We start from the raw sequence: 56,585 nt of genomic DNA on the forward strand, positions 1-56,585 counted from the left end.
CGCCTCCCCGGCGTCGCCCGCCTCGGCGTACAGCTCGGCGGCCCGCTCGAAGAGCCCGGCGCCCTCGGGTCCCCGGTCCATCGCCTCGTGGTCGGCGATCTCCGCGCGGTCGCGGGCCTCCAGCTCGGCGTCCGCCGCGGCACGCGAGACCGCCGCCCAGGCGTCCATCGCGTTCGGCTGCAGGGTGTCCGACATCCGGCGCGCCTCGGCCAGCAGGGCGGGCAGGTCCGGTGCCTCCACGGTCACGGGAGCCGGCGCCGCCGCAGCGGCCGCGGACACCCGGTGTGCCGTGCGCACCCCGAGCGGCAGCCGCTCCACCAGCGGGGGCTGCGCCATACGCGCGCGTGCCCGCTCACTGACGTAGGAGGTGAAGTTGCGCTCGTCGAAACGCACGGCCAGGGCGAGGGCCTCCGCACGCGCGTGTGCGGCGAGTTCGCGCGCCGTCCATGTGCGGCCGGCCGGTCCGGGCACCTGCCGCCCGCCCAGCCCCACCGCGTCCAGGCGCTCCATGAGGAGCGTCACCACGCTCAGGAAGTCCAGCCGGCTGCGCGGCTGCCCGGTGTCCGTGAAGTACGCGGGCCGCTCCGCCAGCAGCTCCAGACCGCGCGCCTCGTTGCCGGTCAGCGCGCAGAACTCGACGTGGTCCGCGTACGCGCCCCGCATGCTCTCCATGCCCCGCACCAGCCGGAAGCCCCGCAGATGGTGTGCGCGCGCCTCGTCCGTACGGCCCAGCCGCAGCAGCGGCACCAGCGAGGAGGCGAGGACCGCGTGCGGCTCGTGGGCGCACGTGAAGCGCCCCTCCAGGACCGGCGCCCACAGCTCCAGCGCCTCGGTGTCGTGCCCCTGCCGCACCTGCCACCAGCCCTGCTCGTGCAGCTCGCACGCATGGCAGTCGGCCATGCTGTCGCGGTCGGCGGCCAGCCAGGCGGCGTACGCCCGCTCCGCGCGCGGGACGTCACCGAGATGGGCGGCCACGCTGAACTCCGCGCCGCGCACGGCCCGTTCGGAGTGGCCCGCGAGCCGGTAGCGGTGCTCCATCTCGCCGAGCCACTTCTCGATCGAGGCCAGCGGCACGTGCGGCTGGTCGAGCATGCCGGACGACATCCACTTGAAGACCCAGTGCAGCGAGTGCACCTCGTACTCGTCGAAGTCCTCGGGCCGCTCGTCCCACATGCGCAGCAGACGCGCGAACGGGACGAACATCTTGTCCTTCTCGGAGCTGTAGTTGTAGACCTTCAGCTGGTGCCCGAGCGCCTCGATCACGGCGAGCGGGACGCCCAGCTTCTCGGCCTCGGCGAGCAGCTGCTCCGCGCGCGCGTTGCGGGCCGGGCCCTCCGGACGCTCGGCGTTCTCCGCCATCTCCCGGCGCAGGGAGTCGAAGTCCGTGATCTCACTCATCAAAAACCGCCCCCCGTGGAGTCGCCCGTCGCATCGGATTCACCGTGGGTCGCCCATTCCAGCAGGCCGAGGAAGGACCGGTTCAGCAGCGCCGTGTCCGCCGGCCTGAGCGGACGCTGCGCCATCAGCAGCGCCTGCCCGTACAAGGACTCCGTGGCGGTGCCGATCAGTTCCGGGTCGCGCAGCGAACTGATCCTGCGGACCAGCGGGTTGAGGTGGTTGAGCACCAGACGCGCGCGGGGGGCGCCGCCCCGCAGCGAGCCCAGGATCCCGGCCCACAGGTCGTCGGCCCGTTCCTCGGCCTCGGCGCGGGCCTGCTCGTGGCGGGCGGCCCGGTCGTCCAGGTGGAGGGCGGGGACCGAGAGGGGGTGGAAGGCGCGCAGCACGATGTCACATCCCACGGCGTCCAGCGTCGCCCGAGCCGCCGCCAGGAACTCCGACAGCGCCAGCTCGTCGGCCGCGTCCACCGAGTCCAGATGCGCCGTCACGGTGTCCGCGTCCAGCTCGGCGACCACCGTCCCCGGCCGCACCGACGGCAGCGCCTCGACCAGCTCGCTGTCGTACGTGTAACCGCCGTTGACCACCCCGACGCCCTGCGCCGACGCGATCGGGGCGACCTGCCGGTACTCCTCCACGGTCCGCGTGAAGTGCACCACCGGGTGCCGCTGCGCGAACTCCTCCAGGGACAGCCGCCCGTCGGTCGTCTCGAAGGGCAGCCACGGCAGCATCGTGCGCAGCATCTCCCCGTCGTGCCGTGCCAGGGACTTCACACCCAGGTGGTGCACCGACAGGAAGGCCGACAGCCGCTCCGGATCGCCGGCCGCTAGCCCGGTCAGCCAGGACCGGATCCTCTCGCCCAGCGCCTCCCGTACGGCGGCCAGCGTCTCGTCCTCGTACAGCGCCTCGCGTGAGGCCGTGGGCCGCAGACTGTCCGTGTCCAGAACGCACCGCACGAAGAACGCCCAGTCCGGCAGCAGCTGTTCGGCACGCTCGGTCAGCAGCATGCCCTTGAGGTGCACCCGGTGCGTGGCCCGCTGGGCCGGGCTGACCGCCGACGGCAGCACGTACGCCACCCCGCGGATCCCGGCCAGCGGCACGTCCAGCCCGATCGTGTCCAGCGGCGTGAAGCCGAACAGGTCGTGACAGTGCCGGGCCAGGGCCACCCGGCGGGCGGCGGGGGAGGGGTACGGACGGTCCCAGGGCGCGGGCAGATCGGTGACCGCCTCGTCGCCGACCCGGACGTCGTAGGGCAGCAGCGACCCGAAGTCCCGTGCCAGCGTGAGCACCCGCCCGGGCGTGAGCCACTCGCCGGCCCCCGCCCGTGCCACCAGGTGCACGGTGGTGCCCGGTTCGGGCCGGGCCTCGTCCGGCAGCGTCCGCACGGTGTACGAACCGTCGTCGCTCGCCGTCCACTCCACCGGAGCCGCGTCCGGCGTACGGGCGCTGCGGCTGACCACGCGGATCCGCCCGGCGACCACGAAGCAGGCCAGCAGGCCGATGCCGAACTGCCCGAGGAAGTCGGAGCGGACCTCCTGAAGCCCGTCGGCGATCGGGTCGGTCCGCTTGGAGCTGCGACCGATGGTGGCCAGCAGGTCGTGCACGTCCGCCTCGGTGAGACCCACGCCGGTGTCCTCGACGCGCAGGGTGCCCGCCTCGGCGTACAGCCGCACCCGCGCCGGCGCGTCGGGCTGCTCCGCACGCCGGGCGGTGATGGCGTCCACGGCGTTCTGCAGCAGCTCGCGCAGATAGACCTTGGGGCTGGAGTAGAGGTGATGGGAGAGCAGGTCCACCAGGCCACGCAGGTCGACCTGGAACGTATGAGGTGACTGGGACGGCTGGGATGACTGTGAGGTCTGGGAGTCCATCGTCGCAGCGCCGGTGGGAGGAGGGAGCACGGCGCGGGGTCGGGCGGTCCTGGTGGGGCGGTGACCGCGGCATGGCCGGAGCGCGCCATCCTACGGCCGGAACCAGCCGCCTGACCAGGGGTTTCCCGGGACGTATACGGGATTGTCAGTGACGTGGTGTGCAATGGATCTCGTGCCCGCACTGCAAGAACCACTGCAACAGCCGCTGAAGTCGGTGCTCGGCCCCGCCACCGCGAAGGTGATGGCCGAGCACCTCGGCCTGCACACCGTCGGCGACCTCCTGCACCACTACCCGCGCAGATACGAGGAGCGCGGCCAGCTCACCCACCTCGCGGACCTCCCGATGGACGAGCACGTCACGGTGGTCGCGATGGTCGCCGACGCCCGCCTGCACACCTTCGCCTCGGCCAGGGCCCCCCGCGGCAAGGGCCAGCGGCTGGAGGTCACCATCACCGACGGCAGCGGCCGCCTCCAACTGGTCTTCTTCGGCAACGGCGTTCACAAGCCCCACAAGGAGCTCCTGCCGGGCACCCGCGCGATGTTCTCGGGCAAGGTCTCCGTCTTCAACCGCCGCCTCCAACTGGCCCACCCGGCCTACGAGTTGCTGCGCGGCGAAGGCGAGGAGACGGTGGAGACCTGGGCCGGCGCCCTGATCCCGATCTACCCCGCCACCGCCAAGCTGGAGTCCTGGAAGATCGGCAAGGCCCTCCAGACGGTCCTGCCCACCGCCCAGGACGCCGTCGACCCGCTCCCGCCCGCCCTCCGCGAGGGCCGCGGCCTGGTCGCCCTCCGCGAGGCCCTGCTCAAGATCCACCGCCCCCATACCAAGGCGGACATCGAGGACGCCCGCTCCCGCCTCAAGTGGGACGAGGCCTTCGTCCTCCAGGTCGCCCTTGCCCGCCGCCGCCACGCCGACGCCCAACTCCCGGCGGTGGCCCGCAAACCCAGACGGGCCGGCCTCCTCACAGCCTTCGACGCCCGCCTCCCCTTCACCCTCACCGACGGCCAGCAGAAGGTCTCCAAGGAGATCTTCGACGACCTGGCGACGGAACATCCGATGCACCGGCTGCTGCAGGGGGAGGTCGGGTCCGGCAAGGCGCAGCCCCTCGACTCGCTCGTGCTCACACCCACGGGGTTCCGCCGGATGGGAGACATGGGCGTAGGGGACGAAGTCGTCGTGCCGGACGGGGAGATCGCCTGCATCGACGGTGTCTTCCCGCAGGGTGAACGCGACGTGTGGCGTCTGGTTCTCTCCGACGGCAGCTCCGTGGAATGCGACGACGAGCACCTCTGGATCGTCGGTACCAGCTGCGGATGGCATCGCGGGCAGACTCCCAAGGTCCTGACGACGCGAGAGATCCGGCTCGATACGTTCAAGGCCAATGGATCATCGAAGTGGTACATCCCGGCGGCGACGCCCGTGGATCTCGGAGGCGACCGCGGGCTGCCGCTGGATCCGTACCTGTTCGGGGTCCTCCTGGGGGACGGTTCGTTCCGGCACGACCTGCATCTGTCCACCATGGACGACGAGGTGCGTGACGCCGTGGCAGCCGCGGTGGCGCCGGAATGCCGCCTCGTCCCGGTGGAGGGCTCCCGTTGCGACTACACGATCCAGCTGACGCGACGCGTCGGCGGTGTGCGCAACCCCGTGATCCAAACCCTGCGCGACCTGCACCTGTGGGGTATGACGTCGCACGGGAAATTCGTGCCTGACCAGTACAAGAACTCCTCGGTCAAGGACCGTCTGGCCCTGCTGCAAGGCCTCCTTGACACGGACGGCACCGTCCAGGCGGACGGTCTGAGCATCTCGTTGTGCTCCGCATCCCGCAGGCTCGCGGACGATGTGGCCTGGATCGTGCGCTCCTTGGGCGGCCGCGCGCGCGTGTTGCCGAAGCGAGCGGCTTTCAACGTCTCGGTGGCACTACCCGACGAGTACGCGCCGTTCCGGCTGACCCGTAAAGCCGACCGTGTGCGTCCCCGGCCGAAGTACAACACCTTCCGGCGTGGAATCCGCGCGGTCGAGTACGTGGGACGCAAACCGGTGCAGTGCATCAGCGTCGCCCACCCGAGCCGTGCGTACGTCACCGACAACTTCACCGTCACCCACAACACGATGGTCGCGCTCCGCGCCATGCTCGCCGTGGTCGATGCCGGTGGGCAGGCCGCCATGCTCGCGCCCACCGAAGTGCTTGCCCAGCAGCATCACCGGTCCGTCGTCGAGATGATGGGGGAGCTGGCCGAGGGCGGCATGCTCGGTGGGGCCGAGCACGCGACCAAGGTGGTGGTGCTGACCGGTTCGATGGGGACCGCCGCGCGCCGCCAGGCGATGCTGGACCTGGCCACCGGTGAGGCCGGCATCGTGATCGGCACGCACGCGCTGATCGAGGACAAGGTGCAGTTCCACGACCTGGGGCTGGTCGTGGTCGACGAGCAGCACCGCTTCGGCGTCGAGCAGCGCGACGCCCTGCGCGGCAAGGGCAAGCAGCCGCCGCACCTGCTCGTCATGACGGCCACCCCGATCCCGCGCACGGTCGCCATGACCGTCTTCGGCGACCTGGAGACCTCCGTCCTCGACCAGCTCCCCGCGGGCCGCTCGCCCATCGCCTCGCACGTCGTACCGGCCGCCGACAAGCCGCACTTCCTGGCCCGCGCCTGGGAGCGCGTGCGCGAGGAGGTCGGCAACGGCCATCAGGCGTACGTCGTCTGCCCCCGCATCGGGGACGACATCGATGAACCGGCCGACCCGAAGAAGTCCGGCAGCAAGGCGTCCCCCGAGGACGAGGCGGAGAAGCGGCCGCCGCTCGCCGTCGTCGACGTGGCCGCACAACTCGCGAAGGGCCCCCTCAAGGGCCTGCGCGTCGAGGCGCTGCACGGCCGTATGCACCCCGACGACAAGGACGCCGTCATGCGCCGCTTCGCGGCCGGCGACACCGACGTCCTGGTCGCGACGACGGTCATCGAGGTCGGCGTCAACGTCCCGAACGCCACGGCGATGGTCATCATGGACGCCGACCGCTTCGGCGTCTCCCAGCTCCACCAGCTGCGCGGCCGCGTCGGCCGCGGCTCGGCACCGGGCCTCTGCCTCCTGGTCACCGAGATGCCGGAGGCCGGCCCGGCCCGCCGGCGGCTGAACGCGGTCGCCGCCACCCTCGACGGCTTCGAGCTCTCCCGCATCGACCTCGAACAGCGCCGGGAGGGCGACGTCCTCGGCCAGGCCCAGTCCGGCGCCCGCTCCAGCCTCCGCGTCCTCGCGGTCATCGAGGACGAGGAGGTCATCGCCGAGGCGAGGGAGGAGGCGACCCAGGTCGTGGCCGCGGACCCCGACCTGACGAGCCTTCCGGGGCTGCGGACGGCCCTGGACGCCCTCTTGGACGACGAAAGGGAGGGGTACTTGGACAAGGGCTAGAGGGGAGCCCGCCCTCAGGGGCGCGAGGAACCGCGCGACCAGCCACACTGAACGTAAAGCCGCCCAAGCCAAGGACCAAAGATGACCCGCGTGATCGCCGGCGCAGCCGGCGGACGACGCCTCGCCGTGCCGCCGGGCAATGGCACCCGCCCCACCTCCGACCGCGCCCGCGAGGGTCTCCTCTCCACCTGGCAGTCGCTCCTGGGCGGCCCCCTGGACGGCGAGCGCGTCCTCGACCTCTACGCGGGATCGGGCGCCGTGGGCCTGGAAGCCCTCTCCCGCGGCGCGAGCCACACCCTCCTGGTCGAGGCGGACGCCCGCGCCGCCCGCACGATCCGCGAGAACGTCAAAAGCCTCGGTCTCCCCGGCGCCGAGGTGAGATCGGGCAAAGCAGAACAGATCATCCAGGCCCCGGCGCCGGCGGACCCGTACGACATCGTCTTCCTGGACCCTCCGTACCGTGTCACGGACCACGATCTTCGCGAGATCCTGCTCACACTCCGCTCGGAAGGCTGGCTCGCGAAGGAAGCCCTCGTCACCGTGGAGCGCAGCACCCGAGGTGGCGAATTCGGTTGGCCGGACGGCTTCGAGGCGATCCGGGCCCGTCGCTACGGCGAGGGAACGTTTTGGTACGGTCGCGCCGCCTCTACGTGCGAAGACGCACGATGACCGGACCGGAGAGCGAGGGATCACTAGTGCGCCGCGCCGTATGTCCCGGGTCGTTCGACCCGATCACCAACGGACACCTCGACATCATTTCCCGCGCCTCCCGTCTGTACGACGAGGTCTACGTCGCGGTGATGATCAACAAGGCCAAGAAGGGCCTCTTCGAGATCGACGAGCGGATCGAGCTGATCCGCCAGGTCACCGCCGAGTACGGCAACGTGAAGATCGAGGCCTTCCACGGCCTCCTCGTCGACTACTGCAAGCAGCGCGACATCCCCGCCATCGTCAAGGGGCTGCGCGCGGTCAGCGACTTCGACTACGAGCTTCAGATGGCGCAGATGAACAACGGCCTCTCGGGCGTGGAGACGCTGTTCGTGCCGACCAACCCCACCTACAGCTTCCTGTCGTCCTCGCTCGTCAAGGAGGTCGCCACCTGGGGCGGAGACGTGTCCCACCTGGTCCCGCCGATGGTCCTCGAGGCGCTCAACGAGCGTCTGCGCACGGACTGATGGGGCTACAGTCGTCCCGTCCGTCTCCAACACATCGGTAGAGAGTGGCGAGCACACGGTGGACGTGCAGAAGAAGCTCGACGAGATCGTCACGGCGGTCTCCAGCGCCCGGTCGATGCCCATGTCGGCGTCGTGCGTGGTCAACCGCGCGGAGCTGCTCGCCCTGCTCGAAGAGGTCCGTGCGGCGCTGCCCGGCTCCCTCGCGCAGGCCCAGGAGCTGATCGGCGACCGTGAGCAGATGGTCGAGCAGGCCCGTCAGGAGGCCGAGCGGATCATCCAGACCGCGCACGCCGAGCGCGGCTCGCTGATCTCCGACACCGAGGTCGCCCGCCGCTCGCAGAACGAGGCCGAGCGGATCCTCGGCGAGGCCCGCCAGGAGGCCGAGGAGATCCGCGCCGAGGCCGACGACTACGTCGACTCCAAGCTCGCCAACTTCGAGGTCGTCCTCACCAAGACCCTCGGCTCCGTCGGCCGCGGCCGCGAGAAGCTCCTCGGCACCGGCCCGGGCCTCGACGAGCAGGGCTACGAGGACGAGGACGCCCCCGAGCGCAGCCACGACCCGGAGACCCTGCGCAAGGACGCGGACGCCTATGTGGACGTCAAGCTCGGCGCCTTCGAGGCGGTTCTCGCCAAGACCCTGGAGGCCGTCGGCCGCGGCCGCCAGAAGCTGCACGGCCGGATCGCCAGCGACGACCTCGGCGCCCTCGCAGACGACGCCACGTCCTTCCAGCACTCCAGCGACGCCGACTACCTGGCCGACCTGGCGGCCCTCGCCGAGCAGGACGCCGCGGCCCAGCAGCAGCCCGCCGCCCAGCAGCAGGACTACGCCCAGCCGCAGCCGGCCTACGGCTATCAGCAGCAGCCCGACCCCTACGCCGGCGCCTACCAGCAGCAGGGCTACGGCCAGCAGGACGCCTACGGCTACCAGCAGGCCGATCCGTACGGGTACCAGGGCTACGACGCCCAGCAGGCGGCGTACGACCCGAACCAGGCCCAGCAGCAGCACCAGGCCCAGCAGCACCAGGGCCAGCACCAGGGCCAGCAGCAGGAGCATCAGCAGCAGTCGTACGCTCTCGACGAGACCAGTCTCTTCGACACCGGCATGATCACGCCCGAGCAGCTGAGGGCGTACGAGCAGGGTCGCGGCCAGTAAGGGACCCGCGGATTGGGCCGTGAGCGAAAGGACCGGTATCCTGGCTCTTCGGTCGCGCGTACGTCCGCGATCAACGCTGCCCAGGAACACCGAGGGCGGCGTCCCTCTGAGCTCAGATCGAAAGCAGGAATGGCTCCCAACGCTCGCCTCGACCACCGCAACCCCCTCGTGTTCGACACTCACGAGCTGGGCCGGCGTCCTGGCGCGCTGCAGAGGCTGTCCCGCACGGTGAACGCTCCCAAGGACCTCGGTCTGCAGGACGTCGTCGGAGTGCCGGAAGGCGCCCCGGTGGAGCTCGAACTCCGGCTCGAGTCGGTCATGGAAGGGGTGCTTGTCACAGGCACCGCCCGTGCACAGGCCGAGGGGGAGTGCGTAAGGTGTCTGGAGCCGCTTCAGCTCGACGTCGAAGCGGAATTCCAGGAGATGTTCTCGTACCCTGACGCCGATGAGCGGGGCCGTGTCACAGCGGAGCCCGACGTCGACGCCGAGGACGACGAGGACAGGCTCTTCCTCGAGGACGGCATGTTCGACCTCGAGCCAGTGCTGCGTGATGCGGTGGTGCTCGCACTGCCGATGCAGCCGGTGTGCCAGGACGACTGCCAGGGTCTGTGCTCCGAGTGCGGGGCGCGGCTGACGGACGACCCGGACCACCATCACGACGCCGTCGACATCCGTTGGGCGGCATTGCAGGGACTCGCCGGTTCACTCGAAGACGGCGAGAAGGACGAGATGAGCGGCGCTGACGCGGAAGCGGGCGTCGACGAGAAGCAGGAGAAGTAGCCGTGGCTGTTCCGAAGCGGAAGATGTCGCGCAGCAACACGCGCCACCGCCGGTCGCAGTGGAAGGCTGCGGTCCCCACCCTGGTTGCGTGCGAGCGCTGCCACGAGCCCAAGCAGCAGCACATCGCGTGCCCTTCTTGTGGCACCTACAACAAGCGCCAGGTCCTCGAGGTCTGAGCGGCTGGTGAGAGGCACCGTGTCCACTGCCAAGAAGGCGGATGACGCCAAGGCGGACCCATCCGCCAAGAAGAAAGCGGACAACACGGCCTCGTCCCACACGCTTCTGGAAGGGCGGCTCGGCTACAAGCTCGAGTCCGCCCTTCTGGTGCGTGCGCTGACTCACCGTTCGTACGCGTACGAGAACGGCGGTCTGCCGACCAACGAGCGGCTGGAGTTCCTCGGGGACTCCGTGCTGGGCCTCGTGGTCACGGACACGCTGTACACCACCCACCCCGACCTGCCCGAGGGCCAGCTGGCCAAGCTGCGGGCCGCGGTGGTGAACTCGCGTGCGCTGGCGGAAGTCAGCCGCGGGCTCGACCTGGGCGCCTTCATCCGGCTCGGCCGTGGTGAAGAGGGCACAGGCGGCCGGGACAAGGCGTCCATCCTCGCCGACACCCTGGAAGCGGTGATCGGTGCGGTCTATCTCGATCAGGGCCTCGACGCGGCCTCCGAACTGGTGCATCGCCTGTTCGACCCGCTGATCGAGAAGTCCTCGAACCTCGGAGCCGGCCTGGACTGGAAGACCAGTCTCCAGGAGCTCACCGCGACCGAAGGGCTCGGCGTGCCCGAGTACCTGGTCACGGAGACCGGCCCCGATCACGAGAAGACCTTCACTGCTGCCGCCCGCGTCGGAGGCGTCTCGTACGGCACCGGCACCGGCCGCAGCAAGAAGGAGGCGGAGCAGCAGGCCGCCGAGTCCGCCTGGAGGTCCATCCGGGCCGCGGCGGACGAGCGAGCCGAGAAGGAGGCGGCCGAGAAGGCCGCCGCCGAGGAGGGCCACGAAGGCCCGACATCCGTCTCCGCCTGACGCAGGGTTCCGCCTGACGCGGAGTCCCTGTCCGAGGTACAGCGCAACCTGAGCGCCCGCCCCGCCCGGGGCGGGCGCTCGGCTCATCCACAGTCCGTACGGGGGTCGTCATGCCCGAGTTGCCCGAGGTCGAGGTCGTCCGGCGCGGCCTGGAGCGGTGGGTCACCCACCGTGTCGTCGCGGACGCCGAGGTGCTGCACCCGCGTGCCGTACGCCGCCACATCGCCGGTGCCGACGACTTCACGCACCGTCTGAAGGACCATCGCGTCGGCGTTCCGAGCCGCCGCGGCAAGTACCTGTGGCTGCCCCTGGAGGACACCCACCAGTCCGTCCTGGCGCACCTCGGCATGAGCGGCCAGCTCCTGGTCCAGCCGGACACGGCCCCCGACGAGAAGCACCTCAGGATCCGGGTGCGGTTCGCCGACGACCTGGCCACCGAGCTCCGGTTCGTCGACCAACGCACCTTCGGCGGGCTGTCGTTGCACGACAACACCCCCGAGGGCCTGCCGGACGTCATCGCGCACATCGCCCGCGACCCGCTCGACCCGCTCTTCGACGACGAGGCCTTCCACCAGGCGCTGCGCCGCAAGCGCACCACCATCAAACGGGCGCTGCTGGACCAGTCGTTGATCAGCGGGGTCGGCAACATCTATGCGGACGAGGCCCTTTGGCGCGCCCGCGTCCACTACGAACGCCCGACGGCCGGCTTCACCCGCCCGCGCACCGCCGAACTCCTCGGCCACGTACGGGACGTGATGAACGCGGCGCTCGCCGTCGGCGGCACCAGCTTCGACAGCCTCTACGTCAACGTCAACGGGGAGTCGGGCTACTTCGACCGGTCCCTCGACGCGTACGGCCGCGAGGGCCTGCCCTGCAAGAGGTGTGCCACGCCGATGCGCCGCCGCCCCTGGATGAACCGGTCGAGCTACTTCTGCCCGAAGTGTCAGAGGGCGCCGCGGGCCGCGTCGTAGCGCTCCCGCGCGGCGAGGACGTCGTCCATGCGGCCTTCCACCAGGTGGACGAGGCCGAGGAGCCGCTCGGCGACCTCGCGGCCTAGCAGGGTCAGTTCGTAGTCCACGCGGGGCGGGTTCGTCGGCTGGGCCTCGCGGAGCACCAGACCGTCGCGCTCCAGCGCGTGCAGGGTCTGGGACAGCATCTTCTCGCTCACGCCGTCGACGCGCCGGCGCAGTTCGTTGAAGCGCAGCTGGCCCTCCTGGAGGGCGCAGAGGGTGAGTCCGCCCCAGCGGCCCGTGACGTGCTCCAGCGTGCCGCGCGAGGGACAGGCCTTGGCGAACACGTTGTACGGGAGGTCGTCCGCCTCCCTGAGCTCCTGCGTGGTGTCCATCCCTGAAGCGTACTCGAACGCAGCGCTCACTGGCGGATTGCACTAACTGAAAGTTAGTGCCTTAGTGCCTTCCTTTCGTCATCGTGACGCCCATTCCAGGAGTGGGCACTGCTGGACGGCTCGGATTGGTTCCAAGAGCGGCGACAAGCTGCACACCCTGCAGTTCTTCCAGACCCTCGCCGGGCAGCACGGCATGCACTGGGTCAACCTCGGCCTGCACCCCGGCCGGCACAACAGCGTGGGTTCGGAGCACGACCTCAACCGCCTCGGCGTCTTCGCCGGCGCCGCCGCCTCGACCAACGTCGACGTCCTGGGCCGCGCCGCGCCGCCGGAGATGCGAGGCGACTGGCGACCATGGCGGAGTGATGGCACCGTCTCAGCGTGAGCCTGTGGATCTACTGGTCACTCGACGGCGTGGGCATGGCCGGCGAGGTGGCGGCCGACGTGCCGGCGGCCGTCCGCGCCCTCGACATCTCCGTCGAGCGCGGACGCCGGGTCTTCGATTCCGATACGCCGTGGGAGGCGCTGAGAGCCTCGGCCGAGCTCATGCGCATGCGCATGCTCGACGAGGGGCCCAAGGCGCTTGAGCGCGGCGAGGAGTGGTCGGCCAAGATCGAGGGCGTACAGGTCCGTCTCATTCCCCGCGTGTGAGCGTGAGACGGACCGCGGACGCTCTCAGTAGCCGAAGTCCTGCGTCCACCAAGGGCCGCCCGCGCCGAAGTGCACGCCGACGCCGAGGGTCTTGAAGTCGCAGTTCAGTATGTTCGCCCGGTGGCCGGGGCTGTTCATCCACGCCTCCATCACCGCGGCCGCGTCGGCCTGCCCCCGGGCTATGTTCTCGCCGCCGAGGGTGGTGATGCCGAGCTGGGAGGCCCGGTCCCACGGGGTGGCCCCGCTGGGGTCGGTGTGGTCGAAGAAGTCCTCCGCGGCCATGGCCTCGCTGAAGGTCTCCGCCAGCTTCGACAGGGTGCTGTTGGCGGACACCGCGCTGCAGCCGGCCTTGGCCCGCTCGTCGTTGACCAGCTTGAGCACCTCCGCCTCGGCGGCCGCCTCCGCGGAGACCGTCACCGGAGCCGCGCTCTGCTTCGGGGGCTTGCTCTGCCCCTTCTTCGGCGGCGTCGCCGTGTGCTGCTTGCCGGGCGTCGTCTTCGGCTTCTTCGTCGGCGCCTCGGTCGGCGCCGCCGTGGAGGTGGAGGGGCTCGGCGTCGCGGGCGAGGCCGAGCGGTCGGCGTCGCGGCTCGTGGAGGAACCCTGGTCGCGGCCCTGGACGCTGCCGGAGGTGCCGCCCTGCTCGGCCGCGGAGTTGGTCGGCGTGCTCGCGGCCTGCACCTTGTCGCCGCCGCTGCCGCCGCCGAGCTGGTAGTTGTCCAGGCCCGGCATCGCGCCCGTGGCGACCGCGACCGTGCCGATGGCGACGGCGGCGGAGACCCCGAGCAGACCGGAGCGCACCGGCGTCACGGCCTTCTTCTTGCGGCGCGACCCGCCCCGCCTGGCGCCCTTGTCGCGCGAGATCCCGTGCTCCGGGAAGACCGTCGCGAAGTCCTCCTCCGAGGCGAAGAGGTACGCGGCACTGCGCGCCTCGGCCACGGCGTAGTCGTCGGAGCGCAGATACGGAGCGGTCCCCAAGGTGGGCTGCTCGTCCACCGCGTAGGCCTCCGGACCTGCCGGAGCCTGTGGCGGTTCGTAGCTGTACGAGTACTTCCGGGGGTCGTAGCTGCTCGTGTACGAGCCGTCTCGTGCGGTGACCCCCGTGGCGCGTCCCGTGGCGGCGCGGCCGGCGTCTGCGCGTCGGTGGCGTCCCATGTTCTGGCCTTCCTCGTCCTGCGGCCGCCCGCACCATAAGCTCTTGCGGGTGACCTAGCTCACTTCAACTCACCCCAACGAGTGAGTTTCATATGAGATTCATTGGGTGGGGACGGTACCGCATGGCGCCAGGGGAGGAAGTGTCCCGAGAGACATTGGCCGGTTAGGTTGCACCCATGAGCGAGGATGTGCGGATGGTCGCCTGGGTGCGGGGACGCGTCCAAGGTGTGGGTTTTCGCTGGTTCACGCGGGCCAAGGCTCTCGAACTCGGGGGCCTGAGTGGTTTTGCTCTCAATTTGGGCGACGGACGGGTCCAGGTGGTCGCCGAGGGCTCCCGGGAGTGCTGCGAGGGTCTGCTCGGCTGGCTCCAGGGCGACGACACGCCCGGCAGGGTCGTCGGCGTCACCGAGATCTGGGACACACCCCGCGGCGGCTACGACGGGTTCGCCATCCGCTGAGCCGATTCTGTAAAGCGGCCCAGGCCAGGGCGCGGGAACCTGCCGAATACAGGTGCCAGAAGCAGATATTGCCTGGTGGTTGCCAAGAACCACTTGTCGTGGCAGGCTCCGCACTCAAGAATGATCGCCACGCCCTGAGGACCCCGCAGGAGTCGAGCGCCGCCGCTTCCAGGCCGCGCACCCCCGGGTCGCCCGCCAATACGGGGCGTGATCGTGTTGACCGTCAAACTTTTTGGTGAGACGCTGAAAGCACCCCGCGCACCTAGCTGTTTGGCATGGATGAACAGCAGCAAGAACTCAAGAGTGTCAAGCACCGCGGGTGCGAATCCCTCACGACCCACACCGCTTCGGTCGGTCACTCATTGTGGAGGACCATCCATCATGGCAAAGGCGCTTCTCGGTTACGTCGGCGGCTCCGACCCTCGACTCCTCGCCGAGATGCGACGGCTCCAGCAGCGCGTCCAGGACCTGGAATCCGAGCTCGTACGGATCCAGGCGGAGAACGACGCGCTCTCGGCTGCCGCTTCTCACGACAGGATCATGGAGAGCATCGACGCACACCAGGCGGAGCCTGCGCTTACCTGATCACTGCATCGAACCACGACAGCAGTGGTTGGGAAGCCCGTATCAACCGCTGAGTTGTCAGAGTTTGCAAGGGACGCTTCGGCGTCCCTTCTTTCTTTCCCCGCGCATCCTTTCACCGTCTATAACGTCTGGTGTGCCCTGCATGTTCATGCGTGAAACCGCCAGGTGGCCCGGGGTTCATCGTGCGGAATGGCGGCGGAAGGTAGAGTCCGGCGGCGTGCACCTCAAGGCCCTGACCCTCCGTGGGTTCAAATCGTTCGCCTCGGCGACCACACTCCGGTTCGAGCCGGGTATCACGTGCGTCGTGGGGCCGAACGGCTCGGGCAAGTCCAATGTGGTGGACGCCCTGAGCTGGGTCATGGGCGAGCAGGGTGCCAAATCGCTGCGCGGCGGGAAGATGGAGGACGTCATCTTCGCCGGCACCACCGGCCGCCCTCCGCTGGGCCGTGCCGAGGTGTCCCTCACCATCGACAACTCCGACGGCGCCCTGCCCATCGAGTACGCCGAAGTCACCATCACGCGGATCATGTTCCGCAACGGCGGCAGCGAGTACCAGATCAACGGCGACACCTGCCGGCTGCTCGACATCCAGGAGCTGCTGTCCGACTCCGGCATCGGCCGGGAGATGCACGTCATCGTCGGCCAGGGCCAGCTCGACTCCGTGCTGCACGCCGACCCCATGGGCCGCCGCGCCTTCATCGAGGAGGCCGCGGGCGTCCTCAAGCACCGCAAGCGCAAGGAGAAGGCGCTCCGCAAGCTCGACGCGATGCAGGTCAATCTCGCGCGCGTGCAGGACCTGACGGACGAACTGCGCCGGCAGCTCAAGCCCCTCGGCCGCCAGGCCGCCGTCGCGCGCCGGGCCGCCGTCATCCAGGCCGACCTCCGCGACTCCCGCCTCCGCCTGCTCGCCGACGATCTCGTACGGCTGCGGGAGGCGCTGATGAGCGAGGTCGCGGACGAGGCGGCTCTCAAGGAGCGCAAGGAAGCCGCCGAGCAGGACCTGAAGAAGGCCCTTCAGCGCGAGGCGCTGCTGGAGGACGAGGTACGCCGGCTCACCCCGCGGCTCCAGCGCGCGCAGCAGACCTGGTACGAGCTCTCCCAGCTGGCCGAGCGGGTGCGCGGCACGATCTCGCTGGCCGACGCGCGGGTGAAGAGCGCGACGTCGGTGCCGCCCGAGGAGCGGCGCGGCCGCGACCCCGAGGACATGGAGCGCGAGGCCGCCCGCATCCGCGAGCAGGAGGCCGAACTCGAAGCGGCCCTGGAGGCGGCCGAGCACGCCCTGGAGGACACGGTCGCGCACCGGGCCGAGCTGGAGCGCCGACTCGCCCAGGAGGAACGGCGCCTGAAGGACGTCGCCCGCGCCATCGCCGACCGCCGCGAGGGCCTCGCCCGGCTGAACGGCCAGGTCAACGCGGCCCGTTCGCGCGCCGCCTCCGCGCAGGCCGAGATCGACCGCCTGGCCGCAGCCCGCGACGAGGCGCAGGAGCGCGCCGCCGCCGCCCAGGAGGAGTACGAGGCACTCAAGGCCGAGGTCGACGGCCTCGACGCCGGCGACGCGGAACTCGGCGAGCAGCACGAGGCGGCGAAACGGCAACTGGCCGACGCCGAGGCCGCTTTGACGGCGGCCCGGGAGGCGGCCACCGCGGCGGAGCGCAAGCGTGCCGCCACCCAGGCCCGGCACGAGGCACTGGCGCTCGGCCTGCGCCGCAAGGACGGCACCGGGGCACTGCTCGGCGCGAAGGAACGTCTCACCGGACTGTTGGGCCCGGCGGCCGAGCTGCTGACGATCACCCCGGGCTACGAGGTCCCGCTGGCCGCGGCCTTCGGTGCGGCGGCGGACGCCCTCGCGGTCACCTCGCCCTCCGCCGCGGCGGAGGCGATCCGCCTCCTGCGCAAGCAGGACGCCGGCCGTGCCTCGCTGCTGCTGGCGGGAGCACCGGAGGATGCAACGCCCCATAGAAGCGCCGGGAACTGCGCGGCCAGCCACGATGAACCCGCGGCCGCCGCGGCGCCGCACGCGGCGGATTTCGTACGCGGCCCCTCCGACCTCATGCACGCTGTACGCCGCCTCCTCGGCGGAGTGGTCGTCGTCGGCACCCTCGAAGACGCCGAGGACCTCGTCTACGGCCATCCCCACCTCACCGCCGTCACCGCCGAGGGCGACCTCCTGGGCGCCCACTTCGCGCACGGCGGCTCCGCGGGCGCGCCCAGCCTCCTGGAGGTGCAGGCCTCCGTGGACGAGGCCGCCGCCGAGCTGGAGGAGCTGGCGGTCCGCTGCGAGGAGCTGACCGAGGCGCAGCACGCGGCGGGGGAGCGGCGCAGGGAATGTGCCGCGTTCGTGGAGGAGGCGGGGGAGCGGCGCAGGGCCGCCGACCGGGAGAAGTCGTCCGTGGCGCAGCAGCTCGGACGACTCGCGGGTCAGGCGCGGGGCGCGGCCGGTGAGGCGGAGCGTGCCGTCGCGGCCGCCGCGCGGTCGCAGGAGGCGCTCGACAAGGCGCTCGGGGACGTCGAGGAGCTGGCCGAACGCCTGGAGGTCGCCGAGGAGATGCCGGTCGAGGAGGAGCCCGACACCTCGGTGCGCGACCGTCTCGCGGCCGACGGCGCCAACGCGCGCCAGACCGAGATGGAGGCCCGGCTCCAGGTCCGTACGCACGAGGAACGGGTCAAGGGCCTTGCCGGGCGGGCCGATTCGCTGGACCGGGCCGCCCGCGCGGAACGTGAGGCACGCGCGCGTGCCGAGCAGCGGCGGGCGCGCCTCCGGCACGAGGCGGCCGTGGCGGAGGCCGTCGCCTCCGGTGCGCGTCAGCTGCTCACGCACGTCGAGGTCTCCGTCGCGCGGGCCGACGAGGAGCGCACCGCGGCCGACGCCGCCAAGGCCCGCCGCGAGCAGGAGCTGACCGCCGCCCGCAACGCGGGCCGCGACCTCAAGGGCGAGCTCGACAAGCTGACCGACTCCGTCCACCGCGGCGAGGTGCTCGGCGCCGAGAAGCGGATGCGGATCGAGCAGCTGGAGACCAAGGCGCTGGAGGAGCTCGGCGTGGAGCCGGCGGGGCTGGTGTCCGAGTACGGGCCGCACCAGCTCGTGCCGCCCTCGCCGCCGGCCGAGGGCGAGGAGCTGCCGGAGGACCCGGAGCACCCGCGCAACCAGCCCAAGCCCTTCGTACGGGGCGAGCAGGAGAAGCGGCTCAAGGCGGCCGAGCGGGCGTACCAGCAGCTCGGCAAGGTCAACCCGCTGGCGCTGGAGGAGTTCGCCGCGCTGGAGGAGCGTCACAAATTCCTCAGCGAGCAGCTGGAGGACCTGAAGAAGACCCGCGCCGATCTGCTCCAGGTCGTCAAGGAGGTCGACGAGCGGGTCGAGCAGGTCTTCACGGAGGCCTACCGGGACACGGCCCGGGAGTTCGAGGGCGTCTTCAGCCGGCTCTTCCCCGGTGGTGAGGGGCGGCTGATCCTGACGGACCCCGACAACATGCTCACCACGGGTGTCGACGTCGAGGCCCGCCCGCCGGGCAAGAAGGTCAAGCGGCTGTCGCTGCTCTCGGGCGGCGAGCGCTCACTCACGGCGGTCGCGCTGCTGGTGTCGATCTTCAAGGCCCGGCCGAGCCCCTTCTACGTCATGGACGAGGTCGAGGCCGCCCTCGACGACACCAACCTCCAGCGGCTGATCCGCATCATGCAGGAGCTGCAGGAGGCCTCGCAGCTCATCGTGATCACGCACCAGAAGCGGACCATGGAGGTCGCCGACGCGCTCTACGGCGTCTCCATGCAGGGCGACGGTGTGTCCAAGGTCATCTCGCAGCGGCTTCGCTGACACAAGCTTCAAGAAGTGAACACAACTGGGCTGGCTGTATCTAGAAGCTCACAGTCGACGCCCTATTGACTTCGAAACTTGAAGGCATAGTCTCGGGAACGTTGTTTTTACCTTCAGGTGTGAGCGGTGTGTACGTGTGCGCCACTTGAACCTGACAGGCGCCCCCCACTCCGGCAGTGACGCCGGTGGCCCGAGGAGTCCGAACGTGACCAGCACTGCGCAGGCACCCCAGTCAGGAGCCGGTACGGCTCATCCCGAACATCTCGGGCGCGTCGTCTTCATCGCGGCGGCCGCCGCGATGGGCGGTTTCCTCTTCGGGTACGACAGTTCCGTGATCAACGGCGCGGTCGAGGCCATCCGCGACCGCTACGACATCGGCTCCGCGGCCCTCGCCCAGGTCATCGCCATCGCCCTGATCGGCTGTGCCATCGGCGCCGCGACCGCGGGCCGGATAGCCGACCGCATCGGGCGCATCCGGTGCATGCAGATCTCCGCCGTGCTGTTCACGATCAGCGCCGTCGGTTCGGCGCTGCCCTTCGCCCTGTGGGACCTGGCCTTCTGGCGCATCGTCGGCGGCTTCGCCATCGGCATGGCCTCGGTCATCGGCCCGGCCTACATCGCCGAGGTCGCCCCGCCCGCCTACCGCGGCCGGCTCGGCTCCTTCCAGCAGGCCGCGATCGTCATCGGCATCGCCGTCTCGCAGCTGGTCAACTGGGGCCTGCTCAACGCCGCCGGCGGCGACCAGCGCGGCACCCTGCTCGGCGTCGAGGCCTGGCAGGTCATGCTCGGCGTGATGGTGATCCCGGCCATCGTCTACGGCCTGCTCTCCTTCGCCATCCCCGAGTCGCCCCGCTTCCTCATCTCCGTGGGCAAGCGCGCCCGCGCCCGGGAGAGCCTCGCCGAGGTCGAGGGCGGGAAGCCCGAGCACCTGGACGCCCGCGTCGGCGAGATCGAGCACGCGATGACGAGCGAGCACAAGTCCTCCTTCAAGGACCTGCTCGGCGGCGGGTTCTTCTTCAAGCCGATCGTCTGGGTCGGCATCGGCCTGTCGGTCTTCCAGCAGTTCGTCGGCATCAACGTCGCGTTCTACTACTCCTCGACGCTGTGGCAGTCGGTCGGCGTCGACCCGACGGACTCGTTCTTCTACTCGTTCACGACGTCGATCATCAACATCGTCGGCACCGTGATCGCCATGCTCCTCGTGGACCGCATCGGCCGCAGGCCGCTGGCCCTGATCGGCTCGGTCGGCATGGTCGTCGGTCTCGCACTGGAGGCCTGGGCCTTCTCCCACCACCTGGTCGACGGCAAGCTCCCGGCCGCGCAGGGCTGGACCGCCCTGGTCGCCGCGCACATCTTCGTCCTCTTCTTCGCCATGTCCTGGGGCGTGGTCGTCTGGGTCATGCTCGGCGAGATGTTCCCGAACAGGATCCGCGCCGCCGCGCTGGGCGTGGCCGCCTCCGCGCAGTGGATCGCCAACTGGGCCATCACCGCGAGCTTCCCGTCGCTGGCCGACTGGAACCTCTCCGCGACCTACGTGATCTACACGGTCTTCGCGGCGCTCTCCATCCCGTTCGTCCTGAAGTTCGTGAAGGAGACGAAGGGCAAGGCGCTGGAGGAGATGGGCTGAGGCCCCCGAGCCGAGGAGACGGGCCCAGTCCCCGCTGCCCTTCTCCTCGTACCCCGCCGCCGCCCCGGCTCGGCCAGTGACCGAGCCGGGGCGGCGGTGTCGTTCGCGCCCGCGGGCCGGCCTCAGTCCGCCAGCCGGGGCAGCACTCGTTCGGTGAACAGGCGCAGGCTGCGCCAGCCCTCCTCCGGGGGCATTCCGCCGGCCAGCGGGTGCAGGACGAGGTTGTCCAGGCCCAGGTCCACGCACTGGTCGGGGGTGAGGATGCGGTAGACGCCCTCGTCGCGCAGGCCGTCCACGGTCGTGGCGGAGGACTTCACGGCGGAGCGGATGTCCCCGGACTGCCAGGAGGCGTACGTCCGCGCCTCGTGCAGGAAGTGCCGGCCGTACTCGGCCCACGCCCGGTCCGGGTCCTCGGCGATGTGCAGCAGCGGGGTCTCGGCGGTGGGCATCATGGTCCAGCCCTCGGTGCCGTACTCGACGAGCCGCTCCTTGTAGTACGCCTCCAGCTCCGGAAGGTGGGCGCTGGGGAAGAAGGGGAGGCCGAGGCGGGCGGCCCGGCGGGCGGCGGCCTTCGAGGAGCCGCCGACCAGCAGCAGGGGGTGCGGCTCGGTGAGCGGGCGGGGCGTGATCCGCACCGTACGGCCGCGGTATTCGAAGGGCTCGCCGGTCCAGGCCTTCAGCAGGGTCTCCAGCACCTCGTCCTGGAGCTTCCCGCGCCGCTTCCACTCCACGTCGAACAGCGCGTACTCCTCGGGCCGGTACCCGATCCCCGCGACCGTCACCAGCCGCCCGCCGCCGATCAGGTCCAGGACGGCGATCTCCTCGGCCAGCCGGAGCGGGTCGTGCAGCGGGCCGATCACCGCCGAGACGGTCACCGCGATCCGGCTGGTCGCGCCGAAGACCGCGCCGGCGAAGGCGAAGGGTGACGGCAGCCAGTTGTTCGCGACGCCGTGGTGCTCCTCGGTCTGCACGGTGGTGATGCCGTGTTCGTCGGCGTACGCCGCCATGTCCAGGGCCGCCCGGTAGCGGGCGCCGAGCGAGGCGGGGGTGGCGTCGGGCTCTACGAGGTTGAAGCGGACGACCGTGACGGGCATGGGGGGCTCCCCTTCACCGGGCGGGTGTGGAAGCGGACGTTAGCTGACGGAGTGTCAGACATCCAGAGGGGTGCCGCAGGACTCCATGACCGATACTGGTCGGGTTATGGAAACCGTCATCCTTGCTGTAGTCATCGCCGTGGTCGTGATCGGCGCGCTCGGCGGGCTCGTCATCGGCACCCGGCGCAAGAAGCCGCTGCCCCCGCCGCCGCCCTCCGCGCCCGACATCACGGCCCCTCCGGCCGAGCCGCACGTCGGCGACGAGGCCGAGACACCCCGCGACGAACCACGCCGGACCATAGAGGAGGTGGATCTTCCGGACGGCTCGGCGCCGGTCACGGTCGAGGAGCCGCCCTCGGTAGAGGTCCCCGAGATCGAGGTGCCCGAGCCGACCGCCGGCCGGCTCGTCCGCCTCCGTACCCGTCTCTCGCGCTCCCAGAACGCGCTCGGCAAGGGCCTGCTCACGCTCCTGTCGCGCGAGCACCTCGACGAGGACACCTGGGAGGAGATCGAGGACACCCTGCTCACCGCCGACGTCGGCGTGGCCCCGACCCAGGAGCTGGTCGAGAGCCTGCGCGAGCGGGTGAAGGTGCTCGGCACCCGCACCCCCGCCGAGCTGCGCGGCCTGCTGCGCGACGAGCTCCTCAAGCTCATCGGCACCGACATGGACCGCACGGTCAGGACCGAACCGGAGACCAGCAAGCCCGGCATCGTGATGGTCGTCGGGGTCAACGGCACGGGCAAGACCACCACCACCGGCAAGCTCGCCCGAGTCCTGGTGGCCGACGGCCGCACCGTGGTCCTGGGCGCCGCCGACACCTTCCGGGCGGCCGCCGCCGACCAGTTGCAGACCTGGGGCGAGCGCGTCGGCGCCTACACCGTGCGCGGGCCCGAGGCCGGCGACCCCGCCTCCGTCGCCTTCGACGCGGTGAAGGAGGGCAAGGAGATGGGCTCCGACGTCGTCCTCATCGACACCGCCGGGCGCCTGCACACCAAGACCGGTCTCATGGACGAGCTCGGCAAGGTCAAGCGCGTCGTCGAGAAGCACGCCCCGCTGGACGAGGTGCTGCTCGTCCTCGACGCCACGACCGGGCAGAACGGCCTGGTGCAGGCCCGGGTGTTCGCCGAGGTCGTCGACATCACCGGCATCGTGCTCACCAAGCTGGACGGCACGGCCAAGGGCGGCATCGTGATCGCGGTCCAGCGTGAACTGGGCGTGCCGGTCAAGCTGGTGGGTCTGGGCGAAGGCGCGGACGACCTGGCGCCGTTCGAGCCGGAGGCGTTCGTTGACGCCCTTATCGGAGAGTGACACCGCCTGCCGGCGACCGCACGAGCAGGAAGAAGCGCCCGCCTCCCAAGGTGCAGTTGGGGAGCGGGCGCTTCGCTGTGCGGCTCGTACGGTGTGCGGCCCGTACGGCTACGCCCGGGACCGGTGCGCCACGTACGCCAGGGTCCCCAGCAGCAGCCGGGCCGCCGGCGGTTTGGTGGCCGAGTCCAGTGCGGGCTGGCGGAGCCACCGCGCGGGGCCCAGGCCGCCGCGGTCACAGGGCGGGGCCGTGATGTACGTACCGGGGCCGAGGCCGCGCAGGTCGAGAGAGGTCGGGTCGTCCCAGCCCATGCGGTAGAGCAGTTCGGGGAGTTCGGCGGCGGCGCCGGGGGCGACGAAGAACTGGGCGCGGCCCTGCGGGGTCGCGGTGACCGGGCCGACGGGGAGGCCCATGCGCTCCAGGCGGACCAGGGCGCGGCGGCCGGCCGCCGCGGCCACGTCGACGACGTCGAACGACCGGCCGACCGCGAGCATGACCGATGCCCCGGGGAACTCGCTCCAGGTCCTGCTCACGTCGTCGAGCGTGGCGCCGGCCGGGACCAGCGGCGCGAACTCCAGGGGATGCGCCCCCGGTGCGCCGCAGTCCACCCGGCCGCAGGAGCACTCGCCCCCGGAGGCCCGCGCACCGGCCACGACGTCCCAGCCCCAAAGTCCGGTGAACTCGGCGACGGCGGTGCACTCCGAGGAGCGGCCGCGCCGACGCGAGCCGGAGCGGATCTCCCGGATGCCGCCGATCGTGAAGCCCATGCCCCCTCCAACGGGTCCGACGCGCCGGTGGTTACGACGCGGATGCGGATCGTGACCCTGTGTGCTCCCCGAGCCACCCGCCCCGCTTGGCCCGGGCGGCGCTGGAGGTGCCTCTGGTGGTGAACTCGACGACGCGCGCCCCTGAGTGCATCGCTCCGCCTACTCCCGAACGGTCTATGTCAAGTGAATCGCGTGCAGGTCGACGTGAGTTCATTCGAAGGGGTGGCGAATGGTGGCGTTTCCGGGATCGCCATGGCTGGACGGGTGATCGTAGGATTACTTTGAGTGCACGGGTCCTGGGGGCACATGCACTCGTGGGTATGCCGGAGGCAAGTCGGTATCCCGTTCGAAGGGTGAGAACCGGCGGACGGGAGACCGTATTTACCGGCATTCTGATAGGGCTTGGCGCACTCGGCGACAAGTGGTCTCAGGGATGGGGGCGTTCCAGTGAGCGGCAACGGCGGAAGCGGGACGACCGCGGCCAGCATCGACAAGCGCCCCAACGAGCTGCTCACTTCCTGGTTCGTGCGCAGCGGCTGGTCGAAGGGTGAACTCGCCCGCCAAGTCAACCGCAGGGCACGCCAGTTGGGCGCCAACCACATCTCCACGGACACCTCCCGGGTGCGCCGCTGGCTGGACGGCGAGAATCCCCGCGAGCCCATTCCCAGGATCCTGTCCGAGCTGTTCTCCGAGCGCTTCGGCTGTGTGGTCTCCGTCGACGACCTCGGACTGCGCACGGCACGCCAGTCACCCTCCGCGACCGGCGTCGACCTGCCCTGGACGGGCCCGCAGACGGTGGCGCTGCTCAGCGAGTTCTCGCGCAGCGACCTGATGCTGGCGCGGCGCGGCTTCCTCGGGACCTCGCTGGTCCTGTCCGCGGGCCCGTCCCTCATCGAGCCCATGCAGCGCTGGCTGGTGCCCTCGCCCCAGGCCCCGCAGGCCGAGCCCGAGTCGCCGGCCGTCTCCCGCCGGGCCGGCCGGCTCTCCAGGCCGGAGCTGGACCTCCTGGAGTCCACCACGGTGATGTTCCGCCAGTGGGACGCCCAGTGCGGCGGCGGTCTGCGCCGCAAGGCGGTCGTCGGCCAGCTGCACGAGGTGACGGACCTCCTCCAGGAGCCCCAACCCGAGGCGACCACCAGGAAGTTGTTCAAGGTCGCCGCCGAACTGGCCGAGCTCGCGGGCTGGATGTCGTACGACGTCGGGCTCCAGCCCACCGCCCAGAAGTACTTCGTCCTCGCCCTGCACGCCGCCAAGGAGGCGGGCGACAAGTCGCTCGGCTCGTACGTCCTGTCCAGCATGAGCCGCCAGATGATCCACCTCGGACGCCCCGAGGACGCCCTGGAGCTCATCCACCTCGCGCAGTACGGCAGCCGCGACTGCGCGAGCCCCCGCACCCAGTCGATGCTGTATGCGATGGAGGCCCGCGCCTACGCCAACATGGGGCAGCCCGGCAAGTGCAAGCGCGCGGTGCGGATGGCCGAGGACACCTTCGCCGACGTCGACGAGTGGGACGAGCCGGACGCCGACTGGATCCGCTTCTTCTCCGAGGCCGAGCTGCACGGCGAGAACAGCCACTCCTATCGCGACCTCGCCTACGTCGCCGGCCGCAGCCCGACGTACGCCTCCCTGGCCGAGCCCGTCATGCAGCGGGCGGTCGGCCTGTTCGCCCAGGACGCCGAGCACCAGCGCTCGTACGCACTGAATCTCATCGGCATGGCCACGGTGCACCTGCTCCAGCGCGAGCCCGAGCGGAGCGCGGTGCTGGCCGAGAAGGCCATGCACATCGCCAAGAAGGTGCGCTCCGAGCGTGTGAACACTCGTATCCGAAAGACGGTCGACACCGCCGTACGCGACTTCGGGGACCTGGCCGAGGTCGTCGACCTCACCGAGAAGCTCGCACTGGAGCTCCCCGAGACCGCCGAGGCGGTCTGAATCCCATGACCCCGGCCGCGGCCGGCCCTCCCGAACTGCCCGACTCGGCTCCCCCATGCCAGGTCATCGGAAGGCCGTCCGTGGCCGGATCCCTTCCATCGCGGAAGGTTGCGCCAAGATAACGATCATTTCGGCCGGCATCCGGCAGTTCATCGAGGCGTAACACGCACGGCGCCTTCGTCACGGCGGCGAAACAACGAGGGGCTTTCACCGAAACCGCGCTGCGCCAATCTCATGGCGCATAACCGGCCCACCCCTCATGCCCGCTTCAGGCTTCGCCCGCACGGGGCCGTATTAACGACGAGGAGACGCCGATGGCACCAGCCATCACGCTTGCCGCAGACAAACTGTCTGCCGCCAACACAGGCTTCATGCTCATTGCTTCCGCACTGGTGCTGATCATGACCCCGGGCCTCGCCTTCTTCTACGGAGGCATGGTTCGCGTCAAGAGCACCCTGAACATGCTGATGATGAGCTTCATCAGCATGGGCGTCATCACCATCCTGTGGGTGCTGTACGGCTTCTCCATGGCGTTCGGTACGGACCACGGCTCGCTCATCGGCTGGACCGGCGACTACGTCGGCTGGGCCGGCATCGACAAGATGGACATCTGGTCCGGGTACACGATCCCCGTCTTCGTGTTCGCCGTCTTCCAGATGATGTTCGCGATCATCACGCCCGCGCTGATAAGCGGTGCCCTCGCGGACCGCGTCAAGTTCTCCGCCTGGACCCTGTTCCTCGTCCTGTGGGCCACGGTCGTGTACTTCCCGGTCGCCCACTGGGTCTGGGGCACCGGCGGCTGGGCCTTCGAACTCGGCGTGATCGACTTCGCGGGCGGTACGGCGGTCCACATCAACGCGGGCGCCGCGGCGCTGGGCGTCATCCTGGTCATCGGCAAGCGCGTCGGCTTCAAGAAGGACCCGATGCGCCCGCACAGCCTGCCGCTGGTGATGCTCGGCGCGGGTCTGCTGTGGTTCGGCTGGTTCGGCTTCAACGCCGGCTCCTGGCTCGGCAACGACGACGGCGTCGGCCCGCTGATGTTCGTCAACACCCAGATCGCCACCGCCGCCGCCATGTGCGCCTGGCTCGCCTACGAGAAGATCCGGCACGGCGCGTCCACCACGCTGGGCGCCGCCTCCGGTGCCGTCGCGGGCCTGGTCGCCATCACCCCGTCCGGCGGCGCGGTCTCCCCGCTGGGCGCGATCGCGGTCGGCGCCATCGCCGGTGTCGGCTGCGCCGCGGCCGTCGGCCTGAAGTACCGGTTCAACTACGACGACTCGCTCGACGTCGTCGGCGTCCACATGGTCGGCGGAATCCTCGGCTCCCTGCTGATCGGCCTCTTCGCCAGCGGCAAGGGCCAGTCCGACGTGAAGGGCCTCTTCTACGGCGGCGGCCTGCACCAGTTCTGGATCCAGTGCGCTGGTGTCTTCGCAGTCCTCTTCTACTCCCTGATCTGCTCCGCGATCCTCGCCTTCCTCCTCGACAAGACCATCGGCATGCGGGTCACCGAGGACGAGGAGATCTCCGGCATCGACCAGGCCGAGCACGCCGAGACCGCATACGACTTCAGCGGCGCCGGCGGCGGTGCCGCCCGCAACGCCGCGCCCGCCGGTGCCGGAGCGGCCCAGAGCAAGAAGGTGGACGCATGAAGCTCATCACCGCCGTCGTCAAGCCGCACCGGCTCGACGAGATCAAGGAAGCCCTCCAGGCCTTCGGTGTCCACGGCCTGACGGTGACGGAGGCGAGCGGATACGGTCGTCAGCGGGGTCACACCGAGGTCTACCGCGGTGCCGAGTACACCGTCGACCTGGTGCCCAAGATCCGCATCGAGGTCCTGGCCGAGGACGACGACGCCGATCAGCTGATCGATGTCATCGTCAAGGCGGCCAGGACCGGCAAGATCGGTGACGGCAAGGTCTGGTCGCTCCCGGTGGAGACGGCCGTCCGGGTCCGGACCGGCGAGCGCGGTCCCGACGCGCTCTGAACGGAACAAGAACAGGAGTCGCCGGGTGTCGAGTACGGACGTGCGCAAGGAAGCAGAGGACTCGGGACCCAGCGGCTACGCGGCGGCCCGGCTGCGCCTCCTCACCGAGGAGGGGCAGTCCGGGCCGCCGCGCCGTACGGCCCTGTCCGCGCTGACGGACAAGTGGCTGGCGGGACTCTTCGGCGCGGGCGCCGAGGGGCTGCGCGGGATCTCCCTGGTCGCCGTCGGCGGCTACGGCCGCGGTGAGCTCTCCCCACGCAGCGACCTGGACCTGCTGCTCCTGCACGACGGCGGTGACACCGAGGCGGTCGCCGCCCTCGCCGACCGCCTCTGGTACCCCGTGTGGGACCTCGGTCTCGCCCTGGACCACTCGGTGCGCACCCCGGGGGAGGCCCGCAAGACGGCAGGGGAGGATCTGAAGGTCCAGCTCGGTCTGCTGGACGCCCGTCACATCGCCGGGGACATGGGTCTGACGGCCGGTCTGCGCACGGCCGTCCTCGCCGACTGGCGCAACCAGGCGCCCAAGCGCCTGCCCGAACTCCAGGAGCTGGGCGCCGAGCGCGCCGAGCGGCAGGGCGAGCTGCAGTACCTGCTGGAGCCGGATCTGAAGGAGGCCCGCGGCGGCCTGCGGGACGCCACCACGCTGCGTGCCGTTGCCGCTTCCTGGGTGGCGGACGCCCCGCGCGAGGGCCTGGCCGAGGCCCGGCGCAGGCTGCTCGACGTACGCGACGCGCTGCACCTGGCGACGGGGCGTGCGACCGACCGGCTCGCGCTCCAGGAACAGGACCAGGTCGCCGCCGAGCTCGGCCTGCTCGACGCCGACACGCTGCTGCGGGAGGTGTACGAGGCGGCGCGCGTCATCTCGTACGCCAGTGACGTCACCTGGCGCGAAGTCGGCCGGGTGCTCAGATCGCGGGCCGTGCGGCCGCGGCTGCGCGCCATGCTCGGCGGCGGGAAGCCGGTCGCCGAGCGCTCACCGCTCGCCGAGGGCGTCGTCGAGCAGGAGGGCGAGGCGGTGCTCGCCCGTGCCGCCCGCCCCGAGCGCGACCCCGTGCTGCCGCTGCGTGCCGCGGCCGCCGCCGCGCAGTCCGGCCTGCCGCTCTCCCTGCACGCCGTGCGGCGCCTGGCGGCGACCGTGCGCCCGCTGCCCACGCCCTGGCCCGCCGAGGCCCGCGAACAACTCGTGACCCTGCTCGGCTCGGGCCGCCCGACCGTCGACGTATGGGAGGCGCTGGAGGCGGAGGGCCTGATCACCCGGCTCCTTCCGGACTGGGAGCGGGTGCGCTGCCGTCCGCAGCGCAACGCCGTTCACCTGTGGACCGTCGACCGGCACCTGATCGAGACGGCCGTCCGCGCCTCCGAGTTCACCCGCCGCGTCCACCGCCCGGACCTGCTCCTGGTCGCCGCCCTGCTGCACGACATCGGCAAGGGCTGGCCGGGCGACCACTCGGTGGCCGGCGAGATCATCGCCAAGGACGTGGCCGCGCGCATCGGCTTCGACCGCGAGGACGTGGCCGTGATCGCCGCCCTCGTACGGCACCACCTGCTGCTGATCGACACGGCCACCCGCCGTGACCTGGAGGACCCGGCCACGCTTCGCTCGGTCGCCGAGGCCGTCGGCACGCAGTCCACGCTGGAGCTGCTGCACGCGCTGACCGAGGCGGACGCGCTGGCCACCGGCCCGGCCGCCTGGTCGTCCTGGCGCGGTTCGCTCGTGGCGGACCTGGTCAAGCGGGTGTCCGGGGTGCTCGCCGGCGACCCGCTGGACGAGCCCGAGGCGGCCGCGCCCACCGCCGAACAGGAACGCCTGGCCATCGAGGCGGTCGCGACGGGCAGCCCGGTGCTGTCCCTGCGCGCGCAGACCGAGCCGCCGGCGGAGGACCAGCCGTCCGGCGACCCGGAGCCGCTCGGCGTCGAACTCCTCATCGCCGTACCGGACCAGCCGGGCGTGCTGCCCGCCGTGTCCGGCGTGCTCGCCGTGCACCGGCTGACCGTGCGCACCGCTGAGCTGCGCGCCCTGGAACTGCCGGACGGCGTCGAGGGTTCGGTCCTGCTGCTGAACTGGCGGGTGGCCGCGGAGTACGGGTCCCTGCCGCAGGCCGCCCGGCTGCGTGCCGATCTGGTCCGCGCCCTCGACGGCTCCCTGGACATCGCGGGCCGCCTCGCCGAACGCGACGCCGCGTACCCGCGCCGCCGGGGCGTCGTGGCCCCGCCGCCCCGGGTGACCGTCGCCCCGGCCGCCTCCCACCTGGCCACGGTGATAGAGGTACGCGCCCAGGACGCCCCTGGCCTGCTGTTCCGCATCGGCCGCGCCCTGGAGGACGCCAACGTCCAGGTCCGCAGCGCCCACGTCTCCACCCTGGGCGCGAACGCGGTGGACGCCTTCTACGTGACCGGCCCGGAGGGCGCGCCCCTGCCGGGCGAGGAGGCGGCGTCGGTGGCCCGGAAACTGGAGGAGATGTTGCGGGGCTGAAGACGGGATCCCGGCGTCGTACCGACCCGGGATACCCTGGAGGGCGATTCGTCAGCTGCCACCGACCCCGAGGACCGCGAGCGCCGTGTTCGATACTCTTTCCGATCGCCTCTCAGCGACTTTCAAGAACCTGCGCGGCAAGGGACGGCTCTCCGAGGCGGACATCGACGCCACCGCGCGCGAGATCCGAATCGCGCTGCTCGAGGCCGACGTGGCGCTGCCCGTCGTCCGGTCGTTCATCAAGAACGTCAAGGAGCGTGCCCTCGGCGCCGAGGTCTCCCGGGCGCTGAACCCGGCGCAGCAGGTCCTGAAGATCGTCAACGACGAGCTCGTCACGATCCTCGGCGGCGAGACCCGGCGCCTGCGCTTCGCCAAGCAGCCGCCGACCGTGATCATGCTGGCGGGTCTGCAGGGCGCCGGTAAGACCACTCTCGCGGGCAAGCTCGGCCACTGGCTGAAGGAGCAGGGCCACTCGCCGCTGCTGGTCGCCGCCGACCTCCAGCGTCCGAACGCCGTGAACCAGCTGAGCGTCGTCGCCGAGCGCGCCGGCGTCGCGGTCTACGCGCCCGAGCCGGGCAACGGCGTGGGCGACCCGGTCAAGGTCGCCAAGGACTCCATCGACTTCGCGAAGTCCAAGGTCCACGACATCGTGGTGGTGGACACCGCCGGCCGCCTCGGCATCGACCAGGAGATGATGCAGCAGGCCGCGGACATCCGCGACGCCGTCTCCCCGGACGAGATCCTGTTCGTCGTCGACGCGATGATCGGCCAGGACGCCGTCACCACCGCGGAGGCCTTCCGCGACGGCGTCGGCTTCGACGGTGTGGTGCTCTCCAAGCTCGACGGCGACGCGCGCGGTGGTGCGGCCCTGTCGATCCGCCAGGTCACCGGCATGCCCATCATGTTCGCGTCGAACGGCGAGAAGCTCGACGACTTCGACGCCTTCCACCCTGACCGGATGGCCTCCCGCATCCTCGACATGGGTGACCTGCTCACCCTGATCGAGCAGGCGGAGAAGACGTTCAGCCAGGAAGAGGCCCAGAAGATGGCCTCCAAGCTGGCGTCGAAGAAGGGCCAGGACTTCACCCTGGACGACTTCCTGGCCCAGATGGAGCAGGTCAGGAAGATGGGCAGCATCAGCAAGCTGCTCGGCATGCTCCCCGGCATGGGCCAGATCAAGGACCAGATCAACAACCTCGACGAGCGCGACGTCGACCGCACGGCCGCGATCATCAAGTCGATGACGCCGACCGAGCGCCAGGAGCCGACGATCATCAACGGCTCGCGCCGCGCCCGTATCGCCAAGGGCTCCGGCGTCGAGGTCAGCGCCGTGAAGAACCTGGTCGAGCGGTTCTTCGAGGCCCGCAAGATGATGTCCCGCATGGCCCAGGGCGGCGGCATGCCGGGGATGCCCGGGGTGCCGGGCATGGGCGGCGGTCCCGGCCGCAGCAAGAAGCAGCCGAAGAAGGCCAAGGGCAAGCAGCGCTCCGGCAACCCGATGAAGCGCAAGCAGCAGGAGCTGGAGGAGGCCGCACGCCGGGCCGCCGCCGCCGAGGGCGGTGCCTTCGGCGTGCCGGGCCAGCAGCCCCCGCAGGACTTTGAGCTCCCGGACGAGTTCAAGAAGTTCATGGGCTGAGGCCTGGAGAAGGCCGGGGGCCGGGTTCGCCCGCTGCGCGTGCCAGGGGTTGGTCGTTGTCGTAACGTCCGGATATGACCAACCCCGCGCCGCCGCGCAAGTCGCCGGACCAGCCCTGGCGCACCGAGGGCACGCCCGACGAGACGCCGAAGCCGTCTCCGGGCGGGCGCAGGATGCGCGGCGGCTGGTGGAGCCTGATCCTCACCGCGCTGGTCGTCTACCTGATCGCGAACCTGGTCCTGTCGTTCTTCAACGAGGGCGACGAGCCGACGATCTCGTACACCGAGTTCAGCAAGCAGGTGGACGCGGGCAACGTCAAGAAGATCTACGCCAAGGGCGACGCGATCCAGGGCCAGCTCAAGAAGGGCCGGGACAATCCCGAGGGCGAGGGCAAGTACACCAAGTTCAACACCCAGCGCCCGTCCTTCGCGGACGACAAGCTCTGGGAGGACCTGACCAAGCACGACGTCACGGTCACGGCCGAACCGGTCGTCCAGCACCGTAGTTTTCTGGCCAATCTGCTGATCTCGCTGGCGCCGATGCTGCTCCTGATCGCGGTGTGGGTCTTCATCGCGCGGCGGATGAGCGCGGGGCTCGGCGGCGCGGGCGGGATGCTCGGCCGCAAGGCGCCGCCCAAGCCGATCGAGCTGGAACCGGGGCAGCAGCGCACGACCTTCGAGGACGTGGCCGGCATCGACGAGGTGGAGGGTGAGCTCAACGACGTCGTCGACTTCCTCAAGAACCCGGACGCCTACCGCAGGATGGGCGCCAAGATGCCGCGCGGCGTGCTGCTCACCGGCCCGCCCGGTACCGGCAAGACCCTCCTCGCCCGCGCCGTCGCCGGCGAGGCGGGCGTGCCCTTCTTCTCCGCCTCTGCCTCCGAGTTCATCGAGATGATCGTCGGCGTCGGCGCCTCACGCGTGCGCGAGCTGTTCGCGGAGGCCCGCAAGGTGGCCCCGTCGATCATCTTCATCGACGAGATCGACACCATCGGCCGTGCCCGCGGCGGCGGTTCGGGCGTGGGCGGCCACGACGAGCGCGAGCAGACGCTGAATCAGATCCTGACCGAAATGGACGGCTTCTCGGGCTCCGAGGGCGTCATCGTCATCGCCGCCACCAACCGCGCGGACGTCCTGGACCCGGCCCTGACCCGCCCCGGCCGCTTCGACCGCGTCGTCCAGGTCTCGCCCCCGGACCGCGGCGGCCGTGAGGCGATCCTGGAGATCCACACCCGCGAGATCCCGCTCGCCCAGGGCGTCGACCTCGCCCAGATCGCCCGTACGACCCCGGGCATGACCGGCGCGGAACTCGCCAACCTCGCCAACGAGGCGGCCCTGCTCGCCGTCAAGCGCAAACAGGAGCGGGTGACGCAGGGCGACCTCTCTGAGGCCCTGGAAAAGGTCCAACTGGGCGCCGAACGGCCCCTGGTGATGCCGGAGGAGGAGCGCCGGCGCACCGCGTACCACGAGAGCGGCCACGCCCTGCTCGGCATGCTCCAGCCCGGCGCCGACCCCGTCCGCAAGATCACCATCGTCCCGCGCGGCCGGGCCCTCGGCGTCACGCTCTCGACACCGGAGTCCGACAAGTACGCGTACACCGAGGAGTACCTGCGCGGCCGCATCATCGGCGCCCTCGGCGGCATGGCCGCGGAGCAGGTCGTCTACGGCGTCGTCACGACCGGCGCCGAGAACGACCTGGAGCAGGTCACCAGCATCGCGCGCGGGATGGTCGCCCGATGGGGGATGAGCGAGCGCGTCGGCCGGCTGTCCGCCCTGCCCGGCGACGCCCAGCAGGCGTACGGCCTGGCGGCCGCCCCGCAGACCCTCGACGTCATCGAGGGCGAGATGCGCCGGATCGTCGACGAGTGCTACGACGAGGCGCGCCGCAAGCTGAGCGAGCACCGCTCACAACTCGACGCCCTCGCCCACGCGTTGCTGGAGAACGAGACCCTGGAGGAGGCGGACGCCTACCGCATCGCGGGCGTCACGCGCCTGACGAAGGAGAAATCCTGAGCGACGGGCCCTGACGGCCGGGCTCTAGGGGACCCGCGCGATCAGGTACCGGAAGACGTTCGGCATCCACACGGTCCCGTCCGTCCGCAGATACGGATGCAGCGCCTCCGTCAGCTCCTTGTCCACCTGCGAGTGGTCCGTCGCGCAGACCGCCGCGTCGAACAGGCCCGTCGACAGCAGCCCCCGTACCGCGCTCTCCATGTCCGCGTACCCGAAGGGGCACGCGACCCGTCCCGAGCCGTCGGGCTTCAGCCCCGCCCGCTGGGCCACCTCCTCCAGGTCGTCGCGAAGGGCGGGGCGCCAACTGCCCGCGCTGCGCAGCGGATCCGCCAGCTTGGCGGCCACCCGCAGCACGGACGACGTGGTGCAGCGTTCCGGCGGACCCCAGCCGGCGAGCACCACGGGCGCCCCGCGCTCGGCGAGCGGCGTCGCTGCCTGCAACAGCCCGCCGAGCCCCTCCGAGTCGCCCGCCAGACACCCGATGGGCTCGAAAGCGGTCACCAGGGTGTACGCGGGCGTCTCCGCGCCGCTCGCGGCCCCTATGTCCTCGGGTGAACCGTCGACGAGCCGGGCGCCCGCACGCGCGCGTGGGCGCCACGCGTCCGGGAGCAGCCGCTCCCGCGCGAGGGCGAGCCGTTCGGGGGAGGAGTGGTCGATGCCGGTGACCGCGGCCCCTCTTGACGCCGCCATGAGCAGGGCGAGTCCGCTGCCGCAGCCGAGCCCCAGCACCCGCGTGCCGGCGCCCACTTCCAGTCGCTCGTAGACGGCCTCGTAGAGCGGGACCAGCATCCGCTCCTGTATTTCGGACCAGTCACGCGCGCGTGCACACCGGTCCACCCGGGGTGTCTCACCCGCGTGGGAGAAGTGCCGCCGCACGAGCGTAGGTGTCATGTAAAGCGCCCCAATCCGACGAGAGTTGCCGCTGTGCCCTTTTCCATAGCCCCCGTGACGTGCGCTCGCACTCCCCCCGTATGCCAGGTAACTCCGCACTCGACCGCGCGTCCAGTGCTATCCGGGCCCAGCTTGAGGGTTCGCTGCGGGAGTGGCGAGATTTCACATCCCGGCAACCTGGGCCACTACGATCGCCGGGTCCGCACCGGGGGGCGCGCGGCCTGGCCGTACGGCGTCGTCCCGCGGAGGAAGGGCCGGTGCCGGGGAGCGGGGAGGCGCCCGGTAACGTCGCGGGCGCCGGCGGCGCTCAGTGAGATGACGCCCTCCGCCGCGAGAGCGACCGAAACGCCTCTTGCGCATCTCCGGATCACCGCCGTACCGGCGCGTGGACATCATCTACGCGCCGGGTCGTAGCTTCGACTACGTACCGGCTTGGTATGAGCTGTGAGGTTTCTCCGCAGATCAGCGCACCCGCCCTCGTCGCGACGCATCAGCGGCAACTGACGGGTACGTGCAAATTATTTGGGATGCCCCGGAATCGGAACACAGCGGCACCCCCGCTCGTTGTCATTACGTGAGCACGACACAGACACCACCTGTTCTGGCCGCAGAGCTGGCACAGGCGTGGGCCGATATTCAGCGGTACCACCCCGAGCTGCCCGATCTGGCCGCGCCCGAGTCCCTGATCGGAGAGTCCTCGTCCGCCTGCGGTCACGAGCTCTCCTTCGAGCGACTGCTCCATGAGGCAGTCCATGGCATCGCCGCCGCGCGCGGCGTGCGCGACACGTCCCGTGCCGGCCGATACCACAACCGCAGATTCCTCGCCATCGCCGAGGAGCTGGGCCTGGACCACCCCGACGAACCGCACCCCAGCAGCGGTTTCTCGCTGGTCACGCTCAACCCCGAGGCCAAGCGCCGCTACCGCCCGACGATCGAGCGGCTCCAGCGGGCCCTGAAGGCCCACACGGCGGCCACCTCCGCCGACACCCCGAAGAGCTTCCGGGGCCCGGCCGCCCGGCACGGCTCCTCCGGTGGCGGTGTCCGGGTGAAGGCGGTCTGCGACTGCGGCCGTAACGTCCGCGTGGTCCCGTCCGTCCTGGCCCAGGCTCCGATCGTGTGCGGCGGCTGCGGGAAGCCGTTCCGCATCCCGGAGGTGGTGGGGGCGGCCTGACGGCGACCGTCGGTACCGGCATCTCGTGGCTGCCGGTGCGGTCGACGGATTCCCGGGTGCCGCTGCCGTCCGCGTGGCAGCGGCACCTCGGAGCGCCGGGCGCCGCTCAGTCATGCCCGAAGGCCCGGGCCACCCCCTCGGCCGGAAGCGACCCTCGGCGTATGGCACAATGGCTAGCTGTACTCGACAGCCGCACAGGACCCCTCTCTCCTCCGGCTGACGCGTCCATCGGGCACTCGGGTACCGCAACCCCACGCGGCCATCTCGCCGTGCCCAACCACGTCAAAACCAGGAGAACCCACTCCCGTGGCAGTCAAGATCAAGCTGAAGCGTCTGGGCAAGATCCGTTCGCCTCACTACCGCATCGTCGTCGCCGACTCCCGCACCCGCCGTGACGGCCGTGCGATCGAGGAGATCGGTCTGTACCACCCGGTGCAGAACCCCTCGCGCATCGAGGTCGACGAGGACCGCGTGGCGTACTGGCTCTCCGTCGGCGCCCAGCCGACCGAGCCCGTGCTCGCCATCCTGAAGAAGACCGGCGACTGGCAGAAGTTCAAGGGCGAGCCCGCCCCGGCGCCGCTGCTGCAGCCGGCCGAGAAGGCCGCGCGCCCCTCGTTCGAGGCCCTTGGTGGCGACGACGAGGGCAAGGGTGAGGCCATCACCCAGAAGAAGAAGGCTGAGAAGAAGGACGAGGCTGCCGCCGAGTCCGCGTCGACCGAGGCCTGAGCATGCTCGAGGAGGCTCTCGAGCACCTCGTGAAGGGCATCGTCGACAACCCTGACGATGTGCAGGTCGCCTCGCGCAACCTGCGCCGCGGACGCGTGCTCGAGGTCCGGGTACACCCCGACGACCTCGGCAAGGTGATCGGCCGCAACGGCCGCACCGCACGCGCTCTGCGCACCGTCGTGGGCGCCATCGGCGGCCGCGGTGTCCGCGTCGACCTCGTCGACGTGGACCACGTCCGCTGACGCCAAACGCAACACCGGCTCGGGCCGGGGAGGGCCACTGGGCCGTCCCCGGCCCGCAGTCGTATGACAGGAGATTTGGACACGTGCAGCTGGTAGTCGCGCGGATCGGCCGTGCCCATGGCATCAAGGGCGACGTCACCGTCGAGGTACGCACCGACGAGCCGGAACTCAGGCTCGCGCCCGGAGCCGTGCTCACCACCGATCCCGCCGTCGCGGGACCCCTCACCATCGAGACCGGCCGCGTCCACAGCGGTCGCCTCCTCCTGCGCTTCGCGGGCGTCAAGGACCGCACCGCCGCCGAAGCCCTCCGCAACATCCTCCTGATCGCCGAGGTCGACCCGGAGGAGCTGCCCGAGGAGGAGGACGAGTACTACGACCACCAGCTGATGGACCTGGACGTGGTCACCGCGGACGGCGTCGAGGTCGGCCGGATCACCGAGATCTCGCACCTGCCGTCCCAGGACCTCTTCATCGTCGAGCGGCCCGACGGGAGCGAGGTGATGATCCCCTTCGTCGAGGAGATCGTCACCGAGATCGACCTTCAGGAGCAGCGGGCGGTCATCACCCCGCCGCCGGGCCTGATCGACGACAAGGCAGAGGTCGCGTCCTCACGGGACGAGTCCTGATGCGCCTCGACGTCGTCACGATCTTCCCCGAGTACCTGGAACCGCTGAACGTCTCCCTCGTCGGCAAGGCACGCGCGCGTGGGCAGCTGAACGTCCATGTGCACGACCTGCGCGCGTGGACGTACGACCGCCACAACACGGTCGACGACACCCCGTACGGCGGCGGCCCCGGCATGGTCATGAAGACCGACCCCTGGGGCGACGCGCTCGACTCCGTCCTCGCCGACGGCTACGAGAACGGCTCCCACGCGCCCGCCCTGATCGTCCCCACGCCCAGCGGCCGCCCCTTCACCCAGGAACTCGCCGTGGAGCTCGCCGAGCGCCCGTGGCTGATCTTCACGCCCGCGCGCTACGAGGGCATCGACCGCCGCGTGATCGACGAGTACGCCCGCCGTATGCCCGTCCACGAGGTGTCCATCGGCGACTACGTCCTCGCGGGCGGCGAGGCGGCCGTCCTGGTCGTCACGGAGGCCGTGGCGCGCCTCCTGCCCGGCGTCCTCGGCAACGCCGAGTCCCACCGCGACGACTCCTTCGCGCCCGGCGCCATGGCCAACCTCCTGGAAGGCCCCGTCTACACCAAGCCGCCCGAGTGGCGCGGCCGCGGCATCCCCGACGTGCTGCTCAGCGGGCATCACGGCAAGATCGCGCGCTGGCGCCGCGACGAGGCCCTGAGACGTACGACGGCCAACCGGCCCGACCTCATCGAGCGCTGCGATCCCAAGGCCTTCGACAAGAAGGACCGCGAGATGCTCTCCATCCTGGGCTGGGCCCCGGATCCGGAGGGGGAGCCGTACGGCCGATTTTGGCGCAGGACAGAGGGCGTGGAAGAATAGGCCGCTGCTGTGCGCCGTCCGGCGTGCGCCCCTGCCGCAGGGGGACACGACGCCCGCCCCGACGACGGCAGCATCCTTCAGGAAAACCTAGTTCCCGTTGATGACCTGTGGCATCAGCGAAGAAAGCAGACGAAATGTCTCACCTGCTCGACACCGTCGACTCCGCGTCGCTGCGCAGCGACCTCCCGGCCTTCCGCCCGGGCGACACGGTCAACGTCCACGTCCGCGTCATCGAGGGCAACCGCTCCCGTGTGCAGCAGTTCAAGGGCGTTGTGATCCGCCGCCAGGGTGCCGGCGTGCGCGAGACCTTCACGGTCCGCAAGGTCTCCTTCTCCGTCGGCGTCGAGCGCACCTTCCCGGTGCACACCCCGATCGTGGAGAAGATCGAGCTCGTCACCCGTGGTGACGTGCGTCGCGCCAAGCTGTACTACCTGCGCGAGCTGCGCGGCAAGGCGGCGAAGATCAAGGAGAAGCGCGAGAGCTGAGCTCGCGCCGGGGTCCATAGGACGGCCGGATAACATTCCGCCCCGATGGACACCGAACCACAGCAGACGGAGCGCGACCGCTCCTCCCGCCCTTCCAAGTCCGAGGAGACCTCGGACACAGGAGGACGAGAGGGACGGTCGCGTTTCGCGTTGGTGTCGCGGATCACCGACTGGCTGCCGGGCGGGCGGATCTCCCTGACCCTGCTCGTCTGCCTGGTGTTTTTGCTGCTTCTCAACGCTTTCGTGGTGCAACCGTTCCAGATTCCCAGCGGATCCATGGAAAACGGATTGAGGATCGGGGACCGCGTTCTCGTAAATAAGTTGGCGTACCGTTTCGGTGCCGAACCGCGGCGCGGCGATGTCGTCGTGTTCGACGGAGCCGGGTACTTCGGTAGCGGGGACTACATCAAGCGCGTCGTTGGTGTGGGGGGAGACCATGTGGTCTGCTGCGACAGGGAGGGGAGGATCGAGGTGAACGGCCGGTCGGTCGACGAGTCGACGTTCCTGTACCCCGGTGACACCCCGTCCTCGGTGCCCTTCAAGGTCGTCGTGCCCGACGGCACCCTCTTCGTCCTCGGCGACCACCGCGGCGACTCCAGCGACTCCCGCGACCACCTGGGCTCACCCGGCGGCGGCATGATCCCGGTCTCCGTCGTCGTCGGACGCGCCGACTGGATCGTCTGGCCCGCCCCCCACTGGACCCGTCTGCACCGTCCCGGCGCCTACGCGCGCGTGCCGGCCGCCGGCGGTGCCCATGGGTAATCGCGGCAGGCCGCGCGGCTCGGGGCCCGGTGACCCCTTCGGTACGGACAACCTGCTGCCCACCGGCTCCCGGCGCACCGGCGGTTCGGTGGCGAACGGCCGTACCCGTGCCGAGCGGCGCAAGCTTCAGCGCAAGGTCAAACGAAAGCGCAGGCGCAGCGCGGTCAAGGAGATACCCCTCCTCGTCGGCGTCGCCGTCCTCATAGCCCTGGTCCTGAAGACGTTCCTCGTCCAGGCGTTCGTGATCCCGTCCGGCTCGATGGAGCAGACGATCCGGATCGGCGACCGCGTCCTGGTCGACAAGTTCACCCCCTGGTTCGGCTCCAAGCCCAAGCGCGGGGACGTCGTCGTCTTCAGGGATCCCGGCGGCTGGCTCGCGGACGAGCAGACCACGACCAAGAAGAACGACCCCATCGTCGTCAAGCAGGTCAAGGAAGGGCTGACCTTCATCGGCCTGCTGCCGTCCGACAACGAGAAGGACCTCATCAAGCGGGTCATCGGCGTCGGCGGCGACCACGTCAAGTGCTGTGACGCGCAAGGGCGGATGACCGTCAACGGCGTGCCCCTGACCGAGGCCGACTATCTGTATCCCGGAAACGTCCCCTCCACACAGGAGTTCGACATCACCGTCCCCAAGGGACGGCTGTGGGTGATGGGTGACCACCGCGCCAACTCCGCGGACTCCCGGGCCCATCAGAACACCGACTACGGCGGGACGGTCTCCGAGGACTCGGTGGTGGGACGGGCAATGGTGATCGCCTGGCCGTTCGGCCACTGGAACGCCTTGAAAGAACCTAAAACTTTCGCTTCCGTTTCCAACTCCGTGTCGGGGACGACCGCGGCCCCGCAGCTGTCGCATAGGGTTGCTTCCGACGATTTCAACGGAACGATCCAGCTCCCGAGCCCTGCGGAACTCCCGCTCGTTATGGGAGTGGTGGGCCTGCACCGTGTCTGGGGCAGGCGGCGGCACAGAGTAAGGAGTTGGCGTGGGGGATGTGGCGGTTGGCGCACGGTCCGGACACGACGGCGAGGAGCACCGCGGCAATTCCGTGGACGCTGCCGTCCCGGCCGCGGACAGCGCCGTGACCTCCGGGAATGACTCCGGGGCGACCGAGGACGGCAGGAGGCCGGACAGCCGGGACCGGACCGACGAGGAGGGCTCGGGCGGCACGCCCCCCAGGGCCGGGAAACAGCGCTCCTTCTGGAAGGAGCTGCCCATCCTGATCGGTATCGCGCTCGTACTGGCGCTGCTGATCAAGACCTTCCTGGTGCAGGCGTTCTCGATTCCGTCGGACTCGATGCAGAACACCCTCCAGCAGGGCGACCGCGTCCTCGTCGACAAGCTCACCCCCTGGTTCGGCTCCAAGCCGGAGCGCGGCGAGGTCGTCGTCTTCCACGACCCGGACAACTGGCTGGCGGGCGAGCCCACGGCGACCCCGAACGCGCTGCAGAAGGTGCTCAGCTGGATCGGCCTGATGCCGTCCGCGGAGGAGAAGGACCTGATCAAGCGGGTCATCGGCGTGGGCGGCGACACCGTCTCCTGCAAGGGCTCCGGCCCGCTGATGGTCAACGGCAAGGCGCTGAACGACACGTCGTTCGTCTACGCCGGCAACACCCCGTGCAGCGTCGACGACCAGGGCGGCCAGTTCTCGGTGAAGGTCCCCAAGGGATACATCTGGGTCATGGGCGACCACCGCCAGAACTCCCGCGACTCGCGCTACAACCAGAGCGACAAGCACAACGGCATGGTCCCGGTGAACAAGGTCGTCGGCCGCGCCATCGTCATCGCCTGGCCGATCACCCGCTGGGACACCCTGCCCATCCCGGACACCTTCGACCAGCCCGGTCTGGACAAGCAGTCCTCGGCGTCCGCCGCCCTGACGGCCGCGCCGAACGCGCTCGCCATCGCGGGCACCGTGCCGGTGGTGCTGTGGCGGCGCAGGCGGACCGCGCCCGTGGACACCCGCCGAGGCGGCTCCGTGGAGCACGTCTGACCCCGGCTTGGTGAAGCCCTGGTGTAGCTGTGCCCAAGGCGGCCGGTGAAGGGCTGACCGGGTCAGGTACCGCCGGGTAGGGTGCGGACCCATGGGTGGCGAGAGCACTACGCGTACGGCCCCGCGCAGCGGTGGCACCAGCACAGGCCCGGTGGGCAGCAAGGCCGGACAGCGACTGTCCGGACTGGCCGTCGCACTGGGCGTCGTGCTGTTCCTGGGAGGATTCGCCTGGGGAGCGGTGATGTACCGGCCGTACACCGTGCCGACCAGCTCGATGTCGCCGACGATCGGCGTCGGCGACCGGGTGCTGGCACAGCGTGTGGACGGCAGTGAGATACGCAGGGGCGACGTCGTCGTCTTCAACGACACGAGCTGGGTGACCGGCTCGGCCGTGGTCAAGCGCGTGGTGGCGGTCGGCGGTGACACGGTCTCCTGCTGCACGAACGGCAAGCTGACCGTCAACGGCAAGCAGATCGACGAGTCGTACCTCAAGGGCAACGTCGTCGAGGACAAGAAGATCCCGACCGTGAAGGTCCCCAAGGGCCGCCTGTTCCTGCTCGGTGACGAGCGTGAGGGCTCCCTGGACTCCTCCGCCCACCTCAGCGACGCGGCGCAGGGCACGGTCCCCGAGTCCGCCGTGACGGCCCGCGTCGACGCCGTCGCCTGGCCCATGAAGGGCATGCTGGAGCGCCCCACGGGCTTCGAGACCCTCGGCGCGCTGTCCCAGCCGGGACCGCTGACCATCATCGTCACCATGATCGTCGCGGGTGCCGTCCTCGTCTTCGCCGGCGGCGCCTACGGCCCGATCGCCAAGCGGACGGCCGCCCGGCGGTCCCGTACGCGGACGGAGCCCGTGGGTGCCCGCTGACACCACGGGCGCGTACGGGGACTCGTACACGGGTGGCCTGCGCAAGGTGGCCCGGGTGGTCCTGCTCGACCCCGACGACCGCATCCTCCTGCTCAACGGCCACGAGCCGGACGACCCCTCCGACGAGTGGTGGTTCACGCCGGGCGGCGGGCTGGAGGGCGACGAGAGTCGTGAACAGGCCGCACTGAGGGAACTCATGGAGGAGACCGGCATCACCGACGTGGAGCTCGGACCGGTGCTGTGGCGGCGGATGTGCTCCTTCCCGTTCGCGGGCCGCCGCTGGGACCAGGACGAGTGGTACTTCCTGGCCCGTACGACCCAGACGACGACCGAGGCCACACGCCTCACGGAGCTGGAGCGGCGCAGCGTCGCCGGAGCACGCTGGTGGACCTGTGAGGAACTTGCTCTGGCCCATGAGACGGTGTATCCGACCAGACTCGCCGAGCTGCTGCGCCTGCTGCTCGACGAAGGTCCCCCTGCCGGGCCCGTGACCCTAGACGCGGAAATCGTCTAGGGGCTCACGGGACTGGCGCACAATGGTGGGATCGCACGGCTGAAGGGGAAGCTGCCATGAGCGCCGAGGACCTCGAGAAGTACGAGACCGAGATGGAGCTGAAGCTCTACCGGGAGTACCGCGATGTCGTCGGTCTGTTCAAATACGTGATCGAAACCGAGCGGCGCTTCTACCTCACCAACGACTACGAGATGCAGGTGCACTCGGTCCAGGGCGAGGTGTTCTTCGAGGTGTCCATGGCGGACGCCTGGGTGTGGGACATGTACCGGCCGGCCCGGTTCGTGAAGCAGGTGCGCGTGCTCACGTTCAAGGATGTGAACATCGAGGAGCTCAACAAGAGCGACCTGGAGCTGCCGGGCGGCTGATCCTCACTCGTGTGAGTGACGGGTTTGTCCACAACCGGTGAGTAGCCCACCAAGATCCACTCGGTCGGGCCGGATGCGTGACGGTTGGCGCCGGAGGTGGTGCCGACATGAACGCACGCAGTGCACTCGGCAGGTACGGCGAGGATCTGGCCGCACGGCGGCTGGCAGAAGCCGGGATGACGGTCCTGGAACGCAATTGGCGTGGTGGCAGGACCGGTGAGATCGACATCGTCGCCCTGGACGGCGAGGTGCTGGTCGTCTGTGAGGTGAAGACCCGCCGGGACGGCCGCTTCGAGCACCCGATGGCCGCGGTCACGCCGGACAAGGCGAGGCGGCTGCGGGACCTGGCCGAGCGCTGGATCCAGACCCATGGGGGAGCGCCGCCGGGAGGTGTCCGTGTCGACCTGGTCGGCGTGATCCTGCCCGACAAGGGCGCCCCCGTGGTCGAGCACGCGCGAGGGGTGGCCTGACATGGGATTCGCGCGTACGTGCTCGGTGGCGCTGGTGGGCGTCGAAGGAGTGGTCGTCGAGGTCCAGGCGGACCTGGAGCCGGGGGTTGCGGCCTTCACGCTGGTGGGGCTGCCGGACAAGAGCCTGACCGAGAGCCGGGACCGGGTGCGGGCGGCGGTCGTCAATTCGGGTGGCGAGTGGCCGCAGAAGAAGCTCACGGTCGGCCTCAGCCCGGCGTCGGTCCCCAAGGCGGGCTCGGGCTTCGACCTGGCCGTCGCCTGCGCGGTGCTCGGCGCCGCCGAGCGGATCGACCCACGGGTGCTCGCCGACATCGTGATGATCGGGGAGCTCGGCCTGGACGGCCGGGTGCGTCCTGTGCGGGGCATCCTGCCCGCGGTGCTGGCCGCGGCGGACGCGGGCTACGAGCAGGTGGTGGTGCCGGAGTGCGCGGCCGCCGAGGCCTCGCTGGTGCCCGGTGTCTCGGTGCTGGGTGTCCGCAGCCTGCGGCAGCTGATCGCCGTGCTGACCGACGAGCCGGTGCCCGACGAGGAACCGGACGACCTTGGCCGCCCGGACCCGCTGCTGGCCGGGCTGCGCGTGCCGGGCACCGGCGCGGCCACCGGTAAGCACAGCCTGGGCGCCGCACAGCACGATCACGACCACGACCTGGCGGACGTCGTGGGCCAGACCTCGGCCCGCACGGCGGTGGAGGTGTCCGCCGCGGGCGGCCACCATCTGTTCCTGGAAGGGCCGCCAGGCGCCGGCAAGACCATGCTCGCGGAGCGGCTGCCGGCCGTACTGCCCCGGCTCACCCGCGAGGACTCGCTCGAGGTCACCGCGGTGCACTCGGTCGCCGGGCTGCTGCCGCCCGGCAAGCCGCTCATCGATATCGCGCCCTACTGCGCCCCGCACCACTCGGCGACGATGCAGTCCCTCGTCGGCGGCGGCCAGGGCGTCGCCCGCCCTGGCGCGGTGTCGCTGGCCCACCGGGGCGTGCTCTTCCTGGACGAGGCACCGGAGTTCCACAGCCAGACCCTCGATGCCCTGCGGCAGCCCCTGGAAGCCGGGCATGTGGTGATCGCGCGCAGCGCCGGGGTGGTGCGGTTCCCCGCCAGATTCCTGATGGTGCTCGCCGCCAACCCGTGCCCGTGCGGACGCTTCTCGCAGCGGGACTCGCTGTGCGACTGCCCGCCGTCCGCGATCCGCCGGTATCAGGCCCGGTTGTCCGGGCCGCTGCTCGACCGGGTGGACTTGCGCGTCGAGGTCGACCCGGTCACCCGTGCGCAGCTGACCGCGCCCGGCGCCCGGGGTGAGTCCACCGCCACGGTCGCCGACCGGGTCAGGGCGGCGCACGAGCGCACGGCGGCGCGCCTTGCGGACACCCCCTGGCGGTCCAACAGCGAGGTCCCCGGGCGGGAACTGCGCAGCCGCTGGCACGCGGAGCCAGGAGCCATGGACGACGCCGAGCGCAATCTGGAGCGCGGAGTGCTCACCGCGCGCGGCCTCGACCGCGTGCTGCGGGTCGCCTGGACCGTGGCGGATCTCGTCGGCCGGGGCCGTCCCGACGCGACCGACGTGGCCCTGGCCCTGCAACTGCGCACGGGCGTCCCGCGGGGAGTTCCGATGGCCATCGGGGCGCCCGCATGAGGGCCGGCGACGACCCTGTCGCCGAGCGGCACGCCCGGGTCTTCCTGGCCCGGGTGCTCGAGCCGGGGGACGAGGTCGGCGGGCGATGGGTGCGGGAGCTCGGGGCGACGGAGGTGGTCCGGCGGCTGCGCGAGGGCGGGCCGCAGCTCGCCGGGGTGACCGACAAGCGCTGGGCCGGGCTCCTGGCCCGCGCGCTGCAGGCCGAGCCGGAGCAAGACCTCGCTGCGGCGCGGGACGCCGGGGTGCGGTTCGTGGCACCGGGGGACGGCGAGTGGCCGGGGCAGCTCGACGATCTGGGGGACGCCCGGCCCTGCGGACTGTGGGTGCGCGGTAAGCCCAGTCTGCGGATGTGGGCGCTGCGCTCGGTCGCCGTCGTGGGTGCCCGCGCCTGCACCGAGTACGGCGCCCACATGGCGGCCACGCTCGGCGCGGGGCTCGCCGAGCACGGCTGGGTGGTCGTCTCCGGCGGCGCCTACGGGGTCGACGGCGCCGCGCACCGGGGCGCGCTGGGGGCCGGCGGGGCCACCGTGGCGGTCCTCGCCTGCGGGGTCGACCGGCCCTACCCGCGCGGACACACCGAGTTGATCACCAGGATCGCGGAACAGGGGCTCGTCGTCGGGGAGTTGCCGCCCGGTGACCACCCGACGCCGAGCAGATTCATCGTCCGCAACCGCGTGATCGCCGCTCTGACCAGGGGGACCGTGGTCGTCGAGGCCGCCCACCGCAGCGGCTCGCTGGTCACGGCGCGGGCCGCGCAGCGGCTGGGGCGCCACACCATGGGCGTGCCCGGGCCGGCCACCAGCGGTCTCTCCGCGGGGGTGCACGAACTCCTGCGGGACGACGCCGTGCTCGTCACCGACGCCGCGGACGTCGTCGAGCTGGTCGGCGACATGGGGGAGCTGGCCCCTGACCGGCGGGGGCCCGTGCTGCCGCGCGATCTCCTGGAGCCGGGCGCCCGGCGCGTGCTGGCCGCGCTGCCGGGCCGCGGCGCGGCACCGCCCGGGGCGATCGCGCGGGGTGCGCAGACCACGCAGGACGACGCGATCGCGAGACTGTACGAACTCCGATCACTTGGTTACGTCGAACGACACGGCGACGGCTGGAAGTTGACACGCCAGGCGATGATCTCCGTCCGCGGAGGCCGGAGCCGGTGTTGACCGAGGGTGTTCGGCCGTCCGGGGGAAGCCCGAGACCTGTGTAAATGCCCGCAGTTGGCGTTCCACGGTGCTCACGCAGAGCAATCGCTGTGACTCGGTGGTGCGCACTGAGGAACGTATCTGCGCACGGGTCACGGGCCGCTGTTCGCTCACCGCGACACTTCAGTCACGCTACGCTCACGTGGATTCCGACGCAGACAGGCATCTCGACATCAGACCGACAGCTCACCCAGGCACCCCCACTTCACGGCAGAACGGCACAAGGCGACGAATGCCCCAGCACACCTCCGGGTCCGACCGGGCGGCGATCCCCCCAGCCGCCCGTGGCGGTGGCAGCGTGCGGCCGCCCGCTCCCTCGACGCTCGACGAGCTGTGGCGGTCGTACAAGGACACGGGGGACGAGCGGCTGCGGGAGCAGCTGATCCTGCACTATTCGCCGCTGGTCAAGTACGTGGCGGGACGGGTGAGCGTCGGTCTGCCGCCCAATGTCGAGCAGGCCGACTTCGTCTCGTCCGGGGTGTTCGGGCTGATCGACGCGATTGAGAAGTTCGACATCGACCGGGAGATCAAGTTCGAGACGTACGCGATCACCCGGATCCGGGGCGCGATGATCGACGAGCTCCGGGCACTGGACTGGATCCCGCGGTCGGTGCGCCAGAAGGCGCGGAACGTGGAGCGGGCGTACGCGACCCTGGAGGCGCGCCTTCGCCGGACGCCGTCGGAGGGGGAGGTGGCCTCCGAGATGGGCATCGCGGTCGACGAACTCCACGCGGTGTTCAGCCAGTTGTCGCTGGCCAACGTGGTGGCCCTGGAAGAGCTGCTGCATGTGGGCGGTGAGGGCGGCGACCGGCTCAGCCTGATGGACACGCTGGAGGACACCGCCGCCGACAACCCCGTGGCGGTGGCCGAGGACCGGGAGCTGAGGCGGTTTCTGGCCCGGGCGATCAACACGCTGCCCGACCGCGAGAAGACCGTCGTCACGCTGTACTACTACGAGGGCCTCACGCTCGCCGAGATCGGGAACGTCCTGGGTGTGACCGAGAGCCGGGTCAGCCAGATCCACACCAAGTCGGTGCTCCAGCTGCGGGCGAAGCTGGCGAGCTTCGGTCGTTGAGGAACGCGACCCGCTCCCGCCGGGGGTGGTCCGTCCGTAAAGTGGTTGACGTGCCAAGGATTCGAGCGGCCTCCGTGGCCGAGCACCGGTCGATGCAGCGGGCCGCCCTGCTGGACGCGGCCCGGTCGTTGCTGTCCGAGGGAGGGACCGAGGCGCTGACCTTCCCGGCCCTCGCCGAGCGGACGGGGCTTGCGCGGTCGTCCGTGTACGAGTACTTCCGCTCCCGTGCGGCGGTCGTCGAGGAGCTGTGCGAGGTCGACTTTCCCGTGTGGGCCGCGGAGGTCTCGGCGGCCATGGAGCGGGAGGGGACGGCCGAGGCCAAGGTCGAGGCGTATGTGCGTCAGCAGCTGGAGCTGGTGGGGGACCGGCGGCATCGGGCCGTCGTGGCGATCTCCGCCGGCGAGCTGGACGCGGGGGCCCGGGAGAAGATCCGGGCCGCGCACGGCGGGCTGGTGGCGATGATCGTCGAGGCGCTGTCGCAGATGGGGCACTCGGAGCCGCGGCTGGCCGCGATGTTGCTGCAGGGGATCGTGGACGCGGCGGTGCGGCGGATCGAGCTGGGCGCGGCGGAGGTGCCTTCGGCTGTCGCCGACGCGGCCGTGGGTATGGCTTTGCGGGGTGTGCGGGGCTGAGACCGGGGCCAGGGAGGCGCCGCCCGCCCGCAGGCTAGGCAGGCTCGTGCGGCAACGGTACGCCGAGCACCGGCAGCAGCCTCGACGGTCCCGTCCGCAACAGCCCAGGTGGCAGGAGGGACAGCGGGTTGAGGTAGGCCCTGCCCCTCAGCAAGCCCCAGTGGACGCACGTGAGCGTGCAGTGCGAAGCGACCGGCTCCACCGTCCCCACCACCTCCCCGGCCTCCACCTCGTCCCCCTTCTTCACCGACACCGACGCCTTTACGGGTTCGTACGTCGTACGTAAGTCCGTGCCGTCCAGCTCCACGGAGACCACGCCCCGGCCCGCCACCCGGCCGGCGAAGGAGATGCGGCCGGGTGCCACCGCTCGTACCGGGGTGCCGGGCGGGGCCGCGAGGTCGACGCCCCGGTGGCCGCGGCCGTAGAGAGTCGCCGGGGGTTCCCAGCCCCGCAGGACCGCGGGGTGGGTTCCCACGGGCCAGGCGCGGCCGAGGGCCGGCGTGGGCGGGGTCCGGGGTGGGACGGGAGGCGGGGAGCCCGCCCAGGCCCACGGGGTCAGCACGGCCAGGGCCAAGGCCAGGGCCAGGGCCGGCGGTAACGCCCATGACAGCCGCACACTTCGGTTCGCTCGCATGCCGCAACCGTCCCGCACTCCCGGCGATCATGGCCGGGACCTGTGGACCACCGCGCGGTTGTGGACAGCGGCGTCACCCGCTGCCTCGCCGGTCCCGTACACTTCTTCTGGCGATCCGGGTCACCGGGTCGACTTCGCACGCCCCGACACCAGGTGGTCACAAGCCGGTGTCAGCGCTCCTCGGTCCTTCGTGGCACGGCGCATGCGGGCGTCAGGCGCGGGAGCCGTCCGGTCCCCGCGGCACAACCGAGAAAATCAAGGAGAACGGCCATGGCCGTCGTCACGATGCGGGAGCTGCTGGAAAGCGGCGTCCACTTCGGTCACCAGACCCGTCGTTGGAACCCGAAGATGAAGCGCTTCATCTTCACGGAGCGCAACGGCATCTACATCATCGACCTGCTCCAGTCGCTGTCGTACATCGACCGCGCCTACGAGTTCGTCAAGGAGACCGTCGCCCACGGCGGCACGGTCATGTTCGTCGGCACGAAGAAGCAGGCGCAGGAGGCCATCGCCGAGCAGGCCACCCGCGTCGGCATGCCCTTCGTCAACCAGCGCTGGCTGGGCGGCATGCTCACCAACTTCTCCACCGTCTACAAGCGTCTGCAGCGCCTCAAGGAGCTCGAGCAGATCGACTTCGAGGACGTCGCCGCGTCCGGTCTGACCAAGAAGGAGCTTCTCGTGCTCTCGCGCGAGAAGGCCAAGCTGGAGAAGACCCTCGGCGGTATCCGCGAGATGTCCAAGGTTCCCAGCGCCGTCTGGATCGTGGACACCAAGAAGGAGCACATCGCGGTCGGTGAGGCCCGGAAGCTCAACATCCCGGTCGTCGCCATCCTCGACACCAACTGTGACCCCGACGAGGTCGACTACAAGATCCCGGGCAACGACGACGCGATCCGCTCCGTCACCCTGCTCACCCGTGTGATCGCGGACGCGGTCGCCGAGGGCCTCATCTCCCGCTCCGGTGTCGCCACCGAGGGCAAGGGCGAGAAGGCCGCGGGCGAGCCGCTCGCCGAGTGGGAGCGCGACCTGCTCGAGGGCGAGAAGAAGGCCGACGAGGCCGAGAAGCCGGCCGAGGCCGCTGCTGAGGCTCCCACCGCTGAGGCCCCCGCGGCTGAGGCCGAGTCTCCGGCTGCCGAGGCCCCCGCCGCCGAGGCCGCCGCTGCGGCCGAGGCCCCCGCCGCTGAGGCCGAGGCTCCCGCCGCTGAGGCTCCGGCCGCCGAGGCTCCCGCTGCGGACGCCGAGCAGGCCTGACCGTCAGCGTCCTGAAGTTGACGGCGGGAGCGGTGCTGCAGCCAATAGCGCCTCCGGCGCGGTGACAGCCGCTCCCGCCGTTCACCCGTAGGTCGGCGGAGTGTCAGCGGCCCCGACCACATGGGGCTGTAGACCCCGTAGATCTTCGATCTTCCAGACTTCGAGAAAGATTCAAAGACTCATGGCGAACTACACCGCCGCCGACGTCAAGAAGCTTCGTGAGCTCACCGGCGCCGGCATGATGGACTGCAAGAAGGCGCTGGACGAGGCCGAGGGCAACGTCGACAAGGCCGTCGAGGCGCTCCGGATCAAGGGCCAGAAGGGCGTCGCCAAGCGCGAGGGCCGCTCGGCCGAGAACGGCGCCGTCGTCTCCATCATCGCCGACGACAACTCCTCCGGCGTCCTCGTCGAGCTGAAGTGCGAGACGGACTTCGTCGCCAAGGGCGAGAAGTTCCAGGCCGTCGCCACCGCGATCGCCGAGCACGTCGCCAAGACCTCCCCGGCCGACCTCGAGGCGCTGCTCGCCTCCGAGATCGAGGCCGGCAAGACCGTCCAGGCGTTCGTGGACGAGGCCAATGCCAACCTGGGCGAGAAGATCGTCCTGGACCGCTTCGCGCAGTACGCCGACGGTTTCGTCCTCGCGTACATGCACCGCACGATGCCCGACCTGCCCCCGCAGATCGGTGTCCTGGTCGAGCTCGACAAGCCCAACGCCGAGGTCGCCAAGGGCGTCGCGCAGCACATCGCCGCCTTCTCGCCGAAGTACCTCTCCAAGGAGGACGTGCCGGCCGACGTCGTCGAGTCCGAGCGCCGCGTCGCCGAGGAGACCACCCGCGCCGAGGGCAAGCCCGAGGCCGCCCTGCCGAAGATCGTCGAGGGTCGCCTCAACGGCTTCTTCAAGGACGCCACGCTGCTCGGTCAGCCGTACGCGCTCGACAACAAGAAGTCGGTCCAGAAGGTTCTGGACGAGGCCGGTGTCACCCTGAAGCGCTTCACGCGTATCAAGGTCGGCATCTGAGTCCGTGCCGCGAGCGGCGTCCCGGCCCGATAGGGTCGGGAGCAGTCGTCCGGTACGCCGTCACGCGAGCGTGACGGGCGACAGCAGATCTGACGAGGAGGCCATTGCCGCGCATGGGTTGCGAACGACACCCCACCGGCAGTGGCCTTCTTCGTATGTGCACCACATGAAAGAGGCGGGATCTCGATGACCACCAAGGCCCAGAAGAGCGACGACGGCAAAGTACCCGGTCGGTTTCTGCTGAAGCTGTCCGGTGAGGCATTCTCCGGCGGCGGGGGCCTGGGTGTGGACCCCGACGTGGTGCACAAGATGGCCCGTGAGATCGCGTCCGTCGTGCGGGACGGCGCGCAGATCGCCGTGGTCATCGGCGGCGGCAACTTCTTCCGCGGCGCCGAGCTCCAGCAGCGCGGCATGGACCGGGCCCGCTCCGACTACATGGGCATGCTCGGCACCGTGATGAACTGCCTCGCCCTGCAGGACTTCCTGGAGCGGGAAGGCATCCAGTCCCGGGTGCAGACCGCCATCACCATGGGCCAGGTCGCCGAGCCCTACATCCCGCTGCGTGCCGTCCGGCACCTGGAGAAGGGCCGTGTGGTCATCTTCGGCGCCGGGATGGGCATGCCGTACTTCTCCACCGACACCACTGCCGCCCAGCGCGCCCTGGAGATCGACGCCGAGGCGCTGCTGATGGGCAAGAACGGCGTGGACGGGGTCTACGACTCCGACCCCAAGCGCAACCCGGACGCGGTCAAGTTCGACTCCCTCGGCTACGGCGAGGTGATCACCCGCGACCTCAAGGTCGCAGACGCCACGGCCATCACGCTCTGCCGCGACAACAAGCTCCCGATCCTCGTCTTCGAGCTTCTGACGGAGGGCAATATCGCGCGCGCCGTCAAGGGTGAGAAGATCGGCACGCTTGTGGGTGACCGCGGCAGCCGGGACTGACCGGCAACACCTACGGACCCTGACCGGGGGATGGACAATGTCCTGCCGGTCGGGAACCGTGCAGGAAGAAGACGCGACGCAGCCGGCCGCCGCCCCACCAAGGAACCGCAGCCGGGCCTTACTCAAGACACGCAGGAGCAAGTGGTGATCGAAGAGACCCTCCTCGAGGCCGAGGAGAAGATGGAGAAGGCCGTCGTGGTCGCCAAGGAGGACTTCGCCGCGATCCGCACCGGTCGTGCGCACCCGGCGATGTTCAACAAGATCGTGGCCGACTACTACGGCGCGCCGACGCCGATCAACCAGCTGGCTTCGTTCTCCGTGCCGGAGCCGCGCATGGCGGTCGTCACCCCGTTCGACAAGTCGGCCCTGCGCAACATCGAGCAGGCCATCCGCGACTCCGACCTCGGCGTCAACCCGAGCAACGACGGCAACATCATCCGTGTGGTGTTCCCGGAGCTGACCGAGGAGCGCCGCCGCGACTACATCAAGGTCGCCAAGGGCAAGGCCGAGGACGCGCGCGTGTCCATCCGCTCCGTCCGCCGCAAGGCCAAGGACGCGATCGACAAGATGATCAAGGACGGCGACACCGGCGAGGACGAGGGCCGCCGCGCGGAGAAGGAACTCGACGACACCACGCACAAGTACGTGGCGCAGGTCGACGAGCTCCTGAAGCACAAGGAAGCGGAGCTGCTCGAGGTCTGATGAACGACTCTTCCTGGGGAGCGCCGCCGCACACCGGTTCACCGGCCGGGTACTGGGGGCCGTCCGACCAGGGGCCTGTCCAGGGGGCTGCCCCGGCGGGTCCCGCGTACGATGCGCCTGAGGCGCAGCAGACTCGCCCCATGCCCATCGTGCCCGAGGGACCCGCGTACGGCGGTGACCAGGATGACGACCGGGGGGCCGCCCGGCTGAGCGGCCCCTTGTTCCGCGACGAGACGCCGCAGGCGCCGCCCTACGGGGTGGTGCAGCAGAATCCGGAGCCCATGCCCGACGCCCCGCAGCCGGCGCCCCCGCCGCAGAAGAAGAGCGCGGGGCGCGACCTGGGCGCGGCCATAGGCGTCGGCGTCGGACTCGGCGTGGTGATCATCGCGTCGCTGTTCGTCGTCAAGGCCGTCTTCGTCGGGGTCGTCGCCGTCGCCGTCGTGGTGGGCCTGTGGGAGCTGACCAGCCGGCTCGAGGAGCGCAAGGGCATCAAGGCGCCGCTGGTCCCGCTGGCGCTCGGCGGCGCCGCGATGGTGGTCGCCGGGTACGTCCGGGGCGCCGAGGGCGCCTGGGTCGCGATGGCGCTCACGGCACTGGCCGTACTCGTCTGGCGCATGACGGAGCCGCCCGAGGGCTACCTCAAGGACGTCACGGCGGGCGTCTTCGCGGCGTTCTACGTGCCTTTCCTGGCCACGTTCGTGGCGCTCATGCTGGCCGCCGAGGACGGACCCTGGCGGGTGCTGACCTTCCTGCTGCTGACGGTGGTCAGCGACACGGGCGCGTACGCCGTCGGCTGGCGCTTCGGCAAGCACAAGCTGGCCCCGCGCATCAGCCCCGGCAAGACCCGCGAGGGGCTGCTCGGCGCGGTCAGCTTCGCGATGGTGGCGGGCGCGCTGTGCATGCAGTTCCTGATCGACGACGGCGCCTGGTGGCAGGGCCTGCTCCTGGGCCTCGCGGTCGCCGCCAGCGCCACGCTGGGCGACCTCGGCGAGTCGATGATCAAGCGGGACCTGGGCATCAAGGACATGGGCACGCTGCTGCCCGGCCACGGCGGCATCATGGACCGCCTGGACTCGCTGCTGCCGACGGCACCCGTGGTCTGGCTGCTGCTGGTCCTCTTCGTCGGATCCGGCTGACGGTACGGGACGTCCCACCCGGTCGACGGCGTTGCGCCGTCGGCCTGGTGGGACGACTTCGTTGCAGGGCCGCCCCGCCCTTCCGGCGGTCAGCGGGCGTCCTCGGGCTCATGGTGGGAGGGCTGTTTGCGTACCGTGCGCCAACGCGACCGTGTCTGCTCGACGATGCTGTCCCACTGGCGGCTGACCTCGTCCTGGGACGGGCGCCGGCCCTGACGGATCCGGATGAGTTCGTCCCGTACCTCCCGCCCCAGTGCCGCTGACGCCACGAGAACGACCATGGCGCCGAAGAGGGTCGAGGCCATCCCGAAGACCGCACCGGCGGCGCCGTAGCGCGAGGCGTAGGAATTGAACAGACGCGGGAGATACACCGTCGCGACCACCGAATAGGCCGCGGTCAGGACGGCTGCGGAGATCCCGAAGGGGAGCAGGACCGGCCAGGCGAGCCGCCTCGCGGAGAGGATCCAGCCGCTCCAGGTGAGGAAGGCGGCGGACACCGGTACCTCGCACACCGCGGCCAGCAGTCCCAGGCGCCCGCCGCCCAGCGTGACGTAGATCCAGCCGATCACCGCCGAATAGAAACTGAGCGTGCAGATCCACCACAGGCCGTTGCGTGTGTTGCGCACGCTGAGCGGCTTCAGCTCCCAGGTCTGCTCGAACAGGCGCTGCATGGCCCGGGAGAAGCTCAGCACCGAGATCGCCAGGAACGCCATCCCGAAGACGCCGACGCCGGCGCTCGCGGACTCTGCGGAGAACACCGTTCTGACGGCCTCGGCGCCGCCGCGGGTGAGGCCGTAGCGGTTGATGATCCGGTCGGCGGCCTCCTCGCCGAAGAGCGCGCCACCCAGCACCGCGAGCGGGAGCAACGCGGTCAGCGCACCGGAGGCCAAGGCCATCGAGCGGTCGAAGCCCGCGATCTTCTGGAACCGGTTGATCACCCGCAGCACGAAGTCAGGACGCAGCCAGAATGTCAGCGTTCTGATGAGGCGCTCACGGTTGATTCCCGGCGTCCTGTCCTCCGCTGATTCGAGGTGATTTGTGGTGGACGGAGCATAAGGGACGCCCACCCGCGGAGCGAGGGACGACACAGGAATGGTGCGGGAGAGGCCTTCCGGCACGCCCACCGTCACCAGGTCACACGAGTTGATCTGCGACACTGGAAGGGTTATGCCTGCACCCGGAGAACTTACTTTCGTCGCCCCCCGCGGAGCCAAGAAGCCACCGCGGCACCTTGCCGATCTCACGCCTGCCGAGCGCAAGGAGGCGGTGGCCGAGGTCGGGGAGAAGCCGTTTCGTGCCAAGCAGCTCTCGCAGCACTACTTCGCGCGGTACGCGCACGACCCGGCGGAGTGGACCGACATCCCCGCCGGCTCGCGCGGCAGGCTGCAGGAGGCGCTGCTGCCGGACCTGATGTCGGTCGTACGGCATCTGTCGACCGACCAGGGCACCACCCGCAAGACGCTGTGGCGGCTGTTCGACGGGACGCTCGTCGAGTCCGTGCTGATGCGGTACCCGGACCGGGTCACCATGTGCATCAGCTCGCAGGCCGGCTGCGGGATGAACTGTCCCTTCTGCGCCACCGGGCAGGCGGGGCTGGACCGGAATCTGTCCGCCGCGGAGATCGTCCATCAGATCGTGGACGGGATGCGGGCGCTCCGGGACGGGGAGGTGCCCGGCGGACCCGCCCGGCTCTCCAACATCGTCTTCATGGGGATGGGCGAGCCCCTCGCCAACTACAAGCGCGTCATCACGGCCATCCGTGCGCTCACCGACCCCGCCCCCGACGGGCTCGGGCTCTCGCAGCGAGGCATCACCGTCTCGACCGTGGGGCTCGTGCCGGCCATCCACCGCTTCGCCGACGAGGGCCTGAAGTGCCGGCTCGCGATCTCGCTGCACGCCCCGGACGACGAGCTGCGCGACACCCTCGTCCCCGTGAACACGCGGTGGAAGGTGCGCGAGGTCCTCGACGCCGGGTTCGAGTACGTCGAGAGGAGCGGGCGCCGGCTCAGCATCGAGTACGCGCTCATCCGCGACATCAACGACCAGGCCTGGCGCGGCGACCGGCTCGGGCGGCTGCTCAGGGGCAAGCCCGTGCACGTCAACCTGATCCCGCTCAACCCGACGCCCGGGTCGAAGTGGACCGCCTCCCGGCCCGAGGACGAGAAGGCCTTCGTGGAGGCCATCGCCGCACACGGTGTACCGGTGACTGTCCGGGACACCCGTGGGCAGGAGATCGACGGGGCCTGCGGTCAGCTCGCGGCCACCGAGCGGTAACCTGAGCCGGTACGAACACCCGTACATACATCTGCATATTCCGACAGGGGAGCGCCACAGCGCTGAGAGTGCGGCAACCGGGCCGCAGACCCTCTGAACCTTGCCCAGGTCATTCTGGGTAGGAAGTTCGGTGATCACTCAAGCTGTTGCGCCCTGCCCGGGAGCCGTCGGCCATGTCCGCCGGTCCCGGGCGGGGCCGCGTCTCTTCCTGGTCAGCCAGGAGGAATTCGGTGAACAACAGGAAGCTCGCGGCCCTGGTCGTCGGGCTGGGACTCGTCACGCTGTCCGCGTGCGGATCCTCGTCCGGCAGCGACGGGTCCGGCGACTCCAAGTCCGTCACTCTCGTCAGCCACGACTCGTGGGCCGTCTCGAAGAGCGTCCTCGCCGACTTCGAGAAGCAGTCCGGCTACAAGGTCCACGTCCTCAAGGACGGCGACGCCGGTCAGGCCGTCAACAAGGCCATCCTCACCAAGGACAACCCGCAGGGCGACGTCTTCTTCGGTGTCGACAACAC

At 70.5% G+C, this 56,585-nt stretch carries 53 protein-coding genes, 1 pseudogene and 1 riboswitch (2 of these 55 cut by a window edge); of the genes and pseudogenes, 45 read left to right on the forward strand and 9 right to left on the reverse strand.

Annotation, left to right across the window (positions count from 1 at the left end):
- Positions 1 to 1,398: the start of a tetratricopeptide repeat protein gene (locus tag ACGFYN_RS17685; protein WP_393866719.1), read on the reverse strand. It extends 1,542 nt beyond the left edge of the window; 1,398 of the gene's 2,940 nt are visible here — the first part of the coding sequence; the start codon lies at positions 1,396 to 1,398; its stop codon lies off the left edge, out of view.
- Entirely contained in the window at positions 1,398 to 3,263 is a 1,866-nt protein-coding gene (locus ACGFYN_RS17690) for an HSP90 family protein (RefSeq protein WP_393866720.1), read from the reverse strand. Before ACGFYN_RS17690 ends, ACGFYN_RS17685 begins: the two co-directional genes overlap by 1 nt.
- A gap of 163 nt (positions 3,264 to 3,426) precedes the next feature.
- Between ACGFYN_RS17690 and ACGFYN_RS17695 the strand changes: the two genes are divergently transcribed.
- The 8 genes from ACGFYN_RS17695 to mutM all read left to right on the forward strand — a co-directional run bounded on the left by ACGFYN_RS17695 (position 3,427) and on the right by mutM (position 11,774).
- The gene (locus ACGFYN_RS17695) at positions 3,427 to 6,669 is read left to right on the forward strand and encodes a helicase-related protein (protein WP_393866721.1); all 3,243 of its coding nucleotides are present in this window, start codon (positions 3,427 to 3,429) and stop codon (positions 6,667 to 6,669) included.
- Positions 6,670 to 6,750: 81 nt separating this feature from the next.
- Complete coding sequence (rsmD, locus tag ACGFYN_RS17700) at positions 6,751 to 7,338, forward strand: 16S rRNA (guanine(966)-N(2))-methyltransferase RsmD (protein ID WP_393866722.1); 588 nt, start codon at positions 6,751 to 6,753, stop codon at positions 7,336 to 7,338.
- Positions 7,339 to 7,364: 26 nt separating this feature from the next.
- Positions 7,365 to 7,844: a pantetheine-phosphate adenylyltransferase gene (gene coaD / locus ACGFYN_RS17705; protein ID WP_393866844.1), complete on the forward strand. Its 480-nt coding sequence runs from the start codon at positions 7,365 to 7,367 to the stop codon at positions 7,842 to 7,844.
- Between the two features lie 58 nt (positions 7,845 to 7,902).
- Positions 7,903 to 8,997: a cell division initiation protein gene (locus tag ACGFYN_RS17710; RefSeq protein WP_393866723.1), complete on the forward strand. Its 1,095-nt coding sequence runs from the start codon at positions 7,903 to 7,905 to the stop codon at positions 8,995 to 8,997.
- A gap of 129 nt (positions 8,998 to 9,126) precedes the next feature.
- Positions 9,127 to 9,777 carry a YceD family protein gene (locus ACGFYN_RS17715; RefSeq protein ID WP_393866724.1) on the forward strand — a complete coding sequence of 217 codons (651 nt, stop codon included), beginning with the start codon at positions 9,127 to 9,129 and terminating at the stop codon, positions 9,775 to 9,777.
- Between the two features lie 2 nt (positions 9,778 to 9,779).
- On the forward strand, positions 9,780 to 9,953 hold the full coding sequence (rpmF, locus tag ACGFYN_RS17720; protein WP_003951102.1) for a 50S ribosomal protein L32: 174 nt from the start codon (positions 9,780 to 9,782) through the stop codon (positions 9,951 to 9,953).
- Between the two features lie 7 nt (positions 9,954 to 9,960).
- A complete protein-coding gene (gene rnc, locus ACGFYN_RS17725) occupies positions 9,961 to 10,803 on the forward strand; it encodes a ribonuclease III (protein ID WP_393866725.1) in 843 nt (280 codons plus the stop codon).
- A gap of 110 nt (positions 10,804 to 10,913) precedes the next feature.
- Positions 10,914 to 11,774: a bifunctional DNA-formamidopyrimidine glycosylase/DNA-(apurinic or apyrimidinic site) lyase gene (gene mutM / locus ACGFYN_RS17730; protein WP_393866726.1), complete on the forward strand. Its 861-nt coding sequence runs from the start codon at positions 10,914 to 10,916 to the stop codon at positions 11,772 to 11,774.
- Here mutM and ACGFYN_RS17735 read toward each other — a convergent pair.
- A complete protein-coding gene (locus ACGFYN_RS17735) occupies positions 11,747 to 12,148 on the reverse strand; it encodes a winged helix-turn-helix transcriptional regulator (protein ID WP_393866727.1) in 402 nt (133 codons plus the stop codon). The genes mutM and ACGFYN_RS17735 overlap by 28 nt on opposite strands.
- 127 nt (positions 12,149 to 12,275) lie before the next feature.
- Here ACGFYN_RS17735 and ACGFYN_RS17740 point away from each other — a divergent pair.
- Positions 12,276 to 12,455 (forward strand): annotated as a pseudogene (locus tag ACGFYN_RS17740) (NADPH-dependent FMN reductase); the annotation flags it as partial.
- Positions 12,456 to 12,529: 74 nt separating this feature from the next.
- Positions 12,530 to 12,799, forward strand: coding sequence for a hypothetical protein (locus ACGFYN_RS17745; protein WP_393866728.1), 270 nt, complete (start codon positions 12,530 to 12,532; stop codon positions 12,797 to 12,799).
- Positions 12,800 to 12,823: 24 nt separating this feature from the next.
- Here the strand turns inward: ACGFYN_RS17745 and ACGFYN_RS17750 are convergent, their stop codons facing one another.
- Complete coding sequence (locus ACGFYN_RS17750; RefSeq protein WP_393866729.1) at positions 12,824 to 13,951, reverse strand: CAP domain-containing protein; 1,128 nt, start codon at positions 13,949 to 13,951, stop codon at positions 12,824 to 12,826.
- A 176-nt stretch (positions 13,952 to 14,127) separates the two neighbouring features.
- Here ACGFYN_RS17750 and ACGFYN_RS17755 point away from each other — a divergent pair, with 176 nt between their 5' ends.
- From ACGFYN_RS17755 to ACGFYN_RS17770, 4 genes are all read left to right on the forward strand, one after another.
- A complete protein-coding gene (locus tag ACGFYN_RS17755; RefSeq protein ID WP_393866730.1) occupies positions 14,128 to 14,409 on the forward strand; it encodes an acylphosphatase in 282 nt (93 codons plus the stop codon).
- A gap of 381 nt (positions 14,410 to 14,790) precedes the next feature.
- Positions 14,791 to 14,994 carry a hypothetical protein gene (locus tag ACGFYN_RS17760; RefSeq protein WP_388796615.1) on the forward strand — a complete coding sequence of 68 codons (204 nt, stop codon included), beginning with the start codon at positions 14,791 to 14,793 and terminating at the stop codon, positions 14,992 to 14,994.
- A 217-nt stretch (positions 14,995 to 15,211) separates the two neighbouring features.
- Positions 15,212 to 18,802: a chromosome segregation protein SMC gene (gene smc / locus ACGFYN_RS17765; RefSeq protein ID WP_393866731.1), complete on the forward strand. Its 3,591-nt coding sequence runs from the start codon at positions 15,212 to 15,214 to the stop codon at positions 18,800 to 18,802.
- Between the two features lie 205 nt (positions 18,803 to 19,007).
- Positions 19,008 to 20,429 (forward strand): sugar porter family MFS transporter, encoded by a 1,422-nt coding sequence (locus ACGFYN_RS17770; RefSeq protein WP_393866732.1) that lies wholly within the window; start codon positions 19,008 to 19,010, stop codon positions 20,427 to 20,429.
- A 122-nt stretch (positions 20,430 to 20,551) separates the two neighbouring features.
- Here ACGFYN_RS17770 and ACGFYN_RS17775 read toward each other — a convergent pair whose 3' ends face one another.
- The gene (locus tag ACGFYN_RS17775; protein WP_393866733.1) at positions 20,552 to 21,523 is read right to left on the reverse strand and encodes an LLM class flavin-dependent oxidoreductase; all 972 of its coding nucleotides are present in this window, start codon (positions 21,521 to 21,523) and stop codon (positions 20,552 to 20,554) included.
- Positions 21,524 to 21,629: 106 nt separating this feature from the next.
- Here ACGFYN_RS17775 and ftsY point away from each other — a divergent pair, with 106 nt between their 5' ends.
- A complete protein-coding gene (gene ftsY, locus ACGFYN_RS17780; RefSeq protein WP_393866734.1) occupies positions 21,630 to 22,832 on the forward strand; it encodes a signal recognition particle-docking protein FtsY in 1,203 nt (400 codons plus the stop codon).
- A 108-nt stretch (positions 22,833 to 22,940) separates the two neighbouring features.
- On the opposite strand, the gene ACGFYN_RS17785 is transcribed toward ftsY, so the two are convergent.
- Positions 22,941 to 23,597, reverse strand: a complete 657-nt coding sequence (locus tag ACGFYN_RS17785; protein WP_393866735.1) for a bifunctional DNA primase/polymerase — start codon at positions 23,595 to 23,597, stop codon at positions 22,941 to 22,943.
- 447 nt (positions 23,598 to 24,044) lie between these two features.
- Between ACGFYN_RS17785 and ACGFYN_RS17790 the strand changes: the two genes are divergently transcribed.
- The 6 genes from ACGFYN_RS17790 to ftsH all read left to right on the forward strand — a co-directional run bounded on the left by ACGFYN_RS17790 (position 24,045) and on the right by ftsH (position 33,634).
- The gene (locus ACGFYN_RS17790) at positions 24,045 to 25,529 is read left to right on the forward strand and encodes a hypothetical protein (protein ID WP_393866736.1); all 1,485 of its coding nucleotides are present in this window, start codon (positions 24,045 to 24,047) and stop codon (positions 25,527 to 25,529) included.
- 314 nt (positions 25,530 to 25,843) lie between these two features.
- Positions 25,844 to 27,178, forward strand: a complete 1,335-nt coding sequence (locus ACGFYN_RS17795; protein ID WP_393866737.1) for an ammonium transporter — start codon at positions 25,844 to 25,846, stop codon at positions 27,176 to 27,178.
- Entirely contained in the window at positions 27,175 to 27,513 is a 339-nt protein-coding gene (locus ACGFYN_RS17800; RefSeq protein ID WP_383551999.1) for a P-II family nitrogen regulator, read from the forward strand. Before ACGFYN_RS17795 ends, ACGFYN_RS17800 begins: the two co-directional genes overlap by 4 nt.
- A gap of 25 nt (positions 27,514 to 27,538) precedes the next feature.
- On the forward strand, positions 27,539 to 29,986 hold the full coding sequence (locus tag ACGFYN_RS17805; protein WP_393866738.1) for a [protein-PII] uridylyltransferase: 2,448 nt from the start codon (positions 27,539 to 27,541) through the stop codon (positions 29,984 to 29,986).
- Positions 29,987 to 30,071: 85 nt separating this feature from the next.
- Entirely contained in the window at positions 30,072 to 31,622 is a 1,551-nt protein-coding gene (gene ffh, locus ACGFYN_RS17810; protein WP_393866739.1) for a signal recognition particle protein, read from the forward strand.
- A 74-nt stretch (positions 31,623 to 31,696) separates the two neighbouring features.
- The gene (gene ftsH, locus ACGFYN_RS17815; protein ID WP_393866740.1) at positions 31,697 to 33,634 is read left to right on the forward strand and encodes an ATP-dependent zinc metalloprotease FtsH; all 1,938 of its coding nucleotides are present in this window, start codon (positions 31,697 to 31,699) and stop codon (positions 33,632 to 33,634) included.
- 24 nt (positions 33,635 to 33,658) lie between these two features.
- On the opposite strand, the gene ACGFYN_RS17820 is transcribed toward ftsH, so the two are convergent.
- Positions 33,659 to 34,525 (reverse strand): SAM-dependent methyltransferase, encoded by an 867-nt coding sequence (locus ACGFYN_RS17820; RefSeq protein WP_393866741.1) that lies wholly within the window; start codon positions 34,523 to 34,525, stop codon positions 33,659 to 33,661.
- A 574-nt stretch (positions 34,526 to 35,099) separates the two neighbouring features.
- On the opposite strand from ACGFYN_RS17820, the gene ACGFYN_RS17825 reads away from it, so the two are divergent.
- The 17 genes from ACGFYN_RS17825 (at position 35,100) to ACGFYN_RS17905 (ending at position 48,111) form a co-directional block, all read left to right on the forward strand.
- On the forward strand, positions 35,100 to 35,696 hold the full coding sequence (locus tag ACGFYN_RS17825; RefSeq protein WP_393866742.1) for a hypothetical protein: 597 nt from the start codon (positions 35,100 to 35,102) through the stop codon (positions 35,694 to 35,696).
- 306 nt (positions 35,697 to 36,002) lie between these two features.
- Positions 36,003 to 36,422, forward strand: coding sequence for a 30S ribosomal protein S16 (gene rpsP, locus ACGFYN_RS17830; RefSeq protein WP_393866743.1), 420 nt, complete (start codon positions 36,003 to 36,005; stop codon positions 36,420 to 36,422).
- Between the two features lie 2 nt (positions 36,423 to 36,424).
- Positions 36,425 to 36,664, forward strand: a complete 240-nt coding sequence (locus ACGFYN_RS17835; protein ID WP_003973401.1) for an RNA-binding protein — start codon at positions 36,425 to 36,427, stop codon at positions 36,662 to 36,664.
- An 83-nt stretch (positions 36,665 to 36,747) separates the two neighbouring features.
- Positions 36,748 to 37,290: a ribosome maturation factor RimM gene (gene rimM, locus ACGFYN_RS17840; protein ID WP_393866744.1), complete on the forward strand. Its 543-nt coding sequence runs from the start codon at positions 36,748 to 36,750 to the stop codon at positions 37,288 to 37,290.
- Positions 37,290 to 38,123 carry a tRNA (guanosine(37)-N1)-methyltransferase TrmD gene (trmD, locus tag ACGFYN_RS17845; protein WP_393866745.1) on the forward strand — a complete coding sequence of 278 codons (834 nt, stop codon included), beginning with the start codon at positions 37,290 to 37,292 and terminating at the stop codon, positions 38,121 to 38,123. Before rimM ends, trmD begins: the two co-directional genes overlap by 1 nt.
- Positions 38,124 to 38,257: 134 nt before the next feature.
- Positions 38,258 to 38,608 (forward strand): 50S ribosomal protein L19, encoded by a 351-nt coding sequence (rplS, locus tag ACGFYN_RS17850; RefSeq protein ID WP_393866746.1) that lies wholly within the window; start codon positions 38,258 to 38,260, stop codon positions 38,606 to 38,608.
- A gap of 45 nt (positions 38,609 to 38,653) precedes the next feature.
- Positions 38,654 to 39,370 (forward strand): signal peptidase I, encoded by a 717-nt coding sequence (lepB, locus tag ACGFYN_RS17855; protein WP_393866747.1) that lies wholly within the window; start codon positions 38,654 to 38,656, stop codon positions 39,368 to 39,370.
- Positions 39,363 to 40,469 carry a signal peptidase I gene (lepB, locus tag ACGFYN_RS17860; protein ID WP_393866748.1) on the forward strand — a complete coding sequence of 369 codons (1,107 nt, stop codon included), beginning with the start codon at positions 39,363 to 39,365 and terminating at the stop codon, positions 40,467 to 40,469. Before lepB (ACGFYN_RS17855) ends, lepB (ACGFYN_RS17860) begins: the two co-directional genes overlap by 8 nt.
- On the forward strand, positions 40,357 to 41,364 hold the full coding sequence (gene lepB / locus ACGFYN_RS17865) for a signal peptidase I (protein WP_393866749.1): 1,008 nt from the start codon (positions 40,357 to 40,359) through the stop codon (positions 41,362 to 41,364). Before lepB (ACGFYN_RS17860) ends, lepB (ACGFYN_RS17865) begins: the two co-directional genes overlap by 113 nt.
- A 91-nt stretch (positions 41,365 to 41,455) precedes the next feature.
- Positions 41,456 to 42,232 (forward strand): signal peptidase I, encoded by a 777-nt coding sequence (gene lepB / locus ACGFYN_RS17870; protein ID WP_393866750.1) that lies wholly within the window; start codon positions 41,456 to 41,458, stop codon positions 42,230 to 42,232.
- Positions 42,222 to 42,746 (forward strand): NUDIX hydrolase, encoded by a 525-nt coding sequence (locus ACGFYN_RS17875; protein ID WP_393866751.1) that lies wholly within the window; start codon positions 42,222 to 42,224, stop codon positions 42,744 to 42,746. The genes lepB (ACGFYN_RS17870) and ACGFYN_RS17875 overlap by 11 nt, the downstream gene beginning before the upstream one ends.
- Positions 42,747 to 42,802: 56 nt before the next feature.
- Positions 42,803 to 43,111: a DUF2469 domain-containing protein gene (locus ACGFYN_RS17880; RefSeq protein WP_003965949.1), complete on the forward strand. Its 309-nt coding sequence runs from the start codon at positions 42,803 to 42,805 to the stop codon at positions 43,109 to 43,111.
- A gap of 107 nt (positions 43,112 to 43,218) precedes the next feature.
- The gene (locus ACGFYN_RS17885; RefSeq protein ID WP_393866752.1) at positions 43,219 to 43,581 is read left to right on the forward strand and encodes a YraN family protein; all 363 of its coding nucleotides are present in this window, start codon (positions 43,219 to 43,221) and stop codon (positions 43,579 to 43,581) included.
- Position 43,582: 1 nt separating this feature from the next.
- Complete coding sequence (locus ACGFYN_RS17890) at positions 43,583 to 45,208, forward strand: YifB family Mg chelatase-like AAA ATPase (protein WP_393866753.1); 1,626 nt, start codon at positions 43,583 to 43,585, stop codon at positions 45,206 to 45,208.
- Positions 45,205 to 46,365, forward strand: a complete 1,161-nt coding sequence (dprA, locus tag ACGFYN_RS17895) for a DNA-processing protein DprA (RefSeq protein WP_393866754.1) — start codon at positions 45,205 to 45,207, stop codon at positions 46,363 to 46,365. The genes ACGFYN_RS17890 and dprA overlap by 4 nt, the downstream gene beginning before the upstream one ends.
- A 271-nt stretch (positions 46,366 to 46,636) precedes the next feature.
- Positions 46,637 to 47,479, forward strand: a complete 843-nt coding sequence (gene whiG / locus ACGFYN_RS17900) for an RNA polymerase sigma factor WhiG (protein ID WP_393866755.1) — start codon at positions 46,637 to 46,639, stop codon at positions 47,477 to 47,479.
- Between the two features lie 92 nt (positions 47,480 to 47,571).
- A complete protein-coding gene (locus tag ACGFYN_RS17905) occupies positions 47,572 to 48,111 on the forward strand; it encodes a TetR/AcrR family transcriptional regulator (RefSeq protein ID WP_393866845.1) in 540 nt (179 codons plus the stop codon).
- 34 nt (positions 48,112 to 48,145) lie between these two features.
- On the opposite strand, the gene ACGFYN_RS17910 is transcribed toward ACGFYN_RS17905, so the two are convergent.
- Positions 48,146 to 48,745, reverse strand: a complete 600-nt coding sequence (locus ACGFYN_RS17910; RefSeq protein WP_393866756.1) for a murein hydrolase activator EnvC family protein — start codon at positions 48,743 to 48,745, stop codon at positions 48,146 to 48,148.
- A 270-nt stretch (positions 48,746 to 49,015) separates the two neighbouring features.
- Here ACGFYN_RS17910 and rpsB point away from each other — a divergent pair, with 270 nt between their 5' ends.
- The 5 genes from rpsB (at position 49,016) to ACGFYN_RS17935 (ending at position 53,797) form a co-directional block, all read left to right on the forward strand.
- Complete coding sequence (gene rpsB / locus ACGFYN_RS17915) at positions 49,016 to 49,996, forward strand: 30S ribosomal protein S2 (RefSeq protein ID WP_393866757.1); 981 nt, start codon at positions 49,016 to 49,018, stop codon at positions 49,994 to 49,996.
- Positions 49,997 to 50,177: 181 nt separating this feature from the next.
- Positions 50,178 to 51,014: a translation elongation factor Ts gene (gene tsf / locus ACGFYN_RS17920; RefSeq protein ID WP_393866758.1), complete on the forward strand. Its 837-nt coding sequence runs from the start codon at positions 50,178 to 50,180 to the stop codon at positions 51,012 to 51,014.
- Positions 51,015 to 51,200: 186 nt separating this feature from the next.
- Positions 51,201 to 51,959: a UMP kinase gene (gene pyrH / locus ACGFYN_RS17925; protein ID WP_393866759.1), complete on the forward strand. Its 759-nt coding sequence runs from the start codon at positions 51,201 to 51,203 to the stop codon at positions 51,957 to 51,959.
- A gap of 144 nt (positions 51,960 to 52,103) precedes the next feature.
- Positions 52,104 to 52,661, forward strand: coding sequence for a ribosome recycling factor (gene frr / locus ACGFYN_RS17930; RefSeq protein WP_393866760.1), 558 nt, complete (start codon positions 52,104 to 52,106; stop codon positions 52,659 to 52,661).
- Positions 52,661 to 53,797: a phosphatidate cytidylyltransferase gene (locus ACGFYN_RS17935; protein WP_393866761.1), complete on the forward strand. Its 1,137-nt coding sequence runs from the start codon at positions 52,661 to 52,663 to the stop codon at positions 53,795 to 53,797. Before frr ends, ACGFYN_RS17935 begins: the two co-directional genes overlap by 1 nt.
- 89 nt (positions 53,798 to 53,886) lie before the next feature.
- On the opposite strand, the gene ACGFYN_RS17940 is transcribed toward ACGFYN_RS17935, so the two are convergent.
- Complete coding sequence (locus tag ACGFYN_RS17940) at positions 53,887 to 54,744, reverse strand: hypothetical protein (RefSeq protein ID WP_393866762.1); 858 nt, start codon at positions 54,742 to 54,744, stop codon at positions 53,887 to 53,889.
- 220 nt (positions 54,745 to 54,964) lie between these two features.
- On the opposite strand from ACGFYN_RS17940, the gene rlmN reads away from it, so the two are divergent.
- Both rlmN and ACGFYN_RS17950 read left to right on the forward strand, forming a co-directional pair.
- Positions 54,965 to 56,071, forward strand: a complete 1,107-nt coding sequence (gene rlmN / locus ACGFYN_RS17945) for a 23S rRNA (adenine(2503)-C(2))-methyltransferase RlmN (protein ID WP_393866763.1) — start codon at positions 54,965 to 54,967, stop codon at positions 56,069 to 56,071.
- 35 nt (positions 56,072 to 56,106) lie between these two features.
- A riboswitch (TPP riboswitch) is annotated at positions 56,107 to 56,214 on the forward strand.
- A gap of 87 nt (positions 56,215 to 56,301) precedes the next feature.
- On the forward strand, positions 56,302 to 56,585 hold the start of the coding sequence (locus tag ACGFYN_RS17950) for a thiamine ABC transporter substrate binding subunit (protein WP_393866764.1). It continues 793 nt past the right edge of the window; only the first 284 of its 1,077 coding nucleotides appear in the window; it begins with the start codon at positions 56,302 to 56,304; its stop codon lies off the right edge, out of view.

The sequence above is a fragment of the Streptomyces sp. NPDC048419 genome, from assembly GCF_043200415.1.
Classification (GTDB): Bacteria; Actinomycetota; Actinomycetes; order Streptomycetales; family Streptomycetaceae; genus Streptomyces.

Coding starts and splice junctions, on each gene's coding strand:
- ACGFYN_RS17690 (WP_393866720.1), bottom strand. CDS start 3,263: ATGGACTCCCAGACCTCACAGTCATCCCAGCCGTCCCAGTCACCTCAT.
- ACGFYN_RS17695 (WP_393866721.1), top strand. CDS start 3,427: ATGGATCTCGTGCCCGCACTGCAAGAACCACTGCAACAGCCGCTGAAG.
- rsmD (WP_393866722.1), top strand. CDS start 6,751: ATGACCCGCGTGATCGCCGGCGCAGCCGGCGGACGACGCCTCGCCGTG.
- ACGFYN_RS17715 (WP_393866724.1), top strand. CDS start 9,127: ATGGCTCCCAACGCTCGCCTCGACCACCGCAACCCCCTCGTGTTCGAC.
- mutM (WP_393866726.1), top strand. CDS start 10,914: ATGCCCGAGTTGCCCGAGGTCGAGGTCGTCCGGCGCGGCCTGGAGCGG.
- ACGFYN_RS17735 (WP_393866727.1), bottom strand. CDS start 12,148: ATGGACACCACGCAGGAGCTCAGGGAGGCGGACGACCTCCCGTACAAC.
- ACGFYN_RS17750 (WP_393866729.1), bottom strand. CDS start 13,951: ATGGGACGCCACCGACGCGCAGACGCCGGCCGCGCCGCCACGGGACGC.
- ACGFYN_RS17755 (WP_393866730.1), top strand. CDS start 14,128: ATGAGCGAGGATGTGCGGATGGTCGCCTGGGTGCGGGGACGCGTCCAA.
- ACGFYN_RS17760 (WP_388796615.1), top strand. CDS start 14,791: ATGGCAAAGGCGCTTCTCGGTTACGTCGGCGGCTCCGACCCTCGACTC.
- ACGFYN_RS17775 (WP_393866733.1), bottom strand. CDS start 21,523: ATGCCCGTCACGGTCGTCCGCTTCAACCTCGTAGAGCCCGACGCCACC.
- ftsY (WP_393866734.1), top strand. CDS start 21,630: ATGGAAACCGTCATCCTTGCTGTAGTCATCGCCGTGGTCGTGATCGGC.
- ACGFYN_RS17785 (WP_393866735.1), bottom strand. CDS start 23,597: ATGGGCTTCACGATCGGCGGCATCCGGGAGATCCGCTCCGGCTCGCGT.
- ACGFYN_RS17795 (WP_393866737.1), top strand. CDS start 25,844: ATGGCACCAGCCATCACGCTTGCCGCAGACAAACTGTCTGCCGCCAAC.
- ACGFYN_RS17800 (WP_383551999.1), top strand. CDS start 27,175: ATGAAGCTCATCACCGCCGTCGTCAAGCCGCACCGGCTCGACGAGATC.
- ftsH (WP_393866740.1), top strand. CDS start 31,697: ATGACCAACCCCGCGCCGCCGCGCAAGTCGCCGGACCAGCCCTGGCGC.
- ACGFYN_RS17820 (WP_393866741.1), bottom strand. CDS start 34,525: ATGACACCTACGCTCGTGCGGCGGCACTTCTCCCACGCGGGTGAGACA.
- ACGFYN_RS17835 (WP_003973401.1), top strand. CDS start 36,425: ATGCTCGAGGAGGCTCTCGAGCACCTCGTGAAGGGCATCGTCGACAAC.
- trmD (WP_393866745.1), top strand. CDS start 37,290: ATGCGCCTCGACGTCGTCACGATCTTCCCCGAGTACCTGGAACCGCTG.
- rplS (WP_393866746.1), top strand. CDS start 38,258: ATGTCTCACCTGCTCGACACCGTCGACTCCGCGTCGCTGCGCAGCGAC.
- lepB (WP_393866747.1), top strand. CDS start 38,654: ATGGACACCGAACCACAGCAGACGGAGCGCGACCGCTCCTCCCGCCCT.
- lepB (WP_393866748.1), top strand. CDS start 39,363: ATGGGTAATCGCGGCAGGCCGCGCGGCTCGGGGCCCGGTGACCCCTTC.
- lepB (WP_393866750.1), top strand. CDS start 41,456: ATGGGTGGCGAGAGCACTACGCGTACGGCCCCGCGCAGCGGTGGCACC.
- ACGFYN_RS17880 (WP_003965949.1), top strand. CDS start 42,803: ATGAGCGCCGAGGACCTCGAGAAGTACGAGACCGAGATGGAGCTGAAG.
- ACGFYN_RS17885 (WP_393866752.1), top strand. CDS start 43,219: ATGAACGCACGCAGTGCACTCGGCAGGTACGGCGAGGATCTGGCCGCA.
- ACGFYN_RS17890 (WP_393866753.1), top strand. CDS start 43,583: ATGGGATTCGCGCGTACGTGCTCGGTGGCGCTGGTGGGCGTCGAAGGA.
- dprA (WP_393866754.1), top strand. CDS start 45,205: ATGAGGGCCGGCGACGACCCTGTCGCCGAGCGGCACGCCCGGGTCTTC.
- whiG (WP_393866755.1), top strand. CDS start 46,637: ATGCCCCAGCACACCTCCGGGTCCGACCGGGCGGCGATCCCCCCAGCC.
- ACGFYN_RS17905 (WP_393866845.1), top strand. CDS start 47,572: ATGCAGCGGGCCGCCCTGCTGGACGCGGCCCGGTCGTTGCTGTCCGAG.
- ACGFYN_RS17910 (WP_393866756.1), bottom strand. CDS start 48,745: ATGCGAGCGAACCGAAGTGTGCGGCTGTCATGGGCGTTACCGCCGGCC.
- rpsB (WP_393866757.1), top strand. CDS start 49,016: ATGGCCGTCGTCACGATGCGGGAGCTGCTGGAAAGCGGCGTCCACTTC.
- tsf (WP_393866758.1), top strand. CDS start 50,178: ATGGCGAACTACACCGCCGCCGACGTCAAGAAGCTTCGTGAGCTCACC.
- pyrH (WP_393866759.1), top strand. CDS start 51,201: ATGACCACCAAGGCCCAGAAGAGCGACGACGGCAAAGTACCCGGTCGG.
- ACGFYN_RS17935 (WP_393866761.1), top strand. CDS start 52,661: ATGAACGACTCTTCCTGGGGAGCGCCGCCGCACACCGGTTCACCGGCC.
- rlmN (WP_393866763.1), top strand. CDS start 54,965: ATGCCTGCACCCGGAGAACTTACTTTCGTCGCCCCCCGCGGAGCCAAG.